This window comes from Paenibacillus pasadenensis, assembly GCF_023715725.1.
GTDB classification, from domain to species: Bacteria; Bacillota; Bacilli; order Paenibacillales; family Paenibacillaceae; genus Paenibacillus_O; species Paenibacillus_O pasadenensis_A.
Genome location: NZ_JAMBOT010000004.1, coordinates 401,957 through 459,627, shown reverse-complemented (window position 1 = coordinate 459,627; position 57,671 = coordinate 401,957). Strand labels below are relative to the sequence as shown.

General features: G+C 47.9%; 44 protein-coding genes and 2 pseudogenes (2 of these 46 running past the window's edge). 32 read left to right on the top strand and 14 right to left on the bottom strand.

From position 1 onward, the window contains the following. Positions 1-3,062 carry the 5' portion of a DUF7507 domain-containing protein gene (locus M3223_RS13515; RefSeq protein WP_251562232.1) on the bottom strand. It extends 727 nt beyond the left edge of the window, so only the first 3,062 of its 3,789 coding nucleotides appear in the window; the start codon lies at positions 3,060-3,062; its stop codon lies off the left edge, out of view. Positions 3,063-3,279: 217 nt separating this feature from the next. Here M3223_RS13515 and M3223_RS13510 point away from each other — a divergent pair, with 217 nt between their 5' ends. Continuing rightward, a complete protein-coding gene (locus M3223_RS13510; protein ID WP_251562230.1) occupies positions 3,280-4,269 on the top strand; it encodes an ABC transporter substrate-binding protein in 990 nt (329 codons plus the stop codon). Continuing rightward, a complete protein-coding gene (locus M3223_RS13505; RefSeq protein ID WP_251562228.1) occupies positions 4,250-5,272 on the top strand; it encodes a FecCD family ABC transporter permease in 1,023 nt (340 codons plus the stop codon). Before M3223_RS13510 ends, M3223_RS13505 begins: the two co-directional genes overlap by 20 nt. Before the next feature lie 87 nt (positions 5,273-5,359). Here M3223_RS13505 and M3223_RS13500 read toward each other — a convergent pair whose 3' ends face one another. From M3223_RS13500 to M3223_RS13490, 3 genes are all read right to left on the bottom strand, one after another. After that, on the bottom strand, positions 5,360-5,677 hold the full coding sequence (locus tag M3223_RS13500; protein WP_251562227.1) for a hypothetical protein: 318 nt from the start codon (positions 5,675-5,677) through the stop codon (positions 5,360-5,362). A 267-nt stretch (positions 5,678-5,944) separates the two neighbouring features. Then, positions 5,945-8,263, bottom strand: coding sequence for a 5-methyltetrahydropteroyltriglutamate--homocysteine S-methyltransferase (gene metE, locus M3223_RS13495; protein ID WP_251562225.1), 2,319 nt, complete (start codon positions 8,261-8,263; stop codon positions 5,945-5,947). Positions 8,264-8,575: 312 nt separating this feature from the next. Beyond that, complete coding sequence (locus M3223_RS13490; RefSeq protein WP_251562222.1) at positions 8,576-9,022, bottom strand: pyridoxamine 5'-phosphate oxidase family protein; 447 nt, start codon at positions 9,020-9,022, stop codon at positions 8,576-8,578. Between the two features lie 178 nt (positions 9,023-9,200). Between M3223_RS13490 and M3223_RS13485 the strand changes: the two genes are divergently transcribed. Then, positions 9,201-10,457, top strand: a complete 1,257-nt coding sequence (locus M3223_RS13485) for a PAS domain-containing hybrid sensor histidine kinase/response regulator (protein WP_251562220.1) — start codon at positions 9,201-9,203, stop codon at positions 10,455-10,457. Positions 10,458-10,564: 107 nt separating this feature from the next. Then, entirely contained in the window at positions 10,565-11,107 is a 543-nt protein-coding gene (locus M3223_RS13480; RefSeq protein WP_251562218.1) for an NADPH-dependent FMN reductase, read from the top strand. 120 nt (positions 11,108-11,227) lie between these two features. On the opposite strand, the gene M3223_RS13475 is transcribed toward M3223_RS13480, so the two are convergent. Continuing rightward, positions 11,228-12,181 carry a D-2-hydroxyacid dehydrogenase gene (locus M3223_RS13475; RefSeq protein WP_251562216.1) on the bottom strand — a complete coding sequence of 318 codons (954 nt, stop codon included), beginning with the start codon at positions 12,179-12,181 and terminating at the stop codon, positions 11,228-11,230. 537 nt (positions 12,182-12,718) lie between these two features. On the opposite strand from M3223_RS13475, the gene M3223_RS13470 reads away from it, so the two are divergent. The 3 genes from M3223_RS13470 to M3223_RS13460 all read left to right on the top strand — a co-directional run bounded on the left by M3223_RS13470 (position 12,719) and on the right by M3223_RS13460 (position 15,954). Next, complete coding sequence (locus M3223_RS13470) at positions 12,719-12,901, top strand: aspartyl-phosphate phosphatase Spo0E family protein (protein ID WP_251562214.1); 183 nt, start codon at positions 12,719-12,721, stop codon at positions 12,899-12,901. 314 nt (positions 12,902-13,215) lie between these two features. Further along, positions 13,216-13,899, top strand: a complete 684-nt coding sequence (locus M3223_RS13465) for a YdcF family protein (RefSeq protein ID WP_251562212.1) — start codon at positions 13,216-13,218, stop codon at positions 13,897-13,899. A 42-nt stretch (positions 13,900-13,941) separates the two neighbouring features. Beyond that, a complete protein-coding gene (locus tag M3223_RS13460; protein WP_251562209.1) occupies positions 13,942-15,954 on the top strand; it encodes a Na+/H+ antiporter in 2,013 nt (670 codons plus the stop codon). 70 nt (positions 15,955-16,024) lie between these two features. Here M3223_RS13460 and speD read toward each other — a convergent pair whose 3' ends face one another. The 5 genes and pseudogenes from speD to M3223_RS13435 form a co-directional block, all read right to left on the bottom strand. Then, positions 16,025-16,831 (bottom strand): adenosylmethionine decarboxylase, encoded by an 807-nt coding sequence (gene speD, locus M3223_RS13455; protein ID WP_251562207.1) that lies wholly within the window; start codon positions 16,829-16,831, stop codon positions 16,025-16,027. A gap of 121 nt (positions 16,832-16,952) precedes the next feature. Next, a complete protein-coding gene (locus M3223_RS13450) occupies positions 16,953-17,705 on the bottom strand; it encodes an ABC transporter permease (protein WP_251562205.1) in 753 nt (250 codons plus the stop codon). Then, a complete protein-coding gene (locus M3223_RS13445; protein WP_251562203.1) occupies positions 17,705-18,697 on the bottom strand; it encodes a glycine betaine ABC transporter substrate-binding protein in 993 nt (330 codons plus the stop codon). Before M3223_RS13445 ends, M3223_RS13450 begins: the two co-directional genes overlap by 1 nt. Next, complete coding sequence (locus M3223_RS13440; protein WP_251562201.1) at positions 18,694-19,353, bottom strand: ABC transporter permease; 660 nt, start codon at positions 19,351-19,353, stop codon at positions 18,694-18,696. The genes M3223_RS13445 and M3223_RS13440 overlap by 4 nt, the downstream gene beginning before the upstream one ends. 254 nt (positions 19,354-19,607) lie before the next feature. Further along, positions 19,608-20,816 (bottom strand): annotated as a pseudogene (locus M3223_RS13435) (ABC transporter ATP-binding protein); the annotation flags it as partial. Positions 20,817-21,135: 319 nt separating this feature from the next. Here M3223_RS13435 and M3223_RS13430 point away from each other — a divergent pair. The 4 genes from M3223_RS13430 (at position 21,136) to trhA (ending at position 23,676) form a co-directional block, all read left to right on the top strand. Next, complete coding sequence (locus M3223_RS13430) at positions 21,136-21,852, top strand: thioesterase domain-containing protein (RefSeq protein ID WP_251562197.1); 717 nt, start codon at positions 21,136-21,138, stop codon at positions 21,850-21,852. Between the two features lie 36 nt (positions 21,853-21,888). Next, positions 21,889-22,623, top strand: a complete 735-nt coding sequence (locus M3223_RS13425) for a pirin family protein (RefSeq protein WP_251562195.1) — start codon at positions 21,889-21,891, stop codon at positions 22,621-22,623. Beyond that, positions 22,620-22,946: a hypothetical protein gene (locus M3223_RS13420; RefSeq protein WP_251562193.1), complete on the top strand. Its 327-nt coding sequence runs from the start codon at positions 22,620-22,622 to the stop codon at positions 22,944-22,946. Before M3223_RS13425 ends, M3223_RS13420 begins: the two co-directional genes overlap by 4 nt. Positions 22,947-23,034: 88 nt before the next feature. Continuing rightward, positions 23,035-23,676 carry a PAQR family membrane homeostasis protein TrhA gene (trhA, locus tag M3223_RS13415; protein WP_251562190.1) on the top strand — a complete coding sequence of 214 codons (642 nt, stop codon included), beginning with the start codon at positions 23,035-23,037 and terminating at the stop codon, positions 23,674-23,676. Between the two features lie 747 nt (positions 23,677-24,423). Here trhA and M3223_RS13410 read toward each other — a convergent pair. Further along, positions 24,424-25,065 carry a GntR family transcriptional regulator gene (locus M3223_RS13410; protein WP_251562188.1) on the bottom strand — a complete coding sequence of 214 codons (642 nt, stop codon included), beginning with the start codon at positions 25,063-25,065 and terminating at the stop codon, positions 24,424-24,426. A gap of 420 nt (positions 25,066-25,485) precedes the next feature. Between M3223_RS13410 and rocD the strand changes: the two genes are divergently transcribed. The 10 genes from rocD (at position 25,486) to M3223_RS13365 (ending at position 32,493) form a co-directional block, all read left to right on the top strand. Further along, positions 25,486-26,679, top strand: a complete 1,194-nt coding sequence (gene rocD / locus M3223_RS13405; protein WP_251562186.1) for an ornithine--oxo-acid transaminase — start codon at positions 25,486-25,488, stop codon at positions 26,677-26,679. Between the two features lie 41 nt (positions 26,680-26,720). Further along, positions 26,721-27,662: an arginase gene (gene rocF, locus M3223_RS13400; RefSeq protein WP_251562185.1), complete on the top strand. Its 942-nt coding sequence runs from the start codon at positions 26,721-26,723 to the stop codon at positions 27,660-27,662. Positions 27,663-28,290: 628 nt separating this feature from the next. Further along, positions 28,291-29,103, top strand: coding sequence for a lipoprotein (locus M3223_RS13395; RefSeq protein WP_251562182.1), 813 nt, complete (start codon positions 28,291-28,293; stop codon positions 29,101-29,103). Between the two features lie 22 nt (positions 29,104-29,125). Then, on the top strand, positions 29,126-29,779 hold the full coding sequence (locus M3223_RS13390) for an amino acid ABC transporter permease (protein ID WP_251562180.1): 654 nt from the start codon (positions 29,126-29,128) through the stop codon (positions 29,777-29,779). Next, positions 29,776-30,498: an amino acid ABC transporter ATP-binding protein gene (locus tag M3223_RS13385; protein ID WP_251562179.1), complete on the top strand. Its 723-nt coding sequence runs from the start codon at positions 29,776-29,778 to the stop codon at positions 30,496-30,498. The genes M3223_RS13390 and M3223_RS13385 overlap by 4 nt, the downstream gene beginning before the upstream one ends. A gap of 160 nt (positions 30,499-30,658) precedes the next feature. Beyond that, a complete protein-coding gene (locus M3223_RS13380) occupies positions 30,659-31,186 on the top strand; it encodes a hypothetical protein (protein ID WP_251562177.1) in 528 nt (175 codons plus the stop codon). Positions 31,187-31,207: 21 nt separating this feature from the next. Beyond that, on the top strand, positions 31,208-31,447 hold the full coding sequence (locus tag M3223_RS13375) for a hypothetical protein (protein ID WP_251562175.1): 240 nt from the start codon (positions 31,208-31,210) through the stop codon (positions 31,445-31,447). A gap of 19 nt (positions 31,448-31,466) precedes the next feature. Beyond that, on the top strand, positions 31,467-31,745 hold the full coding sequence (locus M3223_RS13370) for a hypothetical protein (protein WP_251562173.1): 279 nt from the start codon (positions 31,467-31,469) through the stop codon (positions 31,743-31,745). 15 nt (positions 31,746-31,760) lie between these two features. Further along, positions 31,761-32,063 (top strand): DUF2500 family protein, encoded by a 303-nt coding sequence (locus M3223_RS24515; RefSeq protein WP_353057696.1) that lies wholly within the window; start codon positions 31,761-31,763, stop codon positions 32,061-32,063. Positions 32,064-32,109: 46 nt separating this feature from the next. Continuing rightward, positions 32,110-32,493 (top strand): hypothetical protein, encoded by a 384-nt coding sequence (locus M3223_RS13365; protein ID WP_251562171.1) that lies wholly within the window; start codon positions 32,110-32,112, stop codon positions 32,491-32,493. A 53-nt stretch (positions 32,494-32,546) separates the two neighbouring features. Here the strand turns inward: M3223_RS13365 and M3223_RS13360 are convergent, their stop codons facing one another. After that, complete coding sequence (locus tag M3223_RS13360) at positions 32,547-33,353, bottom strand: hypothetical protein (RefSeq protein ID WP_251562169.1); 807 nt, start codon at positions 33,351-33,353, stop codon at positions 32,547-32,549. Positions 33,354-33,808: 455 nt separating this feature from the next. On the opposite strand from M3223_RS13360, the gene M3223_RS13355 reads away from it, so the two are divergent. The 10 genes from M3223_RS13355 to M3223_RS13310 all read left to right on the top strand — a co-directional run bounded on the left by M3223_RS13355 (position 33,809) and on the right by M3223_RS13310 (position 54,080). Next, on the top strand, positions 33,809-35,410 hold the full coding sequence (locus M3223_RS13355; RefSeq protein ID WP_251562166.1) for a hypothetical protein: 1,602 nt from the start codon (positions 33,809-33,811) through the stop codon (positions 35,408-35,410). Positions 35,411-35,425: 15 nt separating this feature from the next. Next, entirely contained in the window at positions 35,426-36,703 is a 1,278-nt protein-coding gene (locus M3223_RS13350; RefSeq protein ID WP_251562164.1) for an NBR1-Ig-like domain-containing protein, read from the top strand. Between the two features lie 157 nt (positions 36,704-36,860). Further along, positions 36,861-38,126, top strand: a complete 1,266-nt coding sequence (locus tag M3223_RS13345; RefSeq protein ID WP_251562162.1) for a GBS Bsp-like repeat-containing protein — start codon at positions 36,861-36,863, stop codon at positions 38,124-38,126. A 35-nt stretch (positions 38,127-38,161) separates the two neighbouring features. Continuing rightward, positions 38,162-43,144 (top strand): RHS repeat-associated core domain-containing protein, encoded by a 4,983-nt coding sequence (locus M3223_RS13340; protein WP_251562160.1) that lies wholly within the window; start codon positions 38,162-38,164, stop codon positions 43,142-43,144. Positions 43,145-43,466: 322 nt separating this feature from the next. Beyond that, positions 43,467-43,667: a hypothetical protein gene (locus M3223_RS13335; protein WP_251562158.1), complete on the top strand. Its 201-nt coding sequence runs from the start codon at positions 43,467-43,469 to the stop codon at positions 43,665-43,667. Between the two features lie 43 nt (positions 43,668-43,710). Continuing rightward, positions 43,711-43,920 (top strand): hypothetical protein, encoded by a 210-nt coding sequence (locus M3223_RS13330; RefSeq protein ID WP_251562156.1) that lies wholly within the window; start codon positions 43,711-43,713, stop codon positions 43,918-43,920. Between the two features lie 659 nt (positions 43,921-44,579). Continuing rightward, entirely contained in the window at positions 44,580-46,007 is a 1,428-nt protein-coding gene (locus tag M3223_RS13325; RefSeq protein WP_251562154.1) for a discoidin domain-containing protein, read from the top strand. Positions 46,008-46,046: 39 nt separating this feature from the next. Continuing rightward, positions 46,047-47,444: a GBS Bsp-like repeat-containing protein gene (locus tag M3223_RS13320; protein WP_251562152.1), complete on the top strand. Its 1,398-nt coding sequence runs from the start codon at positions 46,047-46,049 to the stop codon at positions 47,442-47,444. 75 nt (positions 47,445-47,519) lie between these two features. Continuing rightward, complete coding sequence (locus M3223_RS13315; protein ID WP_251562150.1) at positions 47,520-48,920, top strand: GBS Bsp-like repeat-containing protein; 1,401 nt, start codon at positions 47,520-47,522, stop codon at positions 48,918-48,920. 36 nt (positions 48,921-48,956) lie between these two features. Continuing rightward, positions 48,957-54,080 (top strand): RHS repeat-associated core domain-containing protein, encoded by a 5,124-nt coding sequence (locus M3223_RS13310; protein WP_251562148.1) that lies wholly within the window; start codon positions 48,957-48,959, stop codon positions 54,078-54,080. A gap of 761 nt (positions 54,081-54,841) precedes the next feature. Here the strand turns inward: M3223_RS13310 and M3223_RS13305 are convergent. Continuing rightward, positions 54,842-55,363: pseudogene (locus M3223_RS13305) on the bottom strand (IS5 family transposase); the annotation flags it as partial. Next, entirely contained in the window at positions 55,324-55,593 is a 270-nt protein-coding gene (locus M3223_RS24510; RefSeq protein ID WP_353057697.1) for a transposase, read from the bottom strand. The pseudogene M3223_RS13305 and the gene M3223_RS24510, both read right to left, overlap by 40 nt. 257 nt (positions 55,594-55,850) lie before the next feature. Between M3223_RS24510 and M3223_RS13300 the strand changes: the two genes are divergently transcribed. Next, a protein-coding gene (locus tag M3223_RS13300) for a PA14 domain-containing protein (protein ID WP_251562146.1) crosses the window boundary here: on the top strand, positions 55,851-57,671 show its 5' portion. 123 nt of this gene lie beyond the right edge of the window; the window shows 1,821 of its 1,944 coding nt (coding positions 1-1,821); its start codon is at positions 55,851-55,853; its stop codon lies off the right edge, out of view.

The window sequence follows — 57,671 nt, the reverse complement described above, 5'->3', positions numbered from 1 at the left end:
TAGTGGATTTCCTGTCCGACAAAGGCAAACGGCTCTTGCGCGCTTTTGGTTGCGGTTGTATTCGGAATGTAGACGGTCACGACGACAAGATTGGATAGCGACGCTAGCGGCGTGCCGTTCTGAGTGAAGGTGACCGTAATGACGTCGTTTATATCATAGGATGGAGCGGGCAGCGGCAAAATTAACTCCTGATAAGTCAATACGACAACCTGGCCAGGCGCAAGGTTGCCAAGGCTGACTCCGGCATTAATATCTCCTGCGGAAGGTACGCCGTCAATCGTCAGGCTCCCCGGCACAAAGGACATGCCAGGAGTGGAGCTATCGGTAGCGACGGCATTCGCTGCTACCCCTGCGGAAACATTCGTAATCGTGACGGTATAAGTGACGATATCTCCGACAAGACCGTACGGCTCGGATGCGGATTTCACGACGCTCAGCAGAGGACTCGTTTCCAAAATCCGCACGATATTGGATAACGACGAGCCGTTGCCGATCGCCCCGGAAGGCGATTGGAACGTAAAGGATGCCGACGCCTGGTTATCGAAAAAGCCGCTTGGCGGCGAGCTCGTCAGCAGCACGTCGTAGGAAACAAGGACAGAACCGCCCGGAGCTACCGATCCGATAAAAATGCCGGCAACGGGATCAGCGGCCGGTGTCAAAGTGCCGTCGATTCGGACCGTACCCGGAACAAAGCTGCTGAAGGCATTGAGCGGATCTGTCAACGTCACATTGGCTGCGAGATTGCCAGTATTGGTAACGGTGACAGAGTAGTTCACCGTATCCCCGACCGAAGCGACCGCTACGGAAGCGCGTTTGACGAGTCCAATGACGGGCTGAAGCACAGTCACGCCCCCAGGATCGGACGGAGTCGTTATTGGATTGCCAATAAAATCATAGCTGAGTGAAGCTACGTTATTCACAACCGGGTCTTCAGGCACGGAAACGATCTGTACCTGGAAGGCAACTGTAACCGACTGGCCTACCAGCAGCGTGCCAAGTGGAATTCCCGCCTGCGGATCGGCCGCAGGACTTGGTACGCCGTTAATGGTGACGGATGCGGGCACAAACGCAAAAGCGGCTGGAATCATGTCCGTAAGCACGGCGTTAAATACGGCTGCGATACTATTGTTTGTGGCGGTAACGGTGTAGGTGATGGTATCTCCGACAATTCCGCTATTCGGGCTGCCGACTTTAATAATTTCCACATCGGGATCATCAGGCGGCGATCCGATAGGAATGATGACTTGATTGGATGGAACGGAGCCTTCCAGCATCCGGCCGTCAGGAGGCATGTAATTATAATCGATTGTTGACTGGTTAACGAGATTGCCTCCCGGCGGATTGGACGTGACGAGCACTTGAAAGGTTACGACTACCGCCGTTCCCGGGTCGATTGTTCCGACAGGAATGCCGGTTGCCGGATTCAAAGCCGGCTGCGGTACTCCTGCGACCGTCACGCTTCCGGCAATAAAGTCTGCTCCCGCGGGCAGCGGATCGGTAATAACGGCGTTTGTCACGCTAATATTGCCGCTATTCATGGCCGTCAACGTATAAGTGACCGTATCGCCAAGGAACGCGACCGCAGTGTCAGCGCTTTTTGGCAGAGCGATGATTGGCTGATAGATCGGAATTTGAATATTGTTGGAAGGAACGAAGGTTGAAATCACTGGCGATTCAGGAGTTGGCAGATACGAATAAGCGACTCGGCCCTGATCGTCCAAGGTCCCATTGAACGGAATTGCGGTCACCTGATATTGAAACGTAATGACGGCGGAAGCACCCGGAGTTAACGTGCCGACGGTAATGCCGAGTGCCGGATCCCCTCCGGGAACAGGGACGCTGTTGAGCGTTACGCTTCCAGGGACAAACAGTGAAGCGGTTTCATCGATATCGTCGGTAACCTGTACGTCCGTCACATCGACAATGCCTATATTTTGCACGGTCAGCGTATACGTGATGATATCTCCGACGACGGCATCGGTAGCCGTGGTTGTTTTAGCAATCGTTACGACCGGAGTTTCAATATCGATTTGGAGACCGACCGAGTCGACCAAATATCCGTCGCCGCTTGTCGTCAGACGCAGAATGGCGGATGTCTGTGCATTGTTCAGCGTACCGGCGATGCTGACATTGGTCACATCGTAACCTTGCCGTCCGCCTACGATATTGGAACCTGGGGTGCCGTTAATTTGATTGCGCGTGCCGAATGTTCCGGACGTATCGAGCATGCCCGCATCGTCATTGATCTGGGACGCAAAAAAGTTGTTGGAAAAGTTGTTTGGACCAAATAACGCCGTCAATGTGCCGACGGTAGGGCCAAATAAGGCCATGTCGCCGGTTTTGTTGGCGTCGCCCTCTTGGGCGCTGATCAGCTCGCGGCCGTCAACCGTCCCCTGGAACGGAGTGGCGAACCCGGTAATAACATTGTCCACCGGTCCCGATGTGGCAAGTATCACGTTGGCTCCGACACGAATGGACAGATTGCGCAGCGGCAAAGCAGCGTTCGCATATACAACGGCTAGTGTCCACATCGCGTGATTGGAGGTTGGGTCGGGAATAACAATTGTGCCGACGACGCCTCCGGTTGTGTACGTGCCCGCCCCGGATCCGCTGACGATGCTTGTTACATCTGCGGAGCGGACATAGGCATAGCCGGGCGGGGAGGGAGGCGCGTTGGACAGCAGCACCTCAAAGCTGGTCGCCGGATCGGGCGCAACGCTAAATGTTCCGGTCGGGGTGACGAAGCTGACGGAGTTGTCAATAAATGCGCTTAAATCAACACCCCCGTTGATGTAGGTGCCGCCCCAGATCAGCTCCGCATAAAGCACATTGCTTCCGGGCGGCAGCGTAAGCACGGCGGAGGAGCTGTTTTGCGTAAAATTCATTGTCGTGCCGGGCGGATATGCGCCGTATGTCAAGCTCGTATCCGTAGTGACAAAAGCACCGATACTGTCGACGGTTCCAGGTACGCCGACCGTATCGGAGCGGCTTAATCCAAGCGTATTTCCCGTGTACGTGATGGCACCGTTACTGTTAAGTAAGAAACGGTTAACAAATGGCATTTCAGCCATCCTTTCTCGCCGCAGCTTGCCGGCTCATCACATACACATATGCTCGGGAAAACGCACTTTATGAATGGACAACTTGCAATAAGACAGCGTAAATCACGAACCATTTTTTCCTAATTAGCTCTAACGAGTCATGCGCCTCAGCAGCGGGATAAGCGAGAATAGTAAAGCGGTCCGTTGCACTCAAACGATCTAAAAGGCGGTTATTGCAGTGACATCTTTAGAAAAGTGGAAGTTGGCCGTTGTAGGTCTGTTAGTCAGTGTGTTGCTCTCTGCCTGTTCCTCTGCTGAAACGAATTTTTCGGTAAATAAGGCTTCCGGCGATTTTCCAGAGCCAGCGGCCGGAGTACCGTTTCTTACGTTCCGGGACGCTGCGAATGAAGAAATTAAGCTTCTGTCCAAACCGGAAAAAATCGTCGTGTTAAATACAGAAGCGCTCCCGTTGTTTTATCAGCTTGGCGGAAAGGCGGCCGGGGTGGCCACAGCGGCTGGAACCGTAATGCCAAAGGGGGCTGAAACAGCCGAACAGGTAGGAGAAATTCAAGCGGTAAGTCTGGAGAAAATCATTTCTCTCAAACCTGATCTGGTTATCGGCCAGTCCTTTTTTCACGCCGGACTTAGAGAACCGCTGGGCGAGAGCGGAATTCCTCTTGCGTTAACCAAGATAGACAACTATGACAAAGTCATGAAGGCAGCGGTGCTGTTTGGCCGATTGCTCGGTAAGGAGCAGGAGGCGGAGAAAGCCGTGAAAGAAACGGAAGCTCGAATTAAAGCTATAGTGGACAAGGCGCCCGGCGAAGGGCCTTCGTTTGCGGCGATTACGATTATGCCCATGGGAGTGTCGATCCAGAAGAGCGGGACATTAACCCTGGATATAGCCGGCCGGCTGAAGCTCAGGAATATAGCGGATCAGATGCCGGAGGGCGATTTTCCAGGCTCTGTGCCGTACAGCATTGAGTCCTTGATTGCAGCCGATCCGGATTATTTGTTTCTTGTGGTTCATGGTACGGAGGAGGCGGGACGGAAAAAGCTGAAGGAGGATATGGAGAGCAATCCGGCCTGGTCCTCGCTTCGCGCCGTCAAGAACGGCAAGCTGGCGTTTTTACCCTCTGAATTTGTCAATAATCCGGGTTTGGAGCTGGATCGCCCATTTTTCTATTTAGCCCGATTGGTGTATCCTGATGCTTTCAAAGGCGAGTAACCGAAGGCTGCCCTCCAAGCGCTCCCGCGCCTACGCTCTTATGGCGGTTTTCCTGCTCGCAGCTGCTGGCGTCATCTTCAGCTTAGTTCAAGGGGCAGTTAAAGTAAGCTTGCCGGAAATTATCGGTGTGTTCAGCGGTTCGGAAACAGGCGGCATGAGGGATATTATTTGGAATGTGCGGTTTCCAAGAACGTTAGTTGCAGCGATTGTCGGCATTCATCTGGCGCTGGCCGGGGCGCTGTTGCAGAGCGTCATGAAAAATCCGATGGCGGACCCTCACATTATCGGGGTATCCTCCGGCGCCGGCTTGTTTGGAATCGCGCTTATTGTCGTGTTCCCTGCATACCAGTATTTGATGACTCCCGCCGCATTTGTAGGGGCGCTTGGAGCAGCCGTACTGGTCTATGTATTGGCCTGGCAAAACGGAATAAGACCGGTCCGGCTCATTTTAGCCGGAGTGGCTGTTTCAGCCTTTTTCGGTTCGGGCATTTCAACGATGCTGGTGTTTTACAGCGACCGTGTGGACGGAGCTTTGTTGTTTCTCGTAGGCGGATTATCCGCAAAAACCTGGCCGCATTTTCAGCAGCTTTTGCCTTATACGCTGGTGGGCGTCACGGGGGCATTGCTTTGTGCCGGAAGGCTCAACATTCTTGCTTTGGATGAGCAAAATGCAAAAGGCCTTGGTCTTAACGTGGAGAGAACAAGAATGCTCGTCATTGCGGTGGCCGCGTTATTATCCGCCAGTGCAGTGAGCGTCGTCGGGCTGCTCGGATTTGTCGGCATGATCGTGCCGCATGTGACCCGCTTTCTGTTTGGCAACGATTATCGGCTGCTGCTGCCCGCCGCCGCTTTAACCGGCGTTGCCGTCATGACCTTTTTTGATACGCTGTCCAGAATTGTTTTTGCGCCGATTGAGCTGCCTGTTGGTATTATGATGGGGGCAATAGGCGCGCCGTTTTTTGTCTATTTGTTGAGAAAAAAGGGCTCGCAGGTTAACGGATAACGCATCATGGTTGCCCCGCATCGGAATAAGAAGAAAGAAGCTTCCAAGCTCACTTGAAGTGAATTTGGAAGCTTTTATTTTACCGGCCTATTTCAATTCGATAATTTCGTTGATGTTTTTGATTTTCAGCGCTTCGGCAATAGAGCTTAGATGATAGATGTTGAGCGTGCCGCGCTGCAGGTGGCAAATTTCCGTAATGACGTTGGGGCGGACGCCTGCCAGACGGGCAAGAGCGCCTTTAGTCAGCGGTTTGTACAGCCGTTTGGCATCGCTGCTGAGCTCAGCATAAGAACGGATGGGAAGAAGCGTATTCGTCGATTCGTCAATGAAATACTGGCGAATCAGCGTTTCCAGGTTGCTTTGGATGCGGTGAGTGGCTTTATCGTAGGTGCTTGTTGTACTCATTGCAATCTCCCTTTCCTTTATATGTAAGTCCAATGACCTAGTTGTTTGTTATATCGGAAAAATTTCGGGAGAATTGTACTAGTTTTATCATCATTTTTTAATTTTCTTTCGCTAAAACGATTTTTATTTCTTCTGAAAGCGGATATCAAAAGGCTGGAGCCCTTCCGCGAAGTGCGGTGAGAGGCCCCAGCCTTATTGTTGATAGCCGTGTAAATTCCTTTCGAACTAAACGATATGCAAGTGTTATGGGTCAGAAGTACCTGATTTTTAGCTGCGGCTTGTGCGAACGGATTGTGCGGCTGTGACCATATTGGCGAGGGAGGCGGCGGTCTCCTCGCGGCCGCGCGTCTTCAGACCGCAGTCCGGATTAATCCAGAACAGCTCCGGATCGAGACTGCGCAGCGAGCGCTCAATCATGCTGACCATCTCGTCCACGGACGGAACGCGCGGGCTATGGATATCGTATACGCCGAGGCCAATTCCTTTCTCATACGTGTTTTCTTCAAAGCTATGAATCAATTCGCCATGGGAACGGGATGTTTCGATCGAGATGACATCAGCGTCCAGATCGCGGATCGTATCGATAATATCCGAAAATTCGCAGTAGCACATATGGGTGTGAATTTGCGTCGTGTCCGCAACACCGGTGGTGGCAAGACGGAAGGCGTCAACAGCGGCCTGCAGCTCCTCCGGCCAGCGGCTCTTTTTCAGCGGCAGCCCTTCGCGCAAGGCCGGCTCGTCGACCTGAATCATGCCGATGCCCGCTTTCTCCAGCTCCTCAACCTCTTTGCGGAGCGCCAGCGCGATTTGCAGAGCGACCTCGCTGCGGGACAGATCGTCGCGGACGAACGACCAGTTCAGAATCGTTACCGGGCCAGTCAGCATGCCTTTGACCGGTTTGCCGGTGAGCGACTGCGCATAAACCGTTTCCTCCACCGTCATCGGGCGTTCAAAGTCGACATCGCCGTAAATAACGGGAGGTTTCACGCAACGGGAGCCGTACGACTGCACCCACCCGTTGGAGGTGAAGGCGAATCCGGCCAGCTTTTCGCCGAAAAATTCCACCATGTCCGTGCGCTCGAACTCGCCGTGGACGAGCACGTCCAGGCCGATTTCCTCCTGCAGCTTGATCCAGTCGGTAATCTGCTCGCGGATAAACGTATTGTAAGCGGCGGAGTCCAGCGTGCCCTTGCGCCACTTGGCGCGGGCGGAGCGAATATCCGCCGTTTGGGGGAAGCTGCCGATCGTTGTCGTCGGCAGAAACGGCAGCCGCCAGCGCTGCTGCTGCAGCCTGCGGCGGTCGGCGAAGCCGCTCTCGCGCGAGGCGCGCGCGCCGCCGAGCAGGCGCACTTTGGCGCGCACGGAGGCGGATTCGCGCTCCGGCAGCGCATTCAGCGCGGCGAGCGCCTCGCGGCTGGAGGCGAAGCCGGCCGCGGCGGACGCAGCGCGGCCTGCGCCGGCGCTCAGCTCGGCATCGCTGAGCGCGGCGGCTTCGGCGAGCAGCGTAAGCTCGCCGAGCTTTTCGTCTGCGCCGGCAAGCGCGCCCTGCAGCGCGGCGCCGAGCGCCTGCTCGCCGGCGAGGCTGACCGGCACATGCAGCAGGCTGCAGGAAGGCTGCAGCAGCAGCCGCTCAGCCGGAACGGCCGTCTGCAGCCGGCGCACAAGCTTCAGCGCGGCGTCAAGATCGGCGCGCCAGATGCCGCGTCCGTCGATGACGCCTGCGGCAAGCGTCAGCCCGGCCGGGAAGCCTTGCTCCAGCAGCTTCTGGAAATTGCGTCCGCGATCGTGGACAAAATCCAGGCCGATGCCCGCAACGGGCAGAGCTGTGAGCTCCTCGTAATTGTCCGGCGCGTCAAAGTAGGTTTGCACGATCAGCTTCAGCTGCGGAGCGGCTGAGGCAAGCTCCGTGTAAATTCGTTTCAGGCGCTGCCAGTCGGCTTCCGTCAGATCACCGGCGACGGAAGGCTCGTCGAGCTGGGCCCATTCAGCGCCAGCCGTTTGCAGCTCCGCCAGCACCTGGCCGTAAAGCGGCAGCAGGCGGTCCAGCCAGGCATCCGTTTCGGCTGCGCTGTACCCTTTGGACAGCTTCAGGAAGGTGAGCGGGCCGACCAGCACCGGCTTACCGGTAATGCCGAGTTTTGCGCGGGCTTCTTCAAATGCCCGGAGCGGCAGGTTGGAAGTAAGGCGAGGCTCGGCGCCGCCAAGCTCCGGCACGATATAGTGATAGTTTGTATTGAACCATTTGGTCATTTCACAAGCGGTTGCCGCCGCATTCCCCCGCGCCATGGCGAAGTATAGCTCCAGTGAAACCGCTCCGCCGGTATAGTCAAACCGCTGAGGCACGATGCCGAACATGGCTGCCGTATCGAGCACGCGGTCATAATACGTGAAGTCTCCTACCGGCACTAGATCCAGTCCGGAATCCTTCTGGCGGCGCAGCCGCTCCAGTCGAATCGTTTCCATTTCCCGGCTGAATTCCGCCTCGCCAATTTTGCCGGACCAGAATGCCTCCAGCGCTTTTTTCCACTCTCTGCCCTCGCCGATGTTCGGGTAACCCAGACTGCTGCTGCGAATATTATGGCTCATGTTTGCAACCTCCATTTGTATGGCAAACGCTAGGTTTGCCGGAAATAATCGGGCTTGAAACTGCCATTCGCAAGGAACGCCAGCCGTACCGGATCGCTTGGGCTTAATTATAGGAGGGGCTGGAGCATCTGCCTAATTGCAAATAGGAATAGCTGGTTATAACCAAATCCTAATGGCGCAGTCAACCGAGAACTGCCGGCAAACGAAAAAGGACGAGGCGGAGATGCTCCGCTTCGTCCTGATTTTCATTGCTGCAGTTACGCTTGCCGTTGTTTCGGCAGGCTCAACGTTCTCAATTCCATCTAACTATCCTTAAGCGCCGCTTCCGTCTCGATGCCAAACGCTTTCGTCATTATGCCCTTCCGTGAGCACAATGGTGTCCGGCTCCAGCTTAAGCACAACGATGTTGGGATCGTCGGGACCTTCCCAGTACCGGTTCATGTCCTTCTCCCACAGCTCATGCACGATGCTGCGGTCGCTGCTGACGCTTGCTTTGCCCTGAACGTCGACCAGATCCTTCGGCCACAGATGCCCTTCAAAGCCAAGCAGCAGATTGGCATGCGCATTTTTCTCCAGCTGATCCACTTTATACGAACGGCGGTCCGCCAGCATGAGTACGGTCAATCCATCATGAAAGACGGCCATGTAACGGGAACGCGGCTTGTCCTCCTCGACCGTAGACAGCACCCCGTACTTCTCCTTCTGCAATCGTGCGGCGATTTTTTCTTCCAGCTCCGAACGGGACAGTTTGGTTGCCATATCGAATCACTCCTTCATAAAAATGGTCACGCTGCTATTGTACCCCTGCAATGCTTGACTGAACCCCGGGAACGTAGATCCGCTTTGAAAAAGACAGCGCTGGGCCCGTCCAGTCCGGTTCTATTTACCGGTAAAAGGTTAAATCAAAAACAAAGACGATTAAAGGGGCGGATGGTGGATGGAATGGATGAACCTTTTTACCGTAATCGTTCTGCTGTCCGTCTTTACAATGCTGCTGTTTGTGCTCAGTCTTGTGCTGGAAAAAAAAGCGGCCTGGAACGCCGCCGAGGGCAGCCGCAGACGGTACGATTCCATTTTTGAGCATAATCCCGATATGGCATGCCTGTTCAGCGGCGACGGGCGTTTGCTGCGGCTCAATCCCGCAGCCGAGCGGCTGACGGGATACTGCATGGCGGAGCTGGAAGGAAGCCGCTTCTGGAGCATTATCGATCCTGCGGACAGCAGGCAGATCAGCCGCTGTTTTCTGCGTGCCAAACAAGGCCAGCCGCTTACGGCGGAGATGCGCATTCATACGAAGGACGGCCGTATGCTGGAGCTCAGCACGGTGTTTGTGCCGTGGACGGATGGCAGGGGCGAGGCCGATATTTATACCATTTCCAAGGATTTAACCCCGCGAAATACAGCGCAGAGAGAGCTCTGGAAAGCCAAGACGGAGGCCGAGAAGGCGCTTAAAATAAAAGGCGAATTTCTGGCTGTCATGAGCCACGAAATCCGTACGCCGCTGAACGGCGTGCTAGGGATGAGCGAGCTGCTGCTCGATACCGAGCTGAGCGAGGAGCAGCAGCAGTATATCGGCATCATCCACAGCAGCGGAGCGAGTTTGCTGGAAATTATCGATGACGTGCTGGACTACTCCAGACTGGAATCCGCAGGGGGTAGCATTCCGCTTGCGGAAAGTCCTTTTCTGTTGCGCGATGTTGTCGTCGGTTCGCTCCAGCTGTTCATCAGCAGGCTGAGGGAGAAAAAGCTGCAGGCGATTTTGGAGCTGGACCCGGATCTTCCCGAAGTGCTGATTGGCGATGAGAACCGGCTGCGCCAGGTGCTGAACAACCTGATCGGCAATGCGGTGAAATTCACCGAGCAGGGCGGCATTTCCGTCAAGGTGAAGGAGCTGGAGCGCAGTGCAGAGCGCATACAGCTGGAATTCCGCATTCAGGATACCGGAATCGGTGTTCCGAAGGATAAGCTGCATCTGCTGTTCAAGCCGTTCAGCCAGAGCGACTCCTCGATCTCCCGCATCTACGGGGGAACCGGTCTTGGACTGGCGATATGCAAAACGCTTGTGGAAAGGATGGGCGGCAAAATCGCACTGAATCCGCTGGAGAAAGGAGCGGAAGCCGTGTTCCGCATTTCGGTAGGTTATTCGGCTGCTTCGGCTGCGGGCGAGCGTGAAGAAAACGCCGCTGGCGCATGACAGCCTAAGTCACATGAATCATTTGCGCAAATCCTGCTTGAGCTGTTTGCGATAACGGCTATAATGGGGAAGGATAGACCTTTTGGAATAGAAAGGATGACACCCTAATGAAAATAGCCATTATTGCTGGGGGCAACCGCAAGGAAGCGTCGAGCACCCAGCTGCTTCGTTACATGGAAAAATCGCTTCAAGAGAAGGAAATCTCCGTAACGTTCATCGATTTGTACCAGCATCAGCTTCCGCTCTACAGCCCGGATTCCTCCGAGCCGAGCGAGCAGGTGGACGCGCTGATCCAGGCTGTTTCCGCCGCAGACGGAGTTATTCTTGGCACGCCGGAATATCACGGCTCCTTCTCCGGAGTGCTGAAAAATGCGCTGGATTATTTGGGAGCGGCGCAGTTTGAAGGCAAGCCTGTACTTGTCGCCAGCGCGGCGGCTGGAGCGGTAGGCGTCAGCTCGCTGACGCAGCTGCAGACGATCGTCCGCAATCTTCATGGCATTAACTGTACGGAATGGGTGTCCATCGGCGGCGACAACCGCCAGTTCGGCGAAGACGGCGAGCCGGCGAACGACAAGGTCAAACAGCGCGTGCTTTATGCGCTGGCTCACCTGACGCGCCTGGTGAAGCAGCTCCGTCTCTCGGAGGAATAGTTCTTCACTTATCCAAAATAACCCGCAGCCTGCCTGTTTAATGGCGGGAGCGGGCTTTTTTTATTTATCTGAAAACCAGCAGCAGCGCCAATGGCTCGGCCATCGGCGCTGCTGCTGGTTTTAATAACCTCTTTCGTAATCTACGATATTGCGCGCGGGACGTCCGGTATCCAGGTAGTTTTTGAGATTATGGACGAACAGTTCCGTCACCCGCTCCTTGTACCGTTCCGAGCTGCCGCCCATATGCGGCGTAACGATGACCTGCTCCATCGTCCAGAGCGGATGCCCCTCTGGAAGCGGCTCGGGATCGGTGACATCCAGTCCCGCTCCGCCAATGGCGCCGCTGCGCAGCGCTTCGACCAGAGCCTCGGTATCAACAGCAACGCCACGGCCCATATTGATGAGTACGCTCGTCCTTTTCATGACGGCAAATTCCTTCTGCCCGTATACCCGCTCCGTCTCCGGCGTAAGCGGGAGGACGTTCACGACATAATCCGCTTGAGCGAGCGCTTCGTGCAAACGCTCCATTGGCAGCGTCTCGTCCATATGCGGCGCAGCTTTGTCGCTGCGTCTTACGCCGATGGTGCGCATGCCGAGCGCTTGGCCGAGCCGCCCGATTTCCGTGCCGATCTCGCCTGCTCCGATGACGGCCAAAGTGCCGTCACGCAGCTCGCCATAGGGCTCGCGCAGCTCCCATTTGCCGCGAGATTGGCTGCGGATCGACAGATGCAGGCCGCGAGAGAACGCAAGCATCATCGACAGCGCCGTTTCAGCCATCGGCACGGGATGCACGCCGCTGGCTGTCGTAAGCAGCACGCCGGCATGCTCCAGCTTTTCAAGCGGCAGCTTGTCCACGCCGGCCGACCAGGCCTGCAGCCATTTCAGCTTGCCGCCCTCGCCAAGGCATTCCCGCTCAATGGCAGGGCTCCAGCCGCAAATGACCTCCGCTTCGCGGAACACGCTGTCCTCCAGCTCTTTGGGACGCCCAAAAATAATATCCCATCCCGGCGCGGCCTCGCGGACCTTGTCTTCCTGCTCCGGGGTAAAACCATGCAGACATAGCATCGTTGGCATGAACCGTCATCTCCTTTATATCAGTATACGATGATTCCATAGGGTGTGCTCGAATCGTCTGTACGTTGGGCCAGTTAAGCGGCAGTAAGTGGCGGTTAGCCTTAATGCAGCTGCTGTAAACACGAGGCTGCCAGCAGCCTCAGTCTCCTAACTCAACAGTAATCCGAGAGCAACCAGCCCAGCAGTCCCATTCGCTAACGCAACTGAGCCGCCTTATTTCGATGAAACTGCCGTTTTTTGAGACCTAACGCAACTGAGCCGCCTTATTGGAGTCTTTAAACGTCAAATTGCCCCATAAACCGCCTTATAACGTTTATCAGTTGCGCTAGAACGAAAAACAGACCCAAAATGGACCAATAACACCTGTCAGTTGCGTTAGCGGATGAAATCCGTTTGGTCACGCATGAACAGGACGGGCCGCTGCGCATTCTCGATGCGCTAGGCCGCAGCTGCGAGATGAAATCAGAAACAAAAATTTATGAAAATATATGGAAAATTATCCTGTCAATGCCGATAATATTGGCAGGAGGGATAGCCATGGACACGAACCTGACCCGGATTCGGGATGCAATTGAATCCAAACGCTTGGAAATGATTCAAGCTGCAGACCGATGCGGTCACCGGGCGGAGCTTGTGCTGAGGCTGTCTCAAGAGCTGGACCTTCTGCTCAACGAGTATGAGCGGATCAGGAAGAGAACTGGAGTTTGGCTTGTCTCGTAAAAAGATAAAATTGCTGAGATAAAGACGGCGCAGCCGAGAAAAAGCTGCATGGCGCAGAAGAGCCATGCAGCTTTTTTAGTAGAGCAGCTTAACGCAGCAGCAATTCCGCAGTAGAGTCCAGATGGCGGTCTGATAATGACGAAATAAATGCAACAAAAGGAAACAAACAATGGATGTTTGGGGCTTAAGGCAGGATATATTTTGGGCCGAAATCCAACAATGGAAGGGACTGGTTAAAGCCGGTTGGCCCCGACATTCGTTTTGTGCCATGAAGGGTGTTTGGAGCCCGTACGGGAAGAGAGTGTGATCCGTGGATGCGAGCGGCCTTATGGGTACGGTTCAAACGAATTTCGATGGTTGCGGCCGGACTTGCGGCGGCGCTTATGCTGGTGCTCTCCGTGATGGCCTGGACGATCTGGTCCTACGGCTACAGCGGACGTAATGCGACGGACATTCCGGCGGATGCTGCAATCGTGCTAGGCGCGGCAGCGTGGGACTGCAAACCTTCGCCCGTGCTGCAGGGGCGGATTGGCGAGGCAATCCGGCTCTATCGGGACCGTACAGTGCCAACGATCATTTTTACCGGGGGAACGGGCAGCGGCGAAAGCTGCTCCGAGGCGGAGGCGTCGCGGGAATACGCGCTTCGGCAAGGAGTACCGGCAAACAAGATTCTAATCGAAACCAAATCCCGAATAACGGAAGAAAATATACAATTTGCGGCGGAAGCGGGACGGCAGCAGGGAATGAGCCGATTTTATATCATCAGCGATCCGCTTCATATGAAAAGAGCGATGCGTATTGCGGAGGAGATCGGCATGGATGCTCTTCCGGCCCCGGCAACAACGAGCGTTTATCGCAGCTGGCGGAGCAAGCTTCCTTTTCTGGCGCGCGAGACAGTGTATTGGGCCGCTTATGAGTTAAGTCTGCTCCTGCCTGCATCCATCCGGTCGTCCGCAATTGGGGCGAACAGCACTTCTTATGTTAAAGTAGTAAAATAATGCCTTGATGGCTGTTACATCTACATAAGGAGTTTGTCATCCATGGAAATTCTGCTGATGGTGCTTGTGCTGCTCGTGCTGATTGGAGCGTCCAACATCGTGCATCGCTTGGTTCCGTTCCTGCCGGTGCCGATTATACAGATTGCGCTTGGCGTGGCGGCGGCTTATATGCCGGGCCTGCATCATGCGCCGCTCGATCCGGAGCTGTTTTTTGTGCTGTTCATTGCGCCGCTTCTGTTCAACGACGGAAAAATGACGCCGCGCGAGGATTTGTGGCGGCTGCGCACGCCGATTTTGCTGCTCGCGCTGGGACTTGTATTTGCGACAGTGCTTATTGCCGGGCCGTTCATCCATTGGATGATTCCCGCAATTCCGCTGACCGCTGCATTTGCTTTGGCGGCGATTCTGTCGCCGACCGATGCAGTGGCGGTCGGTTCCATTTCCGGTCGGGCCAAGCTTCCGAGCGGAATTATGCGGCTGCTGGAAGGCGAGGCGCTGATGAACGACGCCTCCGGGTTAGTCGCGTTTAATTTTGCGATTGCGGCCACGGTCACCGGGTATTTTTCGCTCATCGGCGCGGCCGGAAGTTTTACCGTCATTGCGCTGGGCGGACTGATCGTCGGAGCCGCGCTCGGTTTTGCCGCCGTCTGGATCAGGGTATGGCTGCGCCGCTGGGGGATGGAGGATGTGACCGTTCATGTGCTCATTCTGATTTTGACGCCATTTTTTGTATTTCTGGCGGCGGAGCATTTGCATGTTTCCGGCATCCTGGCTGTCGTCGCGGCAGGCATTGTGCATGCGGTCGAGCGGGACCGCACCGGTCCGGCGAACATGCGGGTAAACCTTGTGTCCAACAGCACCTGGTCGGTGCTGCTGTACTGCTTGAACGGGCTTGTTTTTATGCTGCTTGGCCTGGAAATTCCGGGCGTCATCACGGCGATTTGGGAAGATCCGGCATACAACAACGGCCTGGTGATCGGTTATATCGTAGCCATTACGGCGCTGCTGCTGACGCTGCGATTGGTCTGGGTTTGGATTATTGAGCGCAAATGGAAGCCGTCGCTGCTTACGGCTTTATCTGGCGTAAGGGGCGCGGTTACACTGGCCGGCGCGTTTTCCATTCCGCTGCTGCTGGGAGACGGATCGCCGTTTCCGGAGCGCAATCTCATCCTGTTTCTGTGCGCCGGCGTTATTTTGCTGACGCTGGTGCTTGCAAGCGTGGCGCTGCCGCTGCTTACCCGCGAGCCTGGCGTGGCTGCTGGCGCCGGCGAGCGTGCCGGAGCGGCCTCCGAGGAGACGGAACGGCGGGCGCGGATTGCCGTTTTGGAGGCGGGGCTGCAATGCGTACGCGAGGAAACGCGGGAAGACAATCAAGCAGCGGCAGTAGAAATTAAGTCCGGCTATGTCAAACGATTGCAGCAGCTGCGGCGCGGCTTGTTCAACGAGGCGGAATTCCGCGCCGCCATCGTGCCGCTGCGGCTGGAAGCTCTGGAGGCGGAGCGGCGGCTCGCCCGCCAGTGGCTGGCCGAAGGGCGCATCGCCCCGCAGCTGGAGAGAGGATTCCAGATGTCCTTGAACAAGATTGAGCTAGCCTTAACGAACCGGGCGAAGCTGCTTGCCTCCATCCTTTACGACTTTTTCAAGCGGCTGTTCAACTTCCCTTGGCCATGGCGCCGCAAAGCGCGGCTCAAAGCCCGCCCCATTATGTTAGCTTATGTGGAGCTTAAACAAGCGTCTATCAAAGCTGCGGTGGAGAGAATCGGCCAGGTGGAGGCGGAATACAGCCCGGATCTGGTGCAGCTGCTGCGGGAGCATTATCAGGAGCTTGATTTATGGATGCGCAATGCCGGACAGCCTAAGATTGAAAAGGCCACGGCGGCGGAACGACGGGAACTGGAACAGAAGGCGATTCAGGCCGAGCGCAACGAAATTCAGCGTTTATTCGAGGAAGGCGAAATCGACCGCAGGCTTGCCGGCAAGCTGCGCGTTTCCGTCAATTACCGCGAGGCGAGCCAGCATGAGCTGGAGCAGCTGGGAACGCATGCCTCGCATTGAAGAATCTGTTGAATAATAATAAAAAACGGCCGCCCTCCAGCATCGTGCTGGTCGGCGGCCGCCTCTTTGTTCAGTTTATATTTTTGCCGTAAAAAATTTCGTCCATCTCCGACTTCAGCTTTTCGGTAATGTCCGCCTGCTCCTCGCGGCTCAGCTTGTCCTTTGTATACCCGAACAGGTAATTGTTCAGATCGAACTGTTTGAGCTTGCATTTGGTGTGGAAAATATTTTCCTGATACACGTTTACGTCAATCATATGAAACAGATCCTTGGCTTCATCGGGAATGTAGTTCTGGATGGAGCTGATATCATGGTCGATGAACAGCTTATGCCCCAAAATATCCCGCGTAAACCCTCGTACCCGGTAATCCAGCGTCATAATATCGGTATCAAAGGAGGATATCAGATACGTAAGCGCCTTAAGCGGGCTAATCTCGCCGCAGGTGGACACGTCGATGTCCGCGCGGAACGTGCTGATTCCTTCATCGGGATGATATTCCGGGTACGTATGGACGGTGATATGGCTTTTGTCCAGCTGCAGCACAACGTTGGACGGCATCGGACCCGGCGACTCGTCAAACGCATCCTTCGGCACTTCCACGACCGGACCCTCGGAAACGAGCAGCGTCACGCTTGCTCCTTGCGGCTCATAGTCCTGCTTGGCCGTATTCAACACATGAGCTCCGATGATGTCGGACACATGATGAAGAATATGGTTCAGCCTGTCGGAGTTGTACTGCTCGTCGATATAGGCCAGGTAGGCCTCCCGCTCCTGTTTGTTGCGGGTGTAACAGATGTCGTACATATTGAAGCTGAGCGACTTGGTCAAATTGTTGAACCCGTGCAGCGTGATGACCTGCTCGTGGGTCAATTTCATCCGGCATCTCTCCTTCTGCTGCTTGCCTCTGGGGCTATTCATTGCTCTGTTCTATTACCCGCCAGACGCGGATTGACCCAGCAAGGCTAGCCGCAGTAGCCACAGCCCGGAAACCGCAGAATCAGCCCTGCGCCTTCGGCACGGGCGGCACCGCCTGGTCGGCGGCAGCTTTGCCGGAACCGCCCTGACCCGAGCCGCTGTGGCTGCCGCGCTTGCGGGAGCTTCGGTTAGTAGGATCGAGCCTGCGCTGCAGCACGCCGAGCACGATGTCGGCTGCAATTGCAAGCAGCGCTGCCGGAACCGCTCCGGCATAAATGCGCAGCGGATTTTGGCCGTTGATGCCGGCGTATACCTCGCGTCCAAGCCCGTCGCCGCCGACAAGCGGTGCAATGGTGGCGACGCCGATGGCAATGACGGCCGCAACGCGGAGGCCGGTCATCATGTAAGGCAGCGCCAGCGGCACGCGTACCCGCCACAGCTGCTGCCAGCGGCTCATGCCGAGGCCGCGCGCCGCGTCAATCAGGCTGCCGCTAACCTGCTGCAGTCCGACATAGCTGTTTCGTACGATAGGATTGAGCGAGTACAGGAACAGTCCGGCGGTGACGGTGGAATTGCCAAGCCCCATCCAGAGCATGAGCAGCACCAGCATCGCCAGCGACGGCAGCACCTGCAGCATGCCGGTGACGGCCAGGATGAGCCGGGCCAGCCAGCGGCTTTTCATGCAAAGAATGCCGAGCGGCACGCCGACCGCCAGAGCCAGCAGCACACCAAGCGTTACCATTTGCACATGCTGGACAAAATATTCCGCCATCAGCTCCCGGTTGCGCCAGTAATAATCCAAAAATCCGGTTAAAGTCACATTGTTATCCGGCATTAGCGGATCAGCCCCCTTTCCTTGAGATAGTGGAGGGCAACCTCGCGCTCGCTTTTTTTCTCGATGTCGACCTGGTAGTTGAGATTAACCATTGTTTCGATGTCGATCGTGCCAATAAGCGGCTGGATGGCTTCCTTCACGCCGGGGAAACGCTCCTGCATCTCCTTGCGCATGACCGGCGAAGCATCGTAGGGAGGGAAAAACTGCCGGTCGTCCTCCAGCGTTTTCAGCTTAAAGGCTTTAAGCCGCGCGTCGGTTGAGTAGGCGAGCACGATGTCCACCTGATCGTTTTGGACGGCGGAGTAAACGAGACTGGGCTCCATCGGATAAGCTTTGGCAAACGTGATGCCGTATTCCTTCTGAAAAGCAGGATAGCCGTCGTTTATCCGCTCCAACCAGGAGGTATCCACGCCAAAACGCATGGAAGCCGCGTCCGGCTTGATGTCGGAGATCGTCTTGTAGCCTTTTTCCTGGGCGAGCTGTTCCCGGACGGTGAACGCATACGTATTTTCGAATCCGAGCGGGTCCATCCAGTCAAAGCCGTAATATTGCTCAAAGCCCTCCTGAGCCTGCCGCAGCACAGCCGCACGCTCCTTGGTCTGTTCAATCGGAAAATGGTTGTTGAAAATTTCCCCGGAATACAGCGTCGCCAGATGAATGTCTCCCCGGTCAAGCGCGCTAAATACGAGCGGGCTCGCGGCCAGATCAGGAATGACCTTGACCTCCAGATCGGTTTTTTGTTCGATTAGCGTTTTGTACATTTCCGCCAAAATTTTCGTCTCGGTAAAGGTCTGCGCCCCGATAATCAGATCGGGACGGCTGCCGCAGCCGGCCGAAACAACCAGCAATAGCGCCGCCAGCAGCGATAGTGCGGACAGTCCAAAACGCAGCTTCAGCCGCTTGCCCGCCGCAGCTGGCCCGTTATTCCGGCGCAGGTGCTCCTTGTCGGCAGAACCCGGATGATTTCGAGTTGCCTTCAACCCCATGCTCATGCCGCGGCACCTCCCCGCATGCCGAAACGCCGGCCTAGCGCCGACTCCAGCCATCCGAGCAGCAGATCGGCGATAAGCGCCAGCAAAATGGCTCCAAGCGCGCCTGCAACGATCAGATACGGCTGATTGACGCCCATGCCGGACACGATCAGCTGTCCGAGACCGCCCGCGCCGACAAGCGTTGCAAGCGTAGCCCAGCTGATAATGTATACGGTCGTCAGGCGGATGCCCGACATAATATAAGGGACAGCTAACGGAAGCTGCACGCGCAGCAGCCGCTGCGCAGCGGAATAGCCGAGACCTCGGGCCGCTTCCAGTACATGGGGATCAACGGAGCGAAATCCCTCGTACGTGTTGCGCAGCACCGGCATGATGGAGTAGAGCAGCAGCGCCAGCACCGCCGGTTTGGTTCCGATGCCCATGAGCGGAATGAGGATGGCGAGCAGCGCGAGGCTCGGAACGGTTTGCAGCAGATTCGCGGCAAAAAAGACGATGCTGTTCAGCCAGGGGATCCGGTTATATACAAGCAGCACGCCGAGCGGGAGCGAGATTGCACAACCGAGCAGCACCGCTGTCAGCGACAGGGCAAGATGCTCGCGCAGGGCGATGGCAATATCGGGGAAACGCTCCGCGACAAAATTCAGAAAGCCGCTCATGAGCGATCCTCCCCCCGGTTCGGGTCGGAGCCGACGGATGTCAGCCGGCGGGAGTCTTTAGACGCTTTACGGGAGCCCGGCCCGACGTCGTTTGACTCGGTTTCTGCTCCGCTGCCGGGAAATACGCGTTCCGCGACAGCGGCCGCGTCAATTTTGGCAGCGGCTCTATTTTTGCCGTTTGCCGATTCCCCGTTTTCGAGCGCAGCTGCATGTTCATTTGTCTCCGTGCCGGCTTGGGGGAGAGTCGCTTCCCCTTCGTCAGCTCCGTTAACAGACGGGCCGTCATCCAGCATCGGCAGTCTTTCCGCGAGATGGCGGACGACGCTGCCGCGCGTAATGAGGCCAATGAAGCGGCCGTTCGTGTCAACGACGGCGACATTGTGCAGACGGTGGCCGGCCAGCAGCTCTACCGCCTGGGTAAGCGGCGTGCCGGACTCAACGGAATACCGCACGGGAAGCATGACATCCGCCACCGTTTTGTCCTCATCGCCGTAGCTGTCCATCACGTTATAAATGGATACGCTGCCGAGCAGCTTGCGCTGGCGGTCGACGACGTACAGGCTGTCCACCTTGCGCCGTTCCATTGTGCTGATTGCTTCCGCGAGCCCGCGGCTTGGATAAGTGACGGCCGGCTGCGTAATCATGACCTCGTCTACAGAGGGGGACTCATATATAGTGCCAAGATCTTGCCCCGTCTCGCGTTCCTGTCCAAGTGCGATGGCTTCCTGCTCCTGGTCGAGCCTTTTCTGGCCGATAAAGCTGCGCACGAAGTCATTGGCCGGACGGCGAAGAATTCGGTCCGGCGTATCGCTCTGTACCACCTCGCCGTCCTTCATCAGCACGATGCGGTCGGCAATTTTGAGCGCCTCGTCCATATCGTGAGTGACAAAAACAATCGTTTTATGCAGCTCCTGCTGCAGCCTGGCTACATCCTCCTGAAGCTGCTCCCGGCTCAGCGGATCCAAAGCGCTGAACGGCTCGTCCATCAAAATAATATCGGGATCAGCCGCCAGCGCGCGCACAACGCCGACCCGCTGCTGCTGTCCGCCGCTAAGCTCGGACGGGTAGCGGTCGCGGTACAGATCCGGCTTCAGGCCGACCATATCGAGCAGCTCGTCGACCCGGCGGGACATTTTGGCTGCGTCCCAGCGCTTCAGGCTGGGAACGATAGCTACATTTTTACCGATCGTCATATGGGGGAAAAGCCCGACGCTTTGAATGACGTAACCAATGCTGCGCCGGAGCTCAACGGGATCGATGGCGAGAATATCGCGGCCGTCAATTGTAATTGAACCGCTAGAGGGGGTAACAAGGCGGTTGATCAGCCTCATCGTGGTCGACTTTCCGCAGCCGCTCGGTCCAATCAACACCGTCATTTCGCCTTTGCGGAATTCCAGGTTGATGTTTTTGAGAGCGTGGAAGCCGTCGTCGTAAATTTTGTTTACCTGTTGAATCTGAATCATCCTTAACCTCCGTCTTGGTTGCCTGGACTTGATGTCAAGTCAAACATTTTTTGTCCTGCAGGCAGGCTTTGGCCGTTTGGTTGCAGGCTGAAAAAGTTATGTACCCGTCCCGCAATTAATTGAAACAAGCGGCTTGAAAATCGGCTTTAGTATATGCCGGGTCTGGAACGATTAACCACGCCGCTGCCGCTGCGTTTACGATGGGTGAATCTTTAAGCGCTTATTCGTTGAAAAATGCAGGGCTGCTGTTCGGAGTCCTCGAATTGGCCCGCCGCTTTCGGAACATGCTACAATTTACATACAGAAAGGGGGCGGGGATATGGAGCGGAAAGGCATGCCGGAAAGGCTGACGGTATATCATGTCGCAGGCGTTGCAACCTATCCTTCCACCTTTTATGAATGCCGCAAGCAGCTGGCTCGAATTTTTGCTGAGCATGGTACAGAAGCGGAATTCGAAACGCTCTTTCCCTATGGGGATTACTCCCGAAGCCTATGGCGCCAAGTGTGGGAGGTTCGCTCGGATTTGACCCGCATGGTGCTGCCGACCCGCATCGGCGGCAAATCGATGCTTCGCGAGATTCAGCGCACGCATGGCGGCGGACCGATTTTGCTCATCGGACACAGCGGCGGCGGCGTTGCGGCTTACCAGGCGGCACGGCTGCTGCGGCGGCAAGGCATGCCCGCCGAGGAGCTGCGCGTGGCGCAGATCGGATCGCCCAAAGTTCCGGTGGAAGATGAGATGAGGGACTATGTGGCTTATTTTTATGCGGTGAATGCGCTTGGCAAGGCGGACGATCCCATTACGAGAATCGGCAGCTGGGGCGGCTGGCGCGCTGGAACGCGGCGGGTTCCGGTATGGAGCCGGACCCGGCATTCCCCATCGCATGTAAGGGGTATTCCCGTCATGGGCGGGCATACGAATTATTTTCGCCATCAGCTTCCTTTTGTGGACAATCAATCGAGGAGCAATCTGGACAAAACGGTCGAAGCGATGGCGGAATGGTTGCAAGCCAGCTATTTCTCTATTACACTTTAAAAAGGTTAGTAAGCAGGGAGAGGGAGGGATTGGCTGATGTACGAAATTCGCCGCAACGAAAGCCGTTTCCACCGCGAGAGCGATTGGCTGAAAAGCAGCTTCAGCTTCAGCTTTGCGGATTATTACGAGGAGGATAACCGCAGCTTCGGTCCGTTATGCGTGTTCAACGAGGATGTAATCGCAGGCGGCAGAGGCTTCGGAGCCCATCCGCACCGCGAGATGGAGATTGTATCGGTCGTGCTGAGCGGCAAGCTGAAGCATGAGGACAGCGCAGGCAATTCTGCGGTCACAACGTACGGGGGCGTGCAGCGTATGACTGCCGGAACCGGCATCGTGCATTCTGAGGTGAACCCAGATTCCGAGGAGCCCGTTCATTTGCTGCAAATTTGGTTTACGCCGCAGGAGAAGCGGTTAACGCCGTCATACGAAACAAGCTCGTTCGATCCAAAGTCTGCACATGGCGGGCTGCTGCCGATTGTTTCGCGCGATGCGGCCGGGCCGGGGGCGGCGGGTATTCATCAGGACGTAAATCTATTTCTGTCGGTGCTGGATGAGGGGGCGGAAGCGGCGCATTACACGGCGGCGGAGCGGCTTCTGTATGTGTTCGTCATCGACGGCAATCTTGCCGTGCAAGAAACCGATGAGCTGCAAAGCGGCGATACGCTGCGCGCGAGCGGGCTGACAAGCCTGTCGCTGCGGGGCGGAGCCGGCGGAACGAGACTGCTGCTAATTGATATGGCGGCCGGGCAAGGGGAAGGCGGGCTGTCATGAACGAAAGATTGCTGATCAAGCTTGTTACCGGAAGGGTGCTGGTCGATACGGCTGAACACCGGCTGCCCCTGCTGGTAGAGGAGGGCGGACGCGGATGGGTTTTGTCCGTAGGCGGATTGAGCGCGGACGCGGCTGAGTACATCGGCGCTAATGTAGATCAATTGAACTTTTTTTATTTTGTCGAGGATGCCGAGGAAAAAGGATTGGTCCGCAAGTATTGGCTGTACGATCTGGACCGCCCGGACTATCAGTTCGATCCGGCGACAGGAGAAGCGGTGTTCGGAGTGGATTCCCGAGTGGCTTATACCAACGAACGGGTATAGACTTTTTTGCCGGATGGCTCGTCTAAAGATGTGACCGCCCAGACGGTATTTTCATAGGCTGGAGCATAATGGAGGGGAGGGACTTCAGGTGGCAAATACGCATACGTACACCCGCAGAGAAGAGGTCGCCAATGCGATTACGCACGGCGTCGGAACGGCGCTCAGCATCGCGGCTTTAGTGCTTTTGATCGTGTTCGCGTCCTGGAAAGGAACGGCGATGCATGTCGTCAGCTTTACGATATATGGAACGGCGATGCTGCTGCTGTATTCTGCGTCTACACTTGTGCACAGTTTCAAGGAAGGTAAAGCAAAGGACTTTTTTGAGGTGCTGGACCATTCGTTCATCTATGTGTTCATCGCCGGAACCTATACGCCGCTGCTGCTTCATACGATTGGCGGCAAGCTGGGCTGGACGCTGTTTGGCATCGTATGGGGTCTGGCGGTGGCCGGTGTTGTGTTCAAATCGTTTTTTGCCAAACGATTCCTGTTCACGTCGACGATTCTGTACATTTTGATGGGCTGGCTTATCGTATTTGCCTGGGGGCCCCTCACCGAAAGCCTCGACCCTGCGGGTCTTGCGCTGCTCATATCGGGCGGGCTGCTGTACACGCTTGGAACGGTGTTTTATGTTTGGCGCGCGTTTCCTTATCATCACGCCGTCTGGCATCTGTTCGTGCTTGCCGGCTCGGTGGCGCATTTTTTCACGATATTGCTGTATGTGCTGCCTTGAAGCCTACTTGAAAAAGTAATTTGCTGCGCTGGAGGCTGGCGCGCCGATTGCTTTTAAAGCATATCTTACAGGTATCAGGCTCCGCGAGTATTCGCTGGAGCTTTTTATTTTGGGAATCCCGCTCAAATAGCTGGTCTTAAGGTCGTCAAACGACCTTAAGGAGCGGGAAACGGCGCGAACGGCTGGTCTTAAGGTCGTCAAACGACCTTAAGGAGCGGGAAACGGCGCGAACTGCTGGTCTTAAGGTCGTCAAACGCCCTTAAGGAGCGGGAAACGGCGCGAACGGCTGGTCTTAAGGTCGTCAGACGACCTTAAGGAGCGGAAAACCGCGCGAACGGCTGGTCTTAAGGTCGTCAAAACGACCTTAAGGAGCGGGAAACGGCGCGAACGGCTGGTTTTAAGGTCGTCAAACGACCTTAAGGAGCGGGAAACGGCGCGAACGGCTGGTCTTAAGGTCGTCAAACGACCTTAAGGAGCGGAAAACCGCGCGAACGGCTGGTCTTAAGGTCGTCAAACGACCTTAAGGAGCGGGAAACGGCGTGAACGGCTGGTCTTAAGGTCGTCAAACGACCTTAAGGAGCGGGAAACGGCGCGAACGGCTGGTCTTAAGGGCGTCAAACGACCTTAAGGAGCGGAAAACCGCGCGAACGGCTGGTCTTAAGGTCGTCAGACGCCCTTAAGCTGACCCACAGACAAAATAAAAGCAGCTCTCAGCGCTTAACGAAGCGCCGGGCTGCGGGAATAAGTTCAGATCATATCAAAGTCGATAATGCGCCAGTGGTGCCGGATCGCCTGTTCCAGACGCTCTTTGTCCCGCTCCCGGAACAGCTCCGCGATCAAGCGGTGCTCGGCGTTGACCTGCTTGAGCAGGGAGGCGAGCCTATCCTTGTCCTCGCTGGCGTAGCTTTGGCGCATAAAGCCGTTTTTGACCGAATTCAGCGTATCAATCAACGGCGTGTTGCCGCATTTGTTCAGATAGCAGTTGTGAAACTCGGCTTGATGCACATAGTAATCGTTGAACTCGTACGACGAGATGTCATCCGCAATCGTATCGGCGAGACGCTCCAATTGTTTTACATCGCGCTCCTGCATCCGGTCGCAGGCGAGCGTTGCGGCCAGCGCATCGAGCGTGCCGATTAGCAGGGAGTAATCCTCTTTTTTCTTCCGGTCAAAAGCTTTGACGGTGAAGCCGCGTCTCGGCAAGTAGTCCAGCAGATTGTCGGAGGACAACTGAAATAAGGCTTCGCGCGTCGGCGTCCGGCTGATATCCAGCTGTTTGCAAATTTCGGCCTCGTTAATTTTGGAGCCTGGCTGGAGGCTTCCTGTCTGAATGCGCTGAGCGATATATTCATACACATGATCCTTTAAGGATTGGTATTTGAGCTGCATGCCAAGACTCCTTTTCCGATGAATTCCGAAACGCTGATCAGTGCATGGATATGCAGAATAATGTATACAAAATAATCTATCGCCATCATATCACCGCTTCCCGGCTTTCATCAAGCGAATAAAGCTGAAAAACTCTCCTGAATGAGAAATAAAAATAACTTGAGCTTTGATTTAAAGTCAGAATATTTCGTTGCCGGAAAACGGGGGATATGTTATGCTTTCACACACACAACAATGTAAGCGTAATCATAACTAGGTTCAAAATAGGCCAGCGAGAAGGAATCATGCAGCAGACAGCGGCATAGAATGTAGCAGCATCTTGCTGCGTCGATTGGGAAGCCCCGGAGAGTCCGGGTTTTTTAATCGCAAGATTTGTATACAAAATACAATATTCATAAACATGCAGATGGGAGAGGTTTTATGAATTCTGCCCGCGCCATTGCTGTATCTGAAAAATATGCTGCGCATAATTATCATCCGCTGCCTGTTGTTATCGAGGAGGCCGAGGGTGTTTGGGTGAAAAGCCCGGAAGGCAAATCATATATGGACTTCCTCAGCGCCTATTCGGCGCTTAATCATGGGCATCGCCATCCGGCGCTCATTGCCGCGCTGAAGGAGCAGGCCGAACGTGTAACGCTGACCTCACGGGCATTTCACAGCACGGCGGCAGGAGAGTTTTATGAAAAGCTTGCTGCCTACACGGGCAAAAGCAAAATTATTGCCATGAATACCGGAGCCGAGGCGGTAGAAACCGCGCTTAAGGCGGCTCGCCGCTGGGCTTACCGGGTGAAAGGCGTGCCGTCCAACGAGGCGGAAATTATCGTATGCACCGGGAACTTCCACGGCCGGACGCTGGCGATTACGTCCTTCTCTTCGCATGAGGAATACCGCAGCGATTTTGGCCCGTTCCTGCCCGGATTTATGCTAGTCCCTTACGGCGACCTCGCAGCGATGGAGGCTGCTGTTACCGAACGTACGGCCGCCGTGCTTGTCGAGCCGATTCAAGGGGAAGCCGGCATCGTACTGCCGCCGGAAGGTTATCTTCGCAGCATCCGCGAGCTGTGCGACCGCCATCGAGTGCTTTTTATCGCCGACGAGATTCAGACCGGCTTTGGGCGGACCGGCAAACGTTTTGCCTGCGACCGCGAAGGCGTCACGCCGGATATGTATGTCATGGGAAAAGCGCTCGGCGGAGGCATTCTGCCTATATCCGCAGTCGCCTCGAGCGAGGAAGTGCTGGAATTGTTCGAGCCGGGCTCGCATGGGTCCACCTTCGGGGGGAATCCGCTTGCCTGCGCTGTGGCGACAGCCGCCTTAAACGTGCTGGAGCAGGATGATCTTGCAGGACGATCGCATCGGCTCGGTGAGCTCGTAATGCAGAGACTGCATGAGATGAACAGTCCGGCGGTCAAGGAAATCCGCGGCTCCGGCTTGTTCATCGGCGTGGAGCTGCATGGCCCGGCCCGGCCTTATTGCGAGCAGCTCATGCAGCTCGGCCTGCTTTGCAAGGAGACTCATGAAAACACAATCCGCCTCGCGCCGCCGCTTACGATTACGGAGGAAGAGCTGGAATGGGCGCTGGAGCGGCTGCGTTTGGTGCTGGCCTCAGATTGATTTGAGATAGCTAATTCCATATTGCGAAGGGGTAATCTGCCATGTTCAGCCAAGCAGAGAATTTTAGGAGCTGTCCGGAAGCCGCGAAAAAAATCCAGCTCATCCATGCGCCGTTCTGGCTGGGCTGTGGAAGAGCCGGTGCCGAGCTTGGCCCGGAAAGCATCATGGAAGCCGGTATGAAGCGCCAGCTGAAAAACATGAACCTGGAGCTGGCCGGTGAAATCGTCGTTGATGTGCCTAGACTGGCGGCGGAGCCAGCTCCTGCGCTCGCGAAAATGAAGTATCTCCCGGAAGTAAAGGAGATGGCCGGACTGTTGGGCGAACAGGTATACCGGACGGTAGGAGCCGGATTATTTCCGCTCGTTATGGGCGGCGATCATAGCATAGCCATCGGTACGCTGGCGGGACTGACCGGACATTACAGCAATCTTGGGCTGATCTGGTTCGACGCGCATGGCGATCTTAATACGGAGGAAACGACTCCGAGCGGCAATATTCACGGCATGTCGCTGGCTGCGGCCGTCGGCAGAGGCTCTTTTACCCTGAAGGACATCGCAGGAGCCGGACCTTTTATCCGCAAGGAAAATGTCGTCATCGTCGGTGCCCGCGATTTGGACCAGGGGGAAAAGGAGTTTATTCGCGCTGAGGGAATCAGCTGCTTCACAATGCATGAAATTGACCGTTTAGGCATCCATGCCGTAATGGAGCAGGCGATTGCGATTGCCGGCCGGGGCACGGACGGGCTGCATATCAGCTTTGATCTCGATTGCCTCGATCCGACGGAAGCATGCGGCGTCGGCACGCCGGTGCCGGGCGGCCTCAGCTACCGCGAAGCGCATTATGCGATGGAGCTGCTGGCGGAAAGCGGCCTTGTCACCTCGCTTGAGCTCGTCGAGGTCAATCCGCTGCTGGACAACAGCCGCCGTACAGCGCGGCTTGCCGTAGAGCTGGCTGCTTCCGCGCTGGGCAAACGAATATTATAGGAAGCGTTACATTACACAACCGGGAGGCTGCAGACAAAGCGACTTCCCGGTTTTTTTTGATTCCTTTTTCGCCTTGTTCACCGGACAAGCTGCCACCAGGATACCTTTTGAATCGAATTAGTTGAATAAAGATACATTGTGAAACTCATTTTGATGAATTCATGACGTATCGCAAAATTCCGGGAAAAGCCTGTCCAGAACGGTGCGGGGATGGTATACTCAATTGCGTATCGTATACAGTGTTATGAATATTGTATACATTTTACAGATGGCTGTTAAAAGGATGGGGAACCTAGAAGGCCGGATTTTGAAGCACTAAGCATTTTCAGGTTTGCGTAGGGAAATATGGGATAGGGTAATGGCTGGATGTGCATCCTGATAAGGCCTTTTACTCCCGTTCGTCTCTATAGTAACGGAATAATGCGAAGCTGCTACAAAGCATTAAAGAGTAAAAGTAATAGTATTGCACTAAGATAAATTACTTTTAATGTGTAAAAGAAGGTAATTGTATATTTATACCGAGCCATTGTGCTATGACTCAGGCAATGTTATACTGTCAAACGGTAATTAATTATTAACTTTAGTGAATAATATTCAACCATTTTATTAGAGTAAGGGAGATAGAGAAATGAAAAAGGTATGGGCAGTAACTATTGCGGCAGCGCTGCTGCTGAGTGCATGCGGACAGAAGGGCGGCACGGATAACAACGCAGCCAACAATACGGGCGGAAGCGGCGCCGAAGAGCAAAAAACGATTGTGCTCGGCACAAGCGCGGATTACGCTCCTTATGAGTTCCACAAAAAAATCGACGGCAAAGATACGATTGTTGGTTTTGACATCGAAATCGCCAAGGAAATCGCCAAGGACATGAACGCCAAGCTGGAAATCAGCGACATGGATTTCGACGGGCTGCTGCTTGCTCTGAACAGCGGTAAAGTTGATTTTGTCATTTCGGGCATGACTCCGACGGAAGAACGCAAAAAGAACGTTGATTTTTCGAACATCTACTATTATGCGGAGCAAGCCGTCCTCGTTAAAAAGGGCGAAGAAGGCAACTTCACCTCGCTTGATAGCTTGAAGGGCAAAAAGGTTGGCGTGCAAAAAGGCTCCATTCAAGAAGGCATTGCGAAAGAAGTTGAAGGAGCCCAGCTGACGTCGCTCGCTAAAATTCCGGAGCTGATCATGGAGCTCACAAGCGGCCGTGTTGATGCGCTGATCGTCGAAAAGCCGGTTGGTGACCAGTACCTGAAGACGCAAAAGGATATCGTGCTGTCCGGCGTCAAAATCGAGCAGTCGAAGGAAGAGTCCGGCTCTGCAATCGCCATCAAAAAAGGCAACAAGGAGCTGCTGGATTCCGTGAACAAAACGATTGAACGCCTGCAGGCTAACAAAGATATTGAGCGGTTTGTCGTTGAGGCCAACGAGCTTGTCGGCGAATAACAGACGGACGGAGCGCGTTTAAATGAACTTGGATTTTTCATTTTTTGGCGAGTATAGTTCCTACTTTCTAGACGGGGCATGGATGACGCTGAAGCTATCCGTATTTGGCGTATTGTTCGGAACCTTGTTCGGCATCCTTTTTGCCCTGATGCGCCTGTCTCGAATCTGGATCGTCAAATTCATCGCATCGGCTTATATTGAAATTATCCGCGGTACGCCGATGCTCGTGCAGATTCTAATTATCCATTACGGATTGACCAACTTTGGCATCAATTTGCCTGCGTTTATGTCTGGCGTTGTCGCGCTCACGATCAACAGCGCCGCTTATATGGCGGAGGTGTTCCGTGCGGGCATCCAGGCAATCGACAAAGGCCAAACCGAGGCAGCACGTTCGCTTGGCATGTCGCGCGGCATGGCAATGAGACTTATCGTGCTGCCGCAGGCGTTCCGCAACATGCTGCCGGCTATCGGCAATGAGCTGATCGTCATTATTAAAGATTCATCTCTCGTCTCCGTCATCGGCATCGCCGAGCTGCTTTACAACTCGCGCGCCGTGCAGAGTGTCACGTATTTGCCGATGGAGCCGCTGCTCGTAGCGGCAGCCGTGTACTTTGTTATGACCTTTACACTGTCGCAGCTGTTGAATCTGCTTGAAAGGAGGCTGGGCAAACGATGATCGAGATTCAAGGACTGCGCAAATCCTTTGGCAGCAATGAAGTGCTCAAGGGCATCGACGCCACCATTCAAAAGGGCGAAGTTGTCGCCGTCATCGGGCCCAGCGGCTCCGGCAAAAGCACCTTCCTCCGCTGCCTCAACCGGCTGGAGGAGCCGACAGGCGGCACGATCCGCTTCAAGGACAACGATGTGACGTCGGCCCAGCGGGAGCTCAATGTGATTCGTCAGAAGATGGGCATGGTGTTTCAGCATTTTAATCTTTTCCCGCACATGTCCGTGATGGAAAATCTGACGATTACTCCGCGCAAAGTAAAAGGCGTGAGCAAGGAAGAAGCAGAGAAAATCGCGTTGGAGCTGCTTCGCACCGTCGGCCTGGAGGAAAAACGGGATGTGCGTCCCGACAGCCTGTCCGGGGGCCAGAAGCAGCGTATTGCAATCGCCCGCGCGCTGGCGATGCAACCCGAGGTGATGCTGTTCGACGAGCCGACGTCCGCGCTTGACCCGGAAATGGTCGGCGAGGTGCTCGACGTCATGAAGCGCCTGGCGCAAAACGGCATGACGATGGTCATCGTCACGCATGAGATGGGCTTCGCCCGCGAGGTCGCCGACCGCTTGATCTTTATGGACGGCGGTTACATCGTGGAAGAGGGCAATCCGCGCGAGGTGCTGAGCAATCCTCAGCATGCAAGGACAAAGGAGTTTTTGTCCAAGGTTTTGTGATTGTATGTTAAAAGTAAAACCTCGATTCAAAACGCAGCTTATGCGTTATTGGATTGAGGTTTTTTTGTGTTTGCAGGATTAATGGTGCAGATTTCGCGGGATTCCATTAATATACATTTAGTATGTAAAAAAGCGGGCAGCAAGAAAGAGGATCAAAAAAGTGAGAAAAATTCCGATATCCTTATTGTTCAAAATGTTTGCAGGAGGAAAATTTTACTCTTGTCAGATTTGTCTTATCTTCTCTATTCTTTTTTTGCGACTAGGTTTGATTTATGATCGATACCTGGTTTTCCTCTTTATTGCTCTTATCGTAATTGGAATATTAATTAGCTTATGGATTAGAACATTTAATCAACTGATTATGTTGAAGAACGGTGTTTTAATGACTGCCAGATTTGTTAGACGCGAACCGACTCATTTTGTTTTTGGGAATAAGCAAATTTTGAAAACTACATACGAGTTTAATGGGGTTAATAACGAAAGGGGATTTGTAAATTTATTCGATATAGAGACAGAAAATGAAGAAGAATTGGTAGACGTGCTGGTTTCTAAATATGACAACAAAAAAGCTGTAGTTGTTGAGGGAATAACAGGCAGTCCTCGCTTAGATCAGCTAGGAAACATTTCTCCGGTAAATATAATAGGAAATGTATTGATTTATATCGTTTGTATTCCTTTTTATTTTTAAATTCAAGGGGACTAACATAAGATGAAATTCAAATGTAAATGTGGAGAAGTATTATCCAATACTCAAGTTCCAAATGATATAGAGCTAATCGTTTATACAGACCGAGAATTTGAAGCAGTACTTGGGGTAGATTGTATTGAGAATATTCCCGATCCCAAATATGAGGTTTGGAAATGTCCTATTTGTGAAAGGGTAATGATTTTTGACGGAATTAAATTAGTTAAAACTTATATTGTCGAGGCAGCAGTCGAAAGCTGTTAAGGTTTGGATGGAGGGGAATATGAAAGAGTTCAGCTTTATTTCAAATAATGAATCTTATTCTATATGTTTAGCTATTAAAGAAGCAATGATTGAGGAATTTGGAATAACTGAAGATGAAGCAGTCGGAAGGATGAATTACCTATGGGGAAGATACTCTACTCCTATTGATGAAGATGAAGATTTTTTAAACTATGAATCACCGAGAGATTGGGCTTTCATCATATACTATGGGTACGATTCGCAATGGTGGAATAAAAGTAAAGAAGATCTGACCCCGAGGCCTTTTCCTAACACATAGAAGGATGATAAATACATGGACAATTTTATCATATTATTTGTAGTTTTATTTATTGTTCTATCGATGGTTAAACTGTTTACAGTTTATTTTCCAGTCGACGAATTTGAATGTGAAATTCGATCTAAAAAGTCAGAAGCATGGAAGAGTATGTCTGTATCAAGCAAAATGACCTCTTATACGATAACCGTACATACGGAAAGGTTTCAGGAAATAACGATAATAGTTATGAGCCCCGATAAGTATAACAAAATAAATATTGGAGATTACGGCAAAATGACAGTTCGAGGCCGGTTTTTAATTGAGTTTAAACTTGTTTAGAAGAATCATGGATGTTCTTAGTCGTTCGTTTCGGGGGAGTTAATTTATGAAAGTGGCTTTTATCTGTGTGAAAATTCTTTTGCTGTATTTGCTTTTAGATTCTATTATTGGTTTTTTGAAAATATTTACTTATGATCCACTAGTCTATCAATCGTCGATTCCTAGCTTTAAGTTATTGACCATCATTAATTTGTTTTCCATTCCTATTATGATTGTAGTTGAAGTAGTGTTTTTACTGAGAAAAATCAATTATTCTTATTATGTAAAATTATATAAATGGTTTATTGTTTATTTTTCCTTATGTTTAGTTATCTTCTTATTTATTTTTGGTTGGAGTTTCGGAGCTTTGGAAAGAGAATTTTTCTTGTTAGGCGTCTCAATTATACTTTTGTTTTTAGCTAAAGAAAATGAAAAGAGGCATATAAACTGATTATCCAGAAGGGCCAGGGATCCTTGCCCTTCTGTTTATGCAATTCGTACCACTTATATTTTCGCGTAGTGATCCTTGATATAGTTCACGACGGGGAAAATCACCTGACCTTTAAAAGGATCGGATACAGACTCCGCAGTGGAATTGTGATACTCGTGTTTTTTCGTTTCAGGGTTAAGCGCGAATCCGAGCTCTTCCAAATAAGTCGCAATTCCTTGCGGCAAGGAGTCCAATCCCGTTTGTTGCGTAAAGTATTCCGTAACTCCAACAAACAGGCTGACGTCTCCTTTATTGGAGCTCACGATAAAGATATCCGTCGGCGTCAGAAGCTCGTAATCTCCTTTTGAATAGAGGGTCAGTCTGGAACGCTCCAGAGCGCTGATTCCATCCAAGTTTACTCCAAATATGTAGTTAATAATTCGGCGTGCATCCGCACCCGTGATTGTGCTGCCATAAGACTCAAGGAACTTTTCCATGACATCGTTTTTCTTCATGGACATAATTTGTGAGTCTAATGTAGAGTTGTTTGAATCCCCGCTCAACGCGTTTCGTACATGCTGCATGACCTCTACATTATAGGAAGAGAGCAGATTGCCTTCATTGTTTTCCGACATTTTATCGAGACTAAACCAGAATATTTTATCTACGGATTCCCAAATCAGAGCCCTGTCATTAGGGTTTCCCTTTGAGGATAGGTAAGTATCCATAACTTGAGCCTTTGGTATATTGTTAATCGTTTCATCCGCGGTTGTGCTTGCAGGTTCTTCTCCAAGATGGGCTCTGAGAGCCGACATTACGTCAAGCGGGTATTTAGTCGATGATTCAAGCGCTGCTGTAATAGCGTTAGATTCCAATTTCATTAATTTCCCTCCAGCCTTTTCTTTTGACACAATAAAATTTTACCATTAATAGAAACGGAAAGAAGTTCAACTTCCTTAATGTCTACATATATCAAATAATGAAATTTATCACAACATATTTGTCGGATTTTCCAAGAGGCTGTTTCACGTAATTAACTGAAAATTGGATTATTGTTCCTTCAAGGGAAAAGTCTTAGCTCTTATAGATATAACAATATTTTAATTTATTTATTTATCGATAAATGTTGGGGTTAGACTTAAAATAACGGTTATAATCGCTATTTTAAGTCTGTTTTTTTGTTTTTTCGACAAAATTCGATTTTTATCTTCATTTTATTTGCTTGTGGGAGGGGATTTTATAGATTAGTATAGATCTCATGTGACTTTTGATGTACAAAAATATTTAATTAATACTTTAGTTCTATATATTATATGAAAAAGATGGATGGTGAATAATGAAAACAGTCTCTTCATTCCTTATGCTTTCCTTAATAATGGGTTTATTAAATTTGAATCAAGTATTTGCTGCTGAGATTGTAGATGCTTCTTTCAACAAAAGGTATTTTTACGACAACAATAATAAATTGAAAACGCTTACCTATCGACTGTTCGGGCAAAACATTAAGCATGATTATACCTATGACTTAAATGGAAATTTAACTTCTCAAAGCTCTGGATGGTACACGGATGATTTTGAGTGGGGAGAAGCAGATTTTTCAAAGTCCAGATTTACAGCCGGTTACCCTGCGAATAACGGGAAAATGACCGCAAATCCGTCTTGGGTCATCAGCGGGAAATATTCTGCATTAGGCGAGGCTCCCGGAACACTTGACTGGTCGGAGTTTCTTCATACCGATCTGCAAAAGGTAGCTTTTGAACCAAATACAACTTATAAAATCTCGTTTGATTATCGGATTAATCGAGCATCGGAACAGAATGGTTTCTATTATTTTCTGGCCAGAACTCTTGAGGGAGAAACTTATTCTCAGAATGATAAAGGATTCACTTTATGGAAAGGTCAAGCCGGTAACAGCGGATCCAAAACAATTACTTTAACGACGGGACCTTTTCAGAACTATTACCTTATCTGGGGTTTGCATTACGGAGGATCTCTTTCAATTGATAACATCCGAATTTCAAAGGATCTAGAGTCATTCGAGAGCGGATCCTACTCCATCGCGCCCTATGGGCGAGGATATCCAGAGTTCGCTGGAAATATGACTAGTGATTCTGCCAAAGTCATTAACGGCAAATATTCCATTCTTGGAGATTCTCCTAATTCGCTGGAATGGTCTGAGTATTTGCATACGGATAATACAAGGTTTCAATTCGAGCCTAACACGAAATATAAATTGACTTTTAGTTATAAAATTAACCGCATCTCAGGCTCCAATGGCTATTTTTACTTTTTAGCGAGGACTCCTGAAGGGCCTTATTCTGAAAATGATAGGTCGCTGACGAAGTGGAATGGAGCCATCGGAGAGAAAGGGATTAAAACCATAACTTTTAAGACGGGTCCCTCTAAAAAGTATTACTTGATTTGGGGGATTAACAATGGCGGATCAATCTCTGTTGATGATATCTCGATTACAAAAGACGAAGAATCCTTTGAAAGCGGGTCTTATTTAATCCCTGCTTTTTCTAAAGGCTATCCGGCCAATGCGGGAAAAATAACGAGCGCTCCGTCAAAAGTCATTAGCGGGAAGTACTCCGTATTGGGAGAATCTACGCCGGATATCGAGTGGCGTGAGTTTTTGCATACCGATCTTCAGAAAATTAGATTCGAGCCCAATTCGACGTACAAGGTTACGTTCAACTATAAAGTAATTCAAACGTTATCGGCGGATGGAGAGTTTTATTTCCTGGCGAGAACACCGGAAGGAACACATGCTCAAAATGATCGCCAGTTCACCTCCTGGCAAGGAGTGAGCGGAGACGAAGGGAGCAAAACGATTACTCTAACAACTGGAGCTTCCTATAAGTATTACTTTATCTGGGGCGTACATAACGACGGGGCGATATCGATTGATGATGTGAAAATTAGTAAGGTAAGTTAAGGGAGAGCTCATTTCATGATGAATAAAACTGTACTTAAAAGAAGACAAATTCATATCTTCTTAGCCATGATTATCTTTAGCTCAATTCTCATGACATTGTACCCCAATTCAACGAATGCAGCTTCAAGACAAGCGAGTATCGTTTCCCATACCATCCCTTCTTACATGAAAACTGGTGTGAGTTATCCCGTAACAATCACCATTCGAAACGATGGGACTACCGAGTGGAGTAAAGCTACGGGTTGGTGGCGTCTTGGAGGAGTAAATGATTCCGACCCATTTGCATTCACCAGGCAGGAAATTCCTAACGATCAAATTGTGCGTCCTGGAGAGACGGTTACCTTTGCCTTTAATTTGACTGCCCCTACTCAAAGTGGAGTATATAGAACGGATTGGAGAATGCTTCAGGAGCATGTGGAATGGTTCGGCGAAATTCTGGCTGTAGACGTATCCGTAACCAGCACTCTTACCCAAAATGCAGCAACCATTATGTCCAATACAATCCCGGATGTTATGGCTAAAGGACATTATTATCCAGTTACGGTTACCGTGCGTAACGATGGTCAAGCGACCTGGTCCGAAGGAGCTTTGTATCGCTTAGGGGGAGCTGGAGATAAAGATCCTTTTGCCGGTACACGTCAATTAATGGGGAGTAATCAAGTGGGCACCGGGCAAACGTATAACTTCACGATTATGATGAAGGCTCCTGAAACATTAGGGACGTACACGACGGACTGGCAAATGGTGCAGGACCGGGTGGAATGGTTTGGAGCTACTCTTACTAAAACGGTAACTGTCATAGAGGGAACCCGAAACGCTTCAATTGTGGCCCACACAATTCCGAATGAGATGGAAACGGGAAAAACATATGATGTTTCAATTACCGTTAAAAACACTGGAAATACAAGCTGGTTTGATAATAATCCTCCTGTTGAACTTTATCGATTAGGAGCTGTCGGGGACAATGATCCGTTTGCATATAAGAGATCTTTTTTTCCTACTAACGTTATTGTTAAACCTGGAGATCTATACACTTTTAAATTTCAAATGAAGGCTCCTTCAACAAGCGGTGTTTATGTGACAGACTGGAGAATGCTTCAAGAGTATGTAACTTGGTTTGGTGAGACTCTAAATCTAAATATAAAAGTGGTAAAAGTAGTCGAATTATCAAAATCAGCAATCTATCACTATGATGCAGTAAACAGATTGGAATCTATTAAGTATCCGTCCGGGGTAACAATTTATTTTTATTATGACGAGAACGGAAATTTGGTTAAGCGAGAGAAGAAGTAGATAGGTATTCTTAGGAGGAAACAATCTTGAAAAGGAAGTTCGGCTATTTTTTAGTCTGTGTAATTTGATCCTCATATGCACCTATTTCAACGCCGAATCTATAGCTGAAGCTAATAGTAATTCATCATTCAAATACTATGAGTACGATAACGGAGTCTTGTCGTTCTCGGTCGTTCAAAAGAATTCTGAATTATATAAAACGGTATATTCATATGACAATAACGGCAGGCTGCTTACGAAAAAAACATCTAACGCAACTAAAGTCGACTCTCCCGGGACAGTTGATTTATCCGCAGCATCTTTTGATGTGTATGCTTACAACGTCCCGGAAAACGCACAAGATGTAAAATTCCCCACATGGACAATACACAACGAACAGGACGATCTTGTAGATCCATGGACTTCAGGAGTAAGAGTGAGTAAGGGCGTTTGGAAAGCGACAATTCCATTTTCTAAACATTTTAATGAAAGCGGATATTATATAACACATGTATATGTCGACAAAGAGATGTTCGGTGGGTTAGCTACTAAAGTAGTGGAGGGTGATGCGAAAGTTAATGCTCCAAGTGAAGTCTCGATTGCTGAAAAAAACTATGAAGTTACAGTCACAGGAATTCCCCTTCAAGTTAATCGTATCTTAGTCCCAACTTGGTCTGAAGTAAACGGGCAGGATGATCTTGAGTGGATTCCTGCTGTTAATAAAGGAAATGGGAGCTGGTCTGCTATAGTCAGTCTTCCCAAACATGGGAATGAAAAGGGGACGTATATATCTCATGTCTATTCTTACGATAAATATGGAAATTATATTGGAGTTGGAGGAACGACTGTTAATGTAGCTCGGCCGCTAGTGGATGCTATTAGTGAAGTTGACCTTGCAGCGGCTTCGTTTGATGTTTACGCATTTGGAATTGGTCCAAATGTCCAAAGTGTTAGTTTCCCAACTTGGACCACAAAAAACGACCAAGACGATTTAGAACGGCCTTGGATTCAAGGAACGAATATGGGAAATGGGACATGGAAAGCAACTATTCTGTTTTCCAAGCATTTCAATGAAACTGGGGACTATATAACCCATGTTTATGCTGATGGAAACTACTACGCTGGAATTTCCACCACGGTTAAGAGAGGAACTCAGGTTATTGCACCTTCAAGTGTGTCATTAGGCACACGCTATTATGAAGTAAGGATAACGGGGATTCCTCAAAATATTACTGAAGTAAAAGTTCCGACATGGTCGAATCATAACGGACAGGACGATCTTGAGTGGATTCCAGCTGTTAACAGAGGCAATGGAATCTGGTCGGCCATTATTGATGTAGCGAGACATGGGAATGATACTGGTCCGTATACATCTCATTTTTACTACTACAACGATCAAGGCCACTCGATCGGATTTGATGGTGTAGTAGTGAATGTCTATTAGAACTAAGAGTTTATATTACATAAAAGGGTGATTAAATGAAAAAGCTGGTTGCAGTTCTATTAATACTCTGTTTGTTCTTTACTCAATTTCCACCAGCAGTTTCGGCTTCGGCAAGTGGGAGCTTATTCAATTTTAGCTTATTTAAAAATAATAACTTAACTCCAAAAGAATATGCAAAAGATCTTTCGAAATCTTTAACAGATAACATAAATAGTACGGTTCAAAACGATACATATCTTGATCAAAAATCTGTAGTAATAAACACTTATGGAAATAAGTCTGTTACCGAAGATATTTATCTACCGTTTCCTGAATTCATAGAAGGCTCCGTAAATAATGCAACATATACGCGTAATTCTAGAATGATGTTAAATGAACCACCGCGTGAAACTCAACTAGTTGACGCAATCAAAAAGGCGACGATTAAAGAGCCCCAATCCCTTTATTCTTTAACCTCAGGAACGGAAACTATCTCTACCCTAAACGGAGATGTTCAAATTAAAGAAACCGATTTAACTCTACCTGGACGTAATGGATTATCTTTTTCTCTTACCCGTTTTTATAATTCATCTTCTTCCAATGCATATAATAAAGAGACTGAATACGCTCCTTATTGTAAATGTTCGGTAACTATAGATGGTTATTTAGGGTTTCAATGGAGTTCTGATAAAATAAATGTTATGTACTATGAAACACATCAAACAGGAGTTTATCTATGGAATAATGAAACAATTAATGATAACGGAAATATTACACCTGGAATGAGTAATTACAATGGCTCATTTACTGTTTTACAAGATGCAATGGCATATAAGAGTTATTTGTCAAATAATTCAATTAATAAGACTGTTGATTCTGGCGAATGGGTCGGTCCGGATTATCGAGGCTTATTTTATAGAAGTGCATCGTGGAGCGGGTCTAACCTGAATTTCAATACTGGCGGGGAATTAACTAGTTTTTGGAGAACATTTGCACGTAACAAACCCTATGAACAACAGTTATATCCTTTGGGAACAGGTTGGTCTTGGGATATTCCTTTTATTAAGACAGTTAATGAAACAAACACTAGTTATTTGAGTATGGGGATCGAAGGAAGTTATGAAATTAGTGGAAATAGTCTAGTAGGTTATTCATGGAAGGATAGGTGGCTTGAAGATAACAACTCAGTTGTTGTGAATAATGAAAGGTCTTCAAAAGTTCTGAGGACAAAAGAGAAAAAAAGTTATTACTTTGGTCAAGATGGAAGACTAATTCAAATATCAGACGCTTATGATAACACTATTAAATTTTCCTATATCACTGATCCTAAGTATGGAAAAGTCCTTTCTACTATTACCGATGCTTTAAATAACACCATAACAATGACGTATGATAATTGGGGAATATGGTTGTATCAAGGTGCTAACAAAATTAGATATACAATCCAAACTACAGGATACACTAGACCATTCCCATATTCGACTTTTCAACCCCATTCATATTTAACTGACGTCTCGCATTTAGTCGGCCCTGACACACAATATACGTATGACTATAAAAATGCAGAGACAAGCTATGTTTTAAATTATCCTGTAAATAGCCCATATTATCTGCTTAAGAGTATTAAACATCCTTCAGGTGGACGTACAGAATTTACTTATCAATCAACTCCTACGACAAGAATTTATGGATTATTTTCGACAGATCAAGCTTATAAAGTGACTTCCAGAAAAGATATAACTGCAACAGGAACTTATAATTATAATGAGTACATTTACCATTCAGATTTAGCTTCTAGTTTTAATGGAAACATAGATAGTTTTGGAACGACTGTGCGGTCATTTGGGAATAATAGTATAGTTGACACTTTATTTGATTATAGAAAAGTTTATAGTGATTCAAAATCAGTCTTTTACACCAATAGCGTGACAACAACGGCGGACGACGAAAAAAATGTATCGACGTTTCAGTACGATGAAGCGCGTAGAATCTCCAGTCCTATTCAAACGACAAACACTTTTTATAAAGGAACTCAAGCGGGTACGCCAGTAACGACGAAAGTCAGTTATGACGATTACGGCAATGTGTTAAGCAGTACGGATGCAAACGGAATAACGACGCAGTATACCTATGATTCTAGCCAGCATCTGCTTCGTTCGGTGACTCAACGTATTGATGCTTCACAGACGCTGACAACGATGATTAATCGGAATGCGCAAGGAACGGTAACCGAGGTATCCTCCACCAATCAGCAAGGAACATTGATGTCCAAAACCCGTTATGAAAACATCGACTCGTTTGGTAATGCGGGCAAAGTCATCGTGAGCGATGACAATAGGGAGACCATGTACGAGAATGAATATGGGTACAGCGGAGGATTTCTAACCAAACAAACCGTACAGGTCAAAAATGTGGATGGTCTTGTTGAATCGATTGTAACCAGGGCGGACTATAATCCTTCCACGGGGAATGTGATTTCCTTTACGGATGGGAATAACAATGGAACCACGAGGTACGAATACGATGTAGTAGGACGAACAACACGAGTAACCCATCCGGATCACTCCTTTGCCACGGTGGAGTACAACGATGCGGCTAATGAAGCGACGGTAAAAGACGAAACGGGAGTTACGACCCGCGTTAAATGGGATGCCATCGGTCAAAAAGTGGAAGAAGGCATCGTAGACGGAAGCTACCGAGCGTTGCAAAAAATGGGTTATGATGCGCGGGGCAGGCTGCAATGGAGTGAAGGTGCCAACCAAAAGCGGACGAACTATTTTTATGACAAATTTGGCCGTTTAATTCGGACCGAATATCCTAATGGCGGGGGAACCGCGACGGTTAGCTATGACGGCCTTAACCGCACTAAGACGGTCGAAGATGCAACGGGAGTAAAAAGCCGTGAAACATATGACATCGCAGGTCAGTTGATTCTAACGGAATTAAATAAAGGCAGCGGATTCGAGCGTACCAGCTCGCAAACCTATAATTATGTCGGCAATGTGTTGACGCTAAGCGATTTTAATTGGAAAACGACGACCAATTCTTATGATGCTCTAGGACGCTTAACGGGAGTTCAACAGCCAACGGGAGAAAAAACGTCGTATAAATACTCTCTTGGCGGAAATTTGATTGAACATATCTATCCAGACGGCAACAAGGTTGTGAAAGCCTACGATGAGCTAGGCCGCCCGATTAAGGAAACCGATCCGAAAAGCCAAGAAAGCAAAACGTATTACGACAAAGCGGGCAATGTGGTCGGATCAAAAGATAAAAAAGGCCAGTCGTTTACCTTCGTGTACAACAACCGGAATCATTTGCTGACCAAACAGGCGCCGGATGCGACGGTGAAGTATACGTATGATGCAGCGGGCCGCAGAAAATCGATGGAGGATTCAACAGGAACGACGAGTTATGCGTATAAGTTAGCAACGGGCGAGCTGGAAAAAGTGACGTTCCCGGACAGTAAATTCATTAGCTATGCGTACAACAATCAAGGCTTGCGCTCCCAAATGACAGATCCGTTTGGCTTAGTGCTGGATTATACGTACGATGATATGAGCCGGTTGTCCAACGTGAAAAACGGCAGCTCCATAGAAGCGTCGTACGAGTATTACAACAATAGTTTGCTGAAGAGCATCTCGCAGGTTAACGGAGTTAAGAGCAGCTACAGTTACGATGGGCTTCGGTTGTCTACATTGAATCAAACCAAAGCGAACGGAACCGTGCTGCACTCCTATTCGTACCAATGGGATTTGAACGGGAATATCAAACAGCGTACGGAAAATCAGCATGGGCAGACGGAGACGAATGCGTTTGACTACGACGCTTCGAACCGGATTACATCGTCGAGCCAGTTCAGCGAGTTGTATGCGTATGATGTGCGAGGCAACCGTCAAGCGCTGCAGAGCAACCGGGATTTGCTGCAAACTGAGGAGACCAACTATCAGTACAACGCATCCAATCAACTTGTCAGTGCCAAGAAGGATGCTGGGGAGCAGATTCAGTATAAATATAACGGCGACGGGCTGATGGTAGAGCGTACGGAAGGCGCGAAGACGCTTCGGTACTATTACGACGGTGTGCAGATTATTGCTGAGGCGACGATTGTTAACGGTGTGGCGACAAATCCGGTGCAATATCTTCGCGGTAAAGGACTGATTGCCCGTAAGGATGCACAAGGAAAAACGTACTATTTGCAAAACGGTCATGGTGATGTAACGGATCTGAGGGACAGCACCGGCAATGTAAGCTTGAACCAATATAAATATGATATTTGGGGAGGACTTATCTCATCCCAAGAAACGGTATCCAATCCGTTCCAATATTCAGGCGAGTACTGGGATTCGAAAGCAGGCTTGCAGTATTTACGAGCGCGCTGGTATGATCCGAGCATGGGCAGGTTTATTACGGAGGATTCGTATAAAGGGGAACTGACGAATCCGTTGAGTCAGAATCTGTATACGTATGTGCATAATAATCCTTTAAGTTATATAGATCCTAGTGGTAATATTAGAATTAGAACTAATGATAATCTTGCTCTAAGTTATTTTGGTATAGAGAAAAAAGAATACAGTAAGGTAGCAGAAGATCGTGGGAAACATACAGGTAAAAATATAAAGAAATTAGAAAAACCAGAAAGAGAAGTTGCCAACAAATTATTGGATATGGGATATGATGTTCATGTGAATGAAAGATTTTCACTGGATAAATTGGATCCAAGTAAACCAAAACCGAACTTCGATTTCGTGTTAGATGGAACAATGAAAGTTGAGTTGAAAACTGCGAATTCTCCGAGTGGAGAATTTAAATTAACTGCTGCTATGACTGCGATTAAATATGGTTTTGATGTGCAAGGAGCGAACGTTGTTATTTATGACTTAACATTTAATAATATAGATTGGGATAGTGATGATTTGATAAATCTATCCGTAAAACTTGATGATCATTTTGGAAACTCACGAATGTATGAAGTTCAAGTTTGGACCGATGAGGGTATTTACGTGATAAAACCTGATGAATCCGAAATAATGATTTAGTTTGCAAAACCATTAAGAGGAGGCGGTTTCTATAGAAAATATTGATGTATTTAATGAAAAATATCTAGGGGCATATATTAAGGTAACTTATTTAGATAACTTATTTGTTATTGGTGCATTTGTGGAATATTACCATGCAAATAACATGATAGAAATTATGCCTATAGATACTGGGGTCGATCCGAGTCTTCTTATATCAATGAGCGCAATTAAATCGATAGAGCAATGGGACGATTATAACGAACGAGAAGTAGATACTGTTTAATTATTATAGTTGATTATTTATTTGAATTATTCTGATTTGTCCTAGGAGCTGAATTATATGGAGAAAAAAGTTTTTATGAAAGGTTTCTTGAATAAAAAAATTAAAATAACGTTTCTTGACAACTTATTTGTAATTGGTGTTTATGTGAATTATTATGAATTTAATAAAGTTGTAGCAATAATTCCTCATGATTCCAATGATAAGCACATCCTTATACCAATGAGTGCCATAAAATCGATAGAATTATGGATGAGGTAAGAAAATATAAAGACGATGATGTATTTTAAGGAGTTGCAAACGTATGGAATTAGAAGAAGTATTCATGAATGAGTACTTAAGTAAAGCCATTAAGATAACATACCGAGATCAATTGAGAGTGATTGGGATTTACGAGGATTATGACTATTACAATAACGTCTTGGAAATTAGTCTCCTAGATGATTATCCTATTACTCGCCGCCTTTTCATACCAATGACTGCGATTAAAATGATAGAACCTTATGATTTATGAGACTTCAATGCTTTACTTGAAACGAGAATGAATGCCACTAGTCGTTTCTAATAATATAGTTTCCTCAAGCCACATGCGAGTGTAACAACTCCATGTGGTTTTTCTTTTCCTATTCACTGCTATTGCTAGATTTATTAATGAAGAAGGGATTACAAGGAGACATATCTAACGTCTCCTTTTTTGTGTTACGTGTTTTTGAACCGGCGTATTCACTTAATATGATGCTCATCGTAAACGTAGACTGTTGCGACATTAGGAGCTGTTGGCATATGTGGAGAATGCCCCAACTGTTTAATGGCATGAATGTGAAAGAAATAGCAGGGATTTAATGATATTTAAAAGAAATAATTTAATTGTAAAATATATTTTTTTATCGATAAAAAACCATCATACATTTTGATTCTCTAATTAAAATCAATTCTGTAAGCTGTGATTTAATTTTATTCGACATATTTCGATGTTATTCTACATTTTATTCGGTTGTAGAACCTGATGATATAGATTAGTATTTGTTGGTGGAATAGAATGTCGAATTTTTAGCTTTTTGACTTATACGCTTAATGCGGATGGCTAATTGCTAAACACGTCCATCCTTTCTGTAATGAAGCCCCGTTATGTTTATCAGAGGGACAGTAGGAAATATATTGTGAGGTGCTTATTTGAGACAGTTTTTCGGAATGTTAATAAGCTTTATTGTTTTGGCCTTGTTATATGTTATGAGTACAAGCTCTACTATTTATGCGGCTGATTATAAATATAATGAAAATGGCGAGTTGATAGAAGAAATTCTTTCGGAAAATTCAATCTTATACTACAAATATGATCGTAATGGGAATCTAATTAATAAAACGAAATATAGCAATGTAGCCAGGAATAAACCTGCAACGGCGCAAGGATATGCAGGAAGCAATCTTCCGTCACGGGCCAACGATGCCGACTCGACTAATTCCAGTTATTGGGGAGTAGAGCTGAATAATTCATCGGCATGGTGGCAAGTTGATCTAGAAGGAATTTATGAGTTGAACAAGATTGTCATCCGAAATTATGTAGATGGTAATCGATACTATCACTATAGAGTTGATTTCAGTGTGGATGGGTTCAATTGGATAGAAGCTGGGAATAAAAACGATACGTTAGCTGCAACAAATAAAGGAGATCAATATAATACAGCCTCTGTTAATGCTCGTTATGTGAGAGTAACGATGACCCACAACTCGGCTAATATAGGTGTACATCTTAGTGATGTTCGGGTCTATGGAGTGAAATCATCTCTTGCCCTAAACAAACCGGCGACGGCGGAAGGTTACTTTGGAAGTAATCTTCCTTCTAAGGCAAATGATGCAGATTCGACAAATAATAGCTATTGGGGAGTCGATCTTACTAAGTCCTCAACTTGGTGGCAAGTCGATTTAGAAGCTATTTATGAATTAAACAAAATCGTCATCCGGAATTATGTACATGATAATCGATACTATCACTATAGAGTAGATGTCAGTTCGGATGGATTAAACTGGGTTGAAGTCGGAAATAAAAAAGATTCATCAATAGCAACAGAGAATGGAGATCAGTATAGCTTTCCCTCTGTTTATGCACGCTTTGTGAAAGTAACTATGACCCACAATTCTGCAAATCCAGGGGTACATCTTAGTGACGTGAGGGTTTACGGGGATAAAGCTTCCCTTGCGTTAAACAAACTGGCAATAGCAAGTGGTTACTTAGGGAACAACCTCCCTTCACGAGCAAACGATTTAGATCCGACAAATAACAGCTATTGGGGTATGGAACTCGAAAACTCATCGACGTGGTGGCAAGTTGACTTAGGAAAGATTTATAAACTAAACAAAATCGTAATCCGAAATTATGTACATGAAAGTCGATACTATCACTACATGATTGAAATCAGTGCTGATGGTTCTAATTGGTCTCAAGTTGGAAGCAAAGAAAATAGTGTGGCTGCATCGGACAGGGGAGACCAATACTACTTATCTCCAGTAAACGCCCGCTATGTGAAAGTAATTATGACCCACAATTCTGCAAATTCAGGGGTACATCTAAGTGATGTACGGGTCTATGGGGACGCGATGTGAAGTAAGAACTAGACAATTGCAGACATTGGGGGAACGTTTGTGAAAAGAAAGTACAATTATTTTTTAATGTGCTTCGGCTTGGTTCTTGTGTGTTCAATTTTTTTGGTGGAATCTATTGCACAGGCTAATAGCAATTCATCATTTAAATACTATGAGTACGATAACGGGGTTCTATCTTTTGCAGTGGTTCAAAAGAACTCAGAATTTTATAAAACTGTTTATTCGTATGATAACAACGGCAGGGTACTCTCGAAGAAAACGTCTAAAATTTCAAAAGTTGATTCTCCGGGGATAGTTGATTTGTCTGCTGCTTCGTTTGATGTGTATGCGTACAACGTTCCCGAAAGTGCGGAAGATGTTCGGTTCCCTACTTGGACTGAGAGTCAGGGACAGGATGACCTGGAAAATCCATGGATTCTAGGAAGGAAGGTTAGTAAGGGAGTTTGGAAAGTGACAATTCCATTTTCTAAACATTTTAAAGAAAACGGATCTTATTTAACGCATGTGTATGTTGACAGTGTTATGTATGGGGAAGTAACAACTAAAGTTCAACGAAATGCAACACAAGCGGAGGCCCCTGATACTGTTCCAATTGCTGAAAAGAGCTACGAGATTAAAATCACAGGAGTTCCTCTTCAAGTTAATCGTGTTGTAGTTCCGACATGGTCGGATATAAATGGGCAGGATGATCTTGAATGGATACCTGCTGATAAAATTGGCGACGGAATATGGTCTGCAACCATAAGTCTTATAAATCATAGAGACGATCTAGGAAAATATTATTCTCATATTTATTACTATGATAAATACGGGAATTCAATACATATCGAGGATGTTGCGGTAAATGTAACGCGACCCGCAATTGCTTCCAAAAAAGAAGTAGACCTCAGTGCTTCTTCATTTGATGTATATGCCTATGGAGTAGATCAAAATGTTCAGAACGTGTATTTCCCAACATGGACCCTAAAGAATGGACAGGATGATATGAGATGGCCTGGAATACAAGGTGTGAATATGGGAAATGGAACGTGGAAGGCCACCATTCCGTTTTCAAAACACTTTAATGAGGCCGGAGAATATGTGACGCATGTGTATGTCGATGGAGTTTATGTTGGTGGGACTGCTACGACGGTCAAAAAAGGAACACAGGTTACTGCGCCTTTCAGTGTTTCGTTAGGAACACGTTATTACGAGGTAAGGGTAACCGGCGTACCTCAGAACATTACCCAAGTTGAAATTCCGACATGGTCCGATCACAACGGCCAGGATGATCTGGATTGGGTACCAGCCGTTTACAGAGGAAATGGCACATGGTCAGCCGTTATTGATATAGCGAAGCATAACAATGATACAGGTCCTTATTTTTCGCATGTGTACTACTATAATGCTAGCGGAGAGAGAATTAATTTTGAAGCTGTTGCTGTAAACGTTTACTGATATGTGCATGTAAAGTTAGGCGATAACGATAATAATAAAATGGATCACAGTAGAGAGAACAAAGGGGGAGTGATTTTGAAAAGAAAATTCGGCTATTTACTCTTTTGCTGTATCTGCCTTGTCACATGTACCTTCTATTTCAACGCTACATCTATAGCTCAAGCTAATAGTAATTCATCATTTAAATATTATGAGTACGATAACGGAGTCTTGTCGTTCTCTGTCATTCAAAAGAATTCTGAATTATATAAAACGATATATTCATATGACAACAACGGCAGGTTGCTCTCGAAGAAAACGTCTAAAATCTCCAGAGTCGATTCTCCAGGAACAGTTGATATATCTGCCGCATCTTTTGATGTGTATGCATATAACGTTCCTGATAACGCCCAAAAGGTACAGTTTCCTACGTGGACGGAGCACAGCTGGCAAGACGATCTCGCTAACCCATGGATTTCAGGAGTAAAAGTAAGTAAGGGAGTTTGGAAAGTTACGATCCCTTTTACCAATCACTTTAAAGAAAGCGGTAATTATCTCACAGACGTATATGTGGACAATGTGTATTACGGCGGAGTAATAACCAAAGTACAGCAAAAGGCGACGAAAATAACAGTCCCTACTAGTGTCTCTATTTCTGAAAAAAAGTACGAGGTTACCGTCACCGGGGTTCCTCTTCAAGTCAATCGTGTGCTGATCCCAACCTGGTCCGAAGTAAATGGGAAAGATGATCTTGATTGGATCCCTGCTGTTAATAAAGGCAATGGTACTTGGTCCGCTGTAGTAAGCCTTCAAAAACATAACGAAGATAGAGGGAATTATATCTCTCATATTTACTACTATGATAAGTACGGGAATTCGATTGGCTTTGAAGAGGTATCCGTAAATGTAACTCGGCCGGTGGTAGATTCAATAAAAGAGGTTGATCTTGCAGCGGCTTCGTTTGATGTTTACGTATATGGAATTGCTCCAAATGTTCAAAATGTTAGCTTTCCAACATGGACTGCAAAAAGTGGACAAGATGATTTAGAATGGCCCTGGATTAAAGGGACGAATATGGGAAATGGAACGTGGAAGGCCACGATTCCTTTTTCAAAACATTTTAACGAAGAGGGGGACTATTTAACCGATGTCTATATAGATGGAACCTTCTATTCGGGCACTACAACGGTTGTTAAAAAACAAACCCAGATTATCGCACCTTCTAGTATATCTTTAGGCACACGCTATTATGAAGTAAGGGTAACGGGAATTCCTCAAAATATTACTGAAGTAAAAGTTCCGACATGGTCGAATCATAACGGACAGGACGATCTTGAGTGGATTCCAGCTGTTAACAGAGGACACGGAATCTGGTCAGCCGTTGTTGATGTAGCGAGACATGGGAATGATACTGGTCCGTATACATCTCATTTTTACTACTACAACGATCAAGGCCACTCGATCGGATTTGATGGTGTAGTAGTGAATGTTAATTAAAAAGAGATTTTATATTACATATACAAGGGTGATCATATGAAAAAGCTATTTGCAGTCCTATTAATAATATCAATGTTCGTTACTCAATTTCCGCCAACAGTTGCGGCTTCTGCAAATGGATTGTTTAACTTTAATTTTTTAAACAAGGCAATAAAGGGAATCACTGCGATAGAGAATAAAGAGCCTTCTTCAAAGAGTGTAGTCAAAAGCTTCTCCAACCCAATCACACAAGATGTATATCTTCCAAATAATTTAAATGTAGATAGTTCTGTCGATATTTCGAATGTCACAGAAGTCACGTACGTCTCGGATGAATTCAAAAACAAATTTCCTGATTTATATAATTCGATGCTGCTTCAAGCTGAACTAAATAAGGATAAGTTACTTCCTCCTGACAGTGTAACGAATCAAGTATACGGTCCTCAGAAAAGAGCAAGAAGCGCTTCTTCTGTAGACGAAACGCCTGATTCGGCTACATTAAAAGGATTGGAGAATATAAATGCGAAAAATGTTCAATCTCCTTTCTCCATCGATAAAAATAACGAAAGCGTGTCGACTTTAAGCGGAGAGTTAAGCGTTACTGAGACAGACCTAAGCTTACCAGGAAGAAACGGACTATCGTTTGATTTGACTCGGACCTACAGCTCCGGTAATTCAAACTTGTTCAAAAAAGACGTGGAGTTTGCTTTGTATTGCGCATGTTACATTACGTATACCACAGAAGTAGTTTGGGATATTAGTATGGATGGTGTTACCAGCGCCGGATATCTGGACTATAATCCCTTATCTAGAATGGATAACGGGTTAAGCGATGAATTTACAAGTTACTATAACGATGCTTTAATATGGTACCAAAATAAGAAGGAGCAAGAGAATGTCCATGTCTCGCGTGGTCAATATTCTGCCGAAAAGACATACCAGTTAGGTGGGATTTGGTTTCATGTAAGATTGGCTGAAGTCATTCGAAATGTACAGTTAAGGGATTTTATATACTTAATGAACCCTCCGGCTTATAAGTTTGCAAACGTAGCTAAAGAAAAGCCGTATGAACAAAAGTTATATCCGATCGGCAGCGGTTGGACCTGGGATATTCCTTATATTGAGTCTACCTACAACTCTTTAACACTAAATTTAGGAAGCAAGGGTTCCTATTCGGTAAAGGATAATGTTCTAGTAGGATATCCGTGGAAGGACTTAACGTTTGCGGTTGATTATAGCGTTTCGGCTGCAGGGCGAACCTCCAAGTGGGCTCTAAAATCGATAACAGGAATAAACCTCTATTTTGATAGCGACGGCAGGTTAATCCGAAAATCTGACGCATACGGAAACAACATTGATTTTAAATATTCAGAGCAACCGAATTACGGAATCGTCCTGGAATCCATTACGGACGCGATCAACAATAAAATTCAATTTACTTACGATAGCACGGGTATTTCAATTCAGCAGGGGGCTAAAACGGTCCGATATAACAAAACGACCAATCATAAGCCTGCCAGACATCCCGCTGAAAAGCTACCGTATCCGTACGACACTTTAGTTAGTGTAACGAACTCATTAAATAGAACCACAACGTACGAGTACGAGGAGAAAAACAGCCTAGTCAAATTAAGTCAGGATACGGCGGTTAACAATCCGTCCTTACTTCTAAAAAAAATCAATTATCCTACCGGTAGCGCAACCCAGTATGACTATGAAGCCACTCCATTTTACCGCCAATTTGGGGAGCATTCGAGACAGGACGTGTATCGGACCATTTCGAGAAAGGATATTTTGCCGACAGGAACGGTGAATAAAACCGATTTCACCTATCATTCGGATATGGGAGCAAGCTACGGACAAAATATCTCGAATTTCGGCAGTACGGTTTCCAATGGGGAATCGACGATCACGTACGATTACCGTAAAGTTTTTCATGAGTCCCTGCCTGCCATGTATTACACTAATAGCGTGACAACAACGGCGGACGATGAAAAAAATGTATCGACATTCCAGTATGATGAAGCACGTAGAATATCTAGTCCTATTCAAACAACAAACACCTTCTATAAAGGCACTCAAGCTGGTACGTCTGTTACGACGAAAGTCAGTTATGACGATTACGGCAATGTGTTGAGCAGTACGGATGCGAATGACATTACGACGCAGTATACCTATGATTCGAACCGACAATTGCTTCGTTCGGTGACTCAACGTATTGATGCTTCACAGACGCTGACGACGATGATTAATCGGAATGCGCAAGGAACGGTAACCGAGGTTTCCTCTACCAACCAGCAAGGAACGTTAATGTCCAAAACCCGGTATGAAAACATCGACTCGTTTGGTAATGCGGGCAAAGTCATCGTAAGTGATGATAATAGAGAGACGATATATGAGAATGAATACGGGTACAGCGGAGGGTTTTTAATCAAACAAACCGTCCAGGTCAAAAATGTGGATGGTCTCGTTGAAACGGTTGTAACCAGAGCGGATTATAATCCTTCCACGGGGAATCTGACTTCCTTTACGGACGGGAATAACACCGGAAGCACGAGGTACGAATACGATTTAGTAGGACGAATGACAAAGGTAACGAATCCAGACGACTCTTTTGCAACCGTAGCGTATAACGATGCGGCTAATGAAGCGACGGTAAAAGACGAGACGGGAGTTACGACCCGTGTTAAATGGGACGCCATCGGTCAAAAAGTGGAAGAAGGCATCGAAGACGGAAGCTACCGAGCCCTGCAAAAAATGGGTTATGACGCCCTAGGCAGGCTGCAATGGAGTGAAGGTGCGAATCAAAAGCGGACGAATTATTTTTATGACAAATTTGGCCGTTTAATTCGGACGGAGTTTCCGAATGGCGGGGGAACCGCGACGGTTAGCTATGATGGCCTTAACCGCACCAAGACGGTCGAAGATGCAACGGGAGTAAAAAGCCGTGAAATATATGACATCGCAGGTCAACTGGTCCTAACGGAATTGAATAAAGGCAGCGGATTCGAGCGTACGAGTTCGCAAACCTATAATTATGTCGGCAATGTGTTAACTTTGAGCGATTTTAATTGGAAAACGACAACAAACTCCTATGATGCTCTAGGACGCTTAACGGGAGTTCAGCAGCCAACGGGAGAAAAAACGTCGTATAAATACTCTCTTGGCGGAAATTTGATTGAACATATCTATCCAGACGGCAACAAGGTTGTGAAAGCCTACGATGAGCTAGGCCGCCCGATTAAGGAAACGGATCCGAAAAGCCAAGAAAGCAAAACATATTACGACAAAGCGGGCAATGTGGTCGGATCAAAAGATAAAAAAGGCCAGTCGTTTACCTTCGTGTACAACAACCGGAATCATTTGCTGACGAAACAGGCGCCGGATGCGACGGTGAAGTATACGTATGATGCAGCGGGCCGCAGAAAATCGATGGAGGATTCAACAGGAACGACGAGTTATGCGTATAAGTTAGCAACGGGTGAGCTGGAAAAGGTTACGTTCCCGGACAGTAAATTCATTAGCTATACGTACAACAATCAAGGCTTGCGCTCCCAAATGACAGATCCGTTTGGACTGGTGCTGGATTATACGTACGATGATATGAGCCGGTTGTCCAACGTGAAAAACGGCAGCTCCATAGAAGCATCGTACGAGTATTACAACAATAGTTTGCTGAAAAGCATCTCGCAGGTTAACGGAGTGAAGAGCAGCTACAGCTACGATGGGCTTCGGTTGTCTACGTTAAATCAAACCAAAGCGAACGGAACCGTGCTGCACTCCTATTCGTACCAATGGGATTTGAACGGGAATATCAAACAGCGTACGGAAAATCAGCATGGGCAGACGGAGACGAATGCGTTTGACTACGACGCTTCGAACCGGATTACATCGTCGAGCCAGTTCAGCGAGTTGTATGCGTATGATGTGCGAGGCAACCGTCAGGCGCTGCAGAGCAACCGGGATTTGCTGCAAACCGAGGAGACCAACTATCAGTACAACGCATCCAATCAGCTTGTCAGTGCCAAGAAGGATGCCGGGGAGCAGATTCAGTATAAATATAACGGCGACGGGCTGATGGTAGAGCGTACGGAAGGTACAAAGACGCTTCGGTACTATTACGACGGCGTGCAGATTATTGCCGAGGCGACGATTGTTAATGGTGCTGCGACAAATCCGGTGCAATATCTCCGGGGCAAGGGACTGATTGCCCGTAAGGATGCGCAAGGGAAAACGTACTATTTGCAAAACGGCCACGGTGATGTAACGGATTTAAGGGACAGTACAGGCAATGTAAGCTTGAACCAGTATAAGTATGATATTTGGGGAGGACTGATCTCATCCCAGGAAACGGTATCCAATCCATTCCAATATTCAGGTGAGTACTGGGATTCGAAAGCAGGCTTGCAGTATTTACGAGCGCGCTGGTATGACCCGAGCATGGGCAGATTTATTACGGAGGATTCGTATAAAGGGGAATTGACGAATCCGTTGAGCCAGAATTTGTATACGTATGTGCATAATAATCCGTTGGCTTATATTGATCCGACAGGAAACGTAGCAGAATCTAAAGAGCTTTTTAATATTAACCTTCAGTTAAATCAATATAAAGCTAATTGGTCACATTTTGACGGAATGTATAGAGTTTCGCAAGATAACAATATGAAAAACTATTACAAAGGACTGCGAGATCTTCAAAGTAGTTCAGCAGCATTATTACGAAGTGAAAATTCTCATTTAACTGGACTTCTAAAATCCAGTGATTCAGTTCAAACTGTTCAAGTTTTGGAATATAATAGTTCTACAATAGGTAGCACGCATAAAGAAAAAATCACTGTTAGAATTGATCAGAATAATACTGTATATTATGCTTTACCAAGGGAATCTGACTCAACAGGTGAATTAATTTCAACTCAATCGAAATTTAATGAGACTCATGGTACTATCGCCAGTAATCTCATTGGTGAATTGAGTCTACCAGTAGGGCGTGTAGGAAAAATGATGATTGTTGTTACCGGAAACGGCGAGGTACCTGCGGCAGGTACAAAAACGACTATTGCGAGTATAAATCAATTCAATGTAGATTACTTTGCTACTTTTGTAACCCATAATCAGAAAGTTGTTGGTTTTACTGGCTGGGGGGTCCATGGTATTTTTGATCACCGGAGACCTAGCTTATAATTTGCTTTATTTAATGGAGATACATATGTATCTCCATTAAACATTTTTACAATGAGGTGATATTATGAAAAAAATGTTATTTATTTTTTCTAAAATAATTCTTATCCTTTTACTTTCATACTCTTCATTCAATCTTATAAGTGTATTTTTTTATGGTCCTATGGTTTACAATTCGGTAATTCCTTCGTTTAAAATATTTATTTTTGTTAATGTTTTTGCTTATACTGCTATGATTATGGCTCACATATTTTTGTTATTCAAAAAAAAATCTGATTATAAAACCAAGAAATTATATTTGTTATTTTCTTTTTACCTTATTTTTTGTTTGGTAATTAAATTAATTATTTTTTATTTCAATTTTGAAGTTTTGGGAATAGATTTTCTTTTATTGTTTTTTTCTATACTATTATTTTTACTAAAAAAAGAGATGAGGTAAACTAATTGGCGATTTTCTTTTCCGTAACTGGATTGTTATTTATTTTTTTTCCGGTTCTTATGTGGAAATTTGGGAAGTATTCTTTTAAATATATGAATGGGTACAGTGTGTATAATGATAATGAAATTACCACAAAAGTTCCCTCAAAAAAAACGAAGATATGGTATCGGTGTTTAGGAATAGCTATATTGTTGATTTCTAATTTAAATAATATTCTGATGGTAATTTTTAAGGACTGACTTACGTGAGGGTTACTGCATGAATATGCTGATGGTGTCTAAGTCAGCGATCTATCACTACGATGCCGCAAATAGATTGGAATCTATCAAGTATTCGTCTGGAGTAACCATATATTTTTACTATGAAGAAAATGGTAACTTAGAATCTGTCCCAAAATAAAATTAGAGAGCATAAACAGGATTATTTTTCTCCAGACAATAAGAGTGCAGGCGAAGTGAAGAAGCTCTAAATAGTTACGGGCCTTCTTTTCAAAACAAACCAGTATCTTACAGAAGCGATTGAGCCATGAAAATAGCACTTCCACGACCCAGCGACGCGGGCTTTTGCCTTCTTGTTTCTCTTTCTTTTCATCGCCTCGTGAGCGAATGTGAGGGATAAATCCGTGGTCGATGACCTGCTGATGGGCTGTTTCCCCCTGATATCCTGCATCCGCACACAATTGAGGTTGTCGTGTCGTTGTCCGGGGCTCAAGGATCAGATGATCCAAGGTTTCTTCAAGAAGTTTGACATCATGTCGGTTGGCTCCATCAATGATGATAGCCAGCGGAAGCCCATTTTGGTCAACCCTTACGCTTCTCTTCGTCCCTTTTTTCCCCGATCCGTTGGGTTTTTCCCAACGGCTTCAAGAGCAAGCGGCGCTTTCACCAAGCTGCCATCTATACTCGTCCATTCCCAGCCGATGCCCTCCCATTCATCGTACATCTGTAGACCGATTAGCCAGATCCGCTCAAAGAAACCGTCCTCGGTCCAACGTTGAAAATAGCGATGGAGGGTACTCGAACTGCCGTATTCACGAGGAACAGTGTTCCATTGGCAGTCGGTACGGAGCACGAACAGGATGCCTTCCTACACGTTCTTTAAGTCGGTTGGTTTTCGACCACCGCCCGGCTTTCGCTTATAGGTTCGGTTGGAATCTCGTTTGGTGGGTTTCGGAAGTTCATCCTTAATCATCATTTCCAAAAAATTCATCGGAATGGGTCCAGGTTTTGATTCGCATCACTCATCACCTCGTACCCTTTATTACCCAACTATTTTGAAATAAGCTCTTAATCCGAAGAGAAAGACATATTGGATAACGCGAAGGGGGAGCAGTTTTGGTTAATCATAAATCCGTGTACCTTACCTTAATTCTATTAGTCGGCTTGTTTTCTATTCTTACTTACAAGCCTCAAATTAGTTCAGCCAATAGTGCCCCTGGTTTAAAAGCGGAGTATTACGATAATAAAAATTTAACTAATTTAAAGCTTTCCAAGGTTGAATCGTCCATTAATTTTCACTGGGGTCTTAATTCTCCAAATACAACTATAGAACCTGAAACATTTTCGGCTAGATTTACGGGAAAGATTGAACCGAAATACAGTGAAAGTTATACGTTTTATATCGTCGCAGATGATGGGGTACGGCTGTGGGTGAACAATCAGTTAATTTTAGATCGATGGAATGTGCAAGCAGGCGAATTTACGAGTACTTCTATTTCGCTGGAGAAGTCGACTAAATACGATATAAAACTGGAGTATTTTGAAAACAAAGAGGGAGCTGCAGCGGAATTAAGATGGTCCAGTGCCAGCCAGAACAAAGAAACAGTACCTGCTTCTCAATTCTCTCAACCGGTTGAATCCGTCGGTTCAGGGCTAAAAGGAGAATATTACAATTCAAAAGATTTTAAACAATTAGAGATGGTTCGCACGGATCCTCAAGTCCATTTTCTCTGGGGTTTAAATTCACCTGACTCTAAGATTAACGCAGATCGATTTTCCGTTCGTTGGAGCGGTAAAATAAAGCCTCGATATTCCGAAAATTATTCCTTTTCTCTTCTTGCTGATGATGGAGTTCGTTTGTGGGTAAACGATGCTCTAATTCTCGATAGCTGGAAGCCGCAGGCTACAAGTTTAACAAGCAGTTCCATAAGTCTAAAGGCAGGATACAGCTACAATATTGTTCTGGAATATTATGAAAATAAGGAAGGATCTACGATTGTAATGGAATGGGCTAGTCCAAGCCAAGCAAGCGAGATTATTCCGGCGAGTCAATTGTACCCTGCAATGGATGGAAGCGGAGTGGGACTGAAAGGTGAGTACTTCGATAATATCGACTTATCGAATCTGAAATTCACCAAGATTGATTCAATGGTCAATTTCGCTTGGCAAAATGCCTCCCCTTCAAGCGATATTCTTCCCGATACATATTCCATAAGATGGACAGGCGCGATAAGCCCCCGTTACAGCGAAGAATATACGTTTATGCTAGATTCCGATGATGGCGTACGATTATGGGTTGACGGTCAATTAATAATTGACAGCTGGCAAACCATTGCTACCGAGCGAACAAGCAAACCAATTAAGCTTGTGAAGGATAGACAATACAAAATTAAAATAGAATATTACGAAAATCTGGGGGATTCGTCCGTTAAATTAGCTTGGAAAAGCGCCTCCCAAACAGTTGAGAATGTACCCAAGAGCCGTTTGTTTCCCCCAACCGAAAAAGCGGGTGTGGGCTTGCAAGGACAGTATTACAATAATATTCATTTAGAAAAAATGGTCGTCGCTAAAGTTGATCCTGTTGTCAATTTTAGCTGGTCTTCAGGTTCAGTTCACAATATGTCTCAAGACTATTCTTCTGTACGTTGGTCGGGAACGATTACTCCTCGTCACGATGGCGACTATATTTTTTATTTAGATGCAGATGACGGCGTCAGACTTTGGGTCAATGGGAAATTACTTATTGATGATTGGCGGATATTTGCTGGAGAAAGAACAAGCGCAGCCATTCAGCTTATTACGGGAAATAAATATGATATTGTCATTGAATATTTTGAAAATACAGGTGGAGCGGCAAGCAAGCTTTCCTGGTCGAGCCAATTGGTGCCAAAAGAAGTAGTTCCGCAAAGCCAATTGGACCTTCCTGTCAAAATCTTA

What these genes read in the sequence shown, in the direction of transcription:
- M3223_RS13505 (WP_251562228.1), top strand. Translation starts at nt 4,250, where the DNA reads ATGCTTTCAAAGGCGAGTAACCGAAGGCTGCCCTCCAAGCGCTCCCGC.
- M3223_RS13500 (WP_251562227.1), bottom strand. Translation starts at nt 5,677, where the DNA reads ATGAGTACAACAAGCACCTACGATAAAGCCACTCACCGCATCCAAAGC.
- metE (WP_251562225.1), bottom strand. Translation starts at nt 8,263, where the DNA reads ATGAGCCATAATATTCGCAGCAGCAGTCTGGGTTACCCGAACATCGGC.
- M3223_RS13490 (WP_251562222.1), bottom strand. Translation starts at nt 9,022, where the DNA reads ATGGCAACCAAACTGTCCCGTTCGGAGCTGGAAGAAAAAATCGCCGCA.
- M3223_RS13485 (WP_251562220.1), top strand. Translation starts at nt 9,201, where the DNA reads ATGGAATGGATGAACCTTTTTACCGTAATCGTTCTGCTGTCCGTCTTT.
- M3223_RS13480 (WP_251562218.1), top strand. Translation starts at nt 10,565, where the DNA reads ATGAAAATAGCCATTATTGCTGGGGGCAACCGCAAGGAAGCGTCGAGC.
- M3223_RS13475 (WP_251562216.1), bottom strand. Translation starts at nt 12,181, where the DNA reads ATGCCAACGATGCTATGTCTGCATGGTTTTACCCCGGAGCAGGAAGAC.
- M3223_RS13470 (WP_251562214.1), top strand. Translation starts at nt 12,719, where the DNA reads ATGGACACGAACCTGACCCGGATTCGGGATGCAATTGAATCCAAACGC.
- M3223_RS13465 (WP_251562212.1), top strand. Translation starts at nt 13,216, where the DNA reads ATGCGAGCGGCCTTATGGGTACGGTTCAAACGAATTTCGATGGTTGCG.
- M3223_RS13460 (WP_251562209.1), top strand. Translation starts at nt 13,942, where the DNA reads ATGGAAATTCTGCTGATGGTGCTTGTGCTGCTCGTGCTGATTGGAGCG.
- speD (WP_251562207.1), bottom strand. Translation starts at nt 16,831, where the DNA reads ATGAAATTGACCCACGAGCAGGTCATCACGCTGCACGGGTTCAACAAT.
- M3223_RS13450 (WP_251562205.1), bottom strand. Translation starts at nt 17,705, where the DNA reads ATGCCGGATAACAATGTGACTTTAACCGGATTTTTGGATTATTACTGG.
- M3223_RS13445 (WP_251562203.1), bottom strand. Translation starts at nt 18,697, where the DNA reads ATGAGCATGGGGTTGAAGGCAACTCGAAATCATCCGGGTTCTGCCGAC.
- M3223_RS13440 (WP_251562201.1), bottom strand. Translation starts at nt 19,353, where the DNA reads ATGAGCGGCTTTCTGAATTTTGTCGCGGAGCGTTTCCCCGATATTGCC.
- M3223_RS13430 (WP_251562197.1), top strand. Translation starts at nt 21,136, where the DNA reads ATGGAGCGGAAAGGCATGCCGGAAAGGCTGACGGTATATCATGTCGCA.
- M3223_RS13425 (WP_251562195.1), top strand. Translation starts at nt 21,889, where the DNA reads ATGTACGAAATTCGCCGCAACGAAAGCCGTTTCCACCGCGAGAGCGAT.
- M3223_RS13420 (WP_251562193.1), top strand. Translation starts at nt 22,620, where the DNA reads ATGAACGAAAGATTGCTGATCAAGCTTGTTACCGGAAGGGTGCTGGTC.
- M3223_RS13410 (WP_251562188.1), bottom strand. Translation starts at nt 25,065, where the DNA reads ATGCAGCTCAAATACCAATCCTTAAAGGATCATGTGTATGAATATATC.
- rocD (WP_251562186.1), top strand. Translation starts at nt 25,486, where the DNA reads ATGAATTCTGCCCGCGCCATTGCTGTATCTGAAAAATATGCTGCGCAT.
- rocF (WP_251562185.1), top strand. Translation starts at nt 26,721, where the DNA reads ATGTTCAGCCAAGCAGAGAATTTTAGGAGCTGTCCGGAAGCCGCGAAA.
- M3223_RS13395 (WP_251562182.1), top strand. Translation starts at nt 28,291, where the DNA reads ATGAAAAAGGTATGGGCAGTAACTATTGCGGCAGCGCTGCTGCTGAGT.
- M3223_RS13390 (WP_251562180.1), top strand. Translation starts at nt 29,126, where the DNA reads ATGAACTTGGATTTTTCATTTTTTGGCGAGTATAGTTCCTACTTTCTA.
- M3223_RS13385 (WP_251562179.1), top strand. Translation starts at nt 29,776, where the DNA reads ATGATCGAGATTCAAGGACTGCGCAAATCCTTTGGCAGCAATGAAGTG.
- M3223_RS13375 (WP_251562175.1), top strand. Translation starts at nt 31,208, where the DNA reads ATGAAATTCAAATGTAAATGTGGAGAAGTATTATCCAATACTCAAGTT.
- M3223_RS13370 (WP_251562173.1), top strand. Translation starts at nt 31,467, where the DNA reads ATGAAAGAGTTCAGCTTTATTTCAAATAATGAATCTTATTCTATATGT.
- M3223_RS24515 (WP_353057696.1), top strand. Translation starts at nt 31,761, where the DNA reads ATGGACAATTTTATCATATTATTTGTAGTTTTATTTATTGTTCTATCG.
- M3223_RS13365 (WP_251562171.1), top strand. Translation starts at nt 32,110, where the DNA reads ATGAAAGTGGCTTTTATCTGTGTGAAAATTCTTTTGCTGTATTTGCTT.
- M3223_RS13360 (WP_251562169.1), bottom strand. Translation starts at nt 33,353, where the DNA reads ATGAAATTGGAATCTAACGCTATTACAGCAGCGCTTGAATCATCGACT.
- M3223_RS13355 (WP_251562166.1), top strand. Translation starts at nt 33,809, where the DNA reads ATGAAAACAGTCTCTTCATTCCTTATGCTTTCCTTAATAATGGGTTTA.
- M3223_RS13350 (WP_251562164.1), top strand. Translation starts at nt 35,426, where the DNA reads ATGATGAATAAAACTGTACTTAAAAGAAGACAAATTCATATCTTCTTA.
- M3223_RS13340 (WP_251562160.1), top strand. Translation starts at nt 38,162, where the DNA reads ATGAAAAAGCTGGTTGCAGTTCTATTAATACTCTGTTTGTTCTTTACT.
- M3223_RS13335 (WP_251562158.1), top strand. Translation starts at nt 43,467, where the DNA reads ATGGAGAAAAAAGTTTTTATGAAAGGTTTCTTGAATAAAAAAATTAAA.
- M3223_RS13330 (WP_251562156.1), top strand. Translation starts at nt 43,711, where the DNA reads ATGGAATTAGAAGAAGTATTCATGAATGAGTACTTAAGTAAAGCCATT.
- M3223_RS13310 (WP_251562148.1), top strand. Translation starts at nt 48,957, where the DNA reads ATGAAAAAGCTATTTGCAGTCCTATTAATAATATCAATGTTCGTTACT.